General features: G+C 68.1%; 57 protein-coding genes, 1 tRNA gene and 1 pseudogene (1 of these 59 only partly in view). 25 read left to right on the top strand and 34 right to left on the bottom strand.

Annotated elements, in window-relative coordinates; genetic code table 11:
* The 4 genes from infB to J4H92_RS10070 all read right to left on the bottom strand — a co-directional run.
* A protein-coding gene (gene infB / locus J4H92_RS10085; RefSeq protein ID WP_208098062.1) for a translation initiation factor IF-2 crosses the window boundary here: on the bottom strand, positions 1 to 94 show its start. Its footprint begins 2630 nt before the window's first position; only the first 94 of its 2724 coding nucleotides appear in the window; its start codon is at positions 92 to 94; the stop codon falls past the left edge of the window.
* A 75-nt stretch (positions 95 to 169) separates the two neighbouring features.
* The gene (locus J4H92_RS10080; protein WP_208098061.1) at positions 170 to 427 is read right to left on the bottom strand and encodes a YlxR family protein; all 258 of its coding nucleotides are present in this window, start codon (positions 425 to 427) and stop codon (positions 170 to 172) included.
* Positions 428 to 593: 166 nt separating this feature from the next.
* Positions 594 to 1589, bottom strand: coding sequence for a transcription termination factor NusA (gene nusA / locus J4H92_RS10075; RefSeq protein ID WP_208098060.1), 996 nt, complete (start codon positions 1587 to 1589; stop codon positions 594 to 596).
* A 111-nt stretch (positions 1590 to 1700) separates the two neighbouring features.
* Positions 1701 to 3479: a proline--tRNA ligase gene (locus tag J4H92_RS10070; RefSeq protein WP_208098059.1), complete on the bottom strand. Its 1779-nt coding sequence runs from the start codon at positions 3477 to 3479 to the stop codon at positions 1701 to 1703.
* A 39-nt stretch (positions 3480 to 3518) separates the two neighbouring features.
* Between J4H92_RS10070 and J4H92_RS10065 the strand changes: the two genes are divergently transcribed.
* A complete protein-coding gene (locus J4H92_RS10065; protein ID WP_341783061.1) occupies positions 3519 to 4994 on the top strand; it encodes a phospholipid carrier-dependent glycosyltransferase in 1476 nt (491 codons plus the stop codon).
* Positions 4995 to 5024: 30 nt separating this feature from the next.
* On the opposite strand, the gene J4H92_RS10060 is transcribed toward J4H92_RS10065, so the two are convergent.
* A complete protein-coding gene (locus tag J4H92_RS10060; RefSeq protein WP_208098058.1) occupies positions 5025 to 5714 on the bottom strand; it encodes a LuxR C-terminal-related transcriptional regulator in 690 nt (229 codons plus the stop codon).
* A gap of 8 nt (positions 5715 to 5722) precedes the next feature.
* Entirely contained in the window at positions 5723 to 7096 is a 1374-nt protein-coding gene (locus J4H92_RS10055; protein ID WP_208098057.1) for an ATP-binding protein, read from the bottom strand.
* Between the two features lie 112 nt (positions 7097 to 7208).
* Here J4H92_RS10055 and J4H92_RS10050 point away from each other — a divergent pair, with 112 nt between their 5' ends.
* Both J4H92_RS10050 and J4H92_RS10045 read left to right on the top strand, forming a co-directional pair.
* Entirely contained in the window at positions 7209 to 8864 is a 1656-nt protein-coding gene (locus J4H92_RS10050) for a PspC domain-containing protein (protein WP_208098056.1), read from the top strand.
* Positions 8861 to 9283, top strand: a complete 423-nt coding sequence (locus J4H92_RS10045; protein ID WP_208098055.1) for a hypothetical protein — start codon at positions 8861 to 8863, stop codon at positions 9281 to 9283. The genes J4H92_RS10050 and J4H92_RS10045 overlap by 4 nt, the downstream gene beginning before the upstream one ends.
* 22 nt (positions 9284 to 9305) lie before the next feature.
* On the opposite strand, the gene J4H92_RS10040 is transcribed toward J4H92_RS10045, so the two are convergent.
* Positions 9306 to 10841, bottom strand: a complete 1536-nt coding sequence (locus tag J4H92_RS10040; protein ID WP_208098054.1) for a histidine kinase N-terminal domain-containing protein — start codon at positions 10839 to 10841, stop codon at positions 9306 to 9308.
* Between the two features lie 263 nt (positions 10842 to 11104).
* Between J4H92_RS10040 and J4H92_RS10035 the strand changes: the two genes are divergently transcribed.
* Positions 11105 to 11569 carry an Rv3235 family protein gene (locus tag J4H92_RS10035; RefSeq protein ID WP_208098053.1) on the top strand — a complete coding sequence of 155 codons (465 nt, stop codon included), beginning with the start codon at positions 11105 to 11107 and terminating at the stop codon, positions 11567 to 11569.
* Positions 11570 to 11598: 29 nt separating this feature from the next.
* On the opposite strand, the gene rlmB is transcribed toward J4H92_RS10035, so the two are convergent.
* The 3 genes from rlmB to phoU are packed head-to-tail and all read right to left on the bottom strand — an operon-like array spanning position 11599 to position 14740.
* Positions 11599 to 12600, bottom strand: coding sequence for a 23S rRNA (guanosine(2251)-2'-O)-methyltransferase RlmB (rlmB, locus tag J4H92_RS10030; protein ID WP_208098052.1), 1002 nt, complete (start codon positions 12598 to 12600; stop codon positions 11599 to 11601).
* Complete coding sequence (gene cysS / locus J4H92_RS10025) at positions 12597 to 14057, bottom strand: cysteine--tRNA ligase (protein ID WP_208098051.1); 1461 nt, start codon at positions 14055 to 14057, stop codon at positions 12597 to 12599. Before cysS ends, rlmB begins: the two co-directional genes overlap by 4 nt.
* Positions 14058 to 14098: 41 nt before the next feature.
* Positions 14099 to 14740, bottom strand: a complete 642-nt coding sequence (gene phoU / locus J4H92_RS10020; RefSeq protein ID WP_208098050.1) for a phosphate signaling complex protein PhoU — start codon at positions 14738 to 14740, stop codon at positions 14099 to 14101.
* Here phoU and J4H92_RS10015 point away from each other — a divergent pair.
* The 3 genes from J4H92_RS10015 (at position 14739) to J4H92_RS10005 (ending at position 16867) form a co-directional block, all read left to right on the top strand.
* A complete protein-coding gene (locus J4H92_RS10015) occupies positions 14739 to 14897 on the top strand; it encodes a hypothetical protein (RefSeq protein ID WP_208098049.1) in 159 nt (52 codons plus the stop codon). The two genes, phoU and J4H92_RS10015, sit on opposite strands and share 2 nt — an antisense overlap.
* Positions 14898 to 14961: 64 nt before the next feature.
* A complete protein-coding gene (locus J4H92_RS10010) occupies positions 14962 to 16152 on the top strand; it encodes a sensor histidine kinase (protein ID WP_208098048.1) in 1191 nt (396 codons plus the stop codon).
* A gap of 19 nt (positions 16153 to 16171) precedes the next feature.
* A complete protein-coding gene (locus J4H92_RS10005; protein WP_208098047.1) occupies positions 16172 to 16867 on the top strand; it encodes a response regulator transcription factor in 696 nt (231 codons plus the stop codon).
* Between the two features lie 131 nt (positions 16868 to 16998).
* Here the strand turns inward: J4H92_RS10005 and J4H92_RS10000 are convergent, their stop codons facing one another.
* A complete protein-coding gene (locus J4H92_RS10000; RefSeq protein WP_208098046.1) occupies positions 16999 to 17559 on the bottom strand; it encodes a DNA modification methylase in 561 nt (186 codons plus the stop codon).
* 162 nt (positions 17560 to 17721) lie between these two features.
* Between J4H92_RS10000 and J4H92_RS09995 the strand changes: the two genes are divergently transcribed.
* The 3 genes from J4H92_RS09995 to ispF are packed head-to-tail and all read left to right on the top strand — an operon-like array spanning position 17722 to position 19503.
* A complete protein-coding gene (locus tag J4H92_RS09995) occupies positions 17722 to 18207 on the top strand; it encodes a CarD family transcriptional regulator (RefSeq protein ID WP_208098045.1) in 486 nt (161 codons plus the stop codon).
* Positions 18208 to 18259: 52 nt separating this feature from the next.
* Positions 18260 to 19030: a 2-C-methyl-D-erythritol 4-phosphate cytidylyltransferase gene (ispD, locus tag J4H92_RS15415; protein WP_243752229.1), complete on the top strand. Its 771-nt coding sequence runs from the start codon at positions 18260 to 18262 to the stop codon at positions 19028 to 19030.
* Entirely contained in the window at positions 19027 to 19503 is a 477-nt protein-coding gene (gene ispF / locus J4H92_RS15410; protein WP_341783060.1) for a 2-C-methyl-D-erythritol 2,4-cyclodiphosphate synthase, read from the top strand. Before ispD ends, ispF begins: the two co-directional genes overlap by 4 nt.
* An 85-nt stretch (positions 19504 to 19588) precedes the next feature.
* On the opposite strand, the gene J4H92_RS09985 is transcribed toward ispF, so the two are convergent.
* The 3 genes from J4H92_RS09985 to J4H92_RS09975 form a co-directional block, all read right to left on the bottom strand.
* The gene (locus J4H92_RS09985) at positions 19589 to 20329 is read right to left on the bottom strand and encodes a phosphoglyceromutase (protein WP_208098044.1); all 741 of its coding nucleotides are present in this window, start codon (positions 20327 to 20329) and stop codon (positions 19589 to 19591) included.
* A 32-nt stretch (positions 20330 to 20361) separates the two neighbouring features.
* Positions 20362 to 21504, bottom strand: a complete 1143-nt coding sequence (ygfZ, locus tag J4H92_RS09980) for a CAF17-like 4Fe-4S cluster assembly/insertion protein YgfZ (protein ID WP_208098043.1) — start codon at positions 21502 to 21504, stop codon at positions 20362 to 20364.
* A 154-nt stretch (positions 21505 to 21658) separates the two neighbouring features.
* The gene (locus tag J4H92_RS09975; protein WP_208098042.1) at positions 21659 to 21952 is read right to left on the bottom strand and encodes a hypothetical protein; all 294 of its coding nucleotides are present in this window, start codon (positions 21950 to 21952) and stop codon (positions 21659 to 21661) included.
* Between the two features lie 99 nt (positions 21953 to 22051).
* Between J4H92_RS09975 and J4H92_RS09970 the strand changes: the two genes are divergently transcribed.
* The 4 genes and pseudogenes from J4H92_RS09970 (at position 22052) to J4H92_RS09960 (ending at position 27083) form a co-directional block, all read left to right on the top strand.
* Positions 22052 to 22738 carry a winged helix-turn-helix domain-containing protein gene (locus J4H92_RS09970; RefSeq protein WP_208098041.1) on the top strand — a complete coding sequence of 229 codons (687 nt, stop codon included), beginning with the start codon at positions 22052 to 22054 and terminating at the stop codon, positions 22736 to 22738.
* 134 nt (positions 22739 to 22872) lie between these two features.
* A pseudogene (mshD, locus tag J4H92_RS15405) lies at positions 22873 to 23814 on the top strand (mycothiol synthase); the annotation flags it as partial.
* A gap of 90 nt (positions 23815 to 23904) precedes the next feature.
* Positions 23905 to 26136, top strand: a complete 2232-nt coding sequence (locus J4H92_RS09965; RefSeq protein WP_424960872.1) for an RNA degradosome polyphosphate kinase — start codon at positions 23905 to 23907, stop codon at positions 26134 to 26136.
* Positions 26133 to 27083, top strand: coding sequence for an NUDIX domain-containing protein (locus tag J4H92_RS09960; protein ID WP_208098039.1), 951 nt, complete (start codon positions 26133 to 26135; stop codon positions 27081 to 27083). The genes J4H92_RS09965 and J4H92_RS09960 overlap by 4 nt, the downstream gene beginning before the upstream one ends.
* Before the next feature lie 264 nt (positions 27084 to 27347).
* Here J4H92_RS09960 and J4H92_RS09955 read toward each other — a convergent pair whose 3' ends face one another.
* The gene (locus tag J4H92_RS09955; protein ID WP_208098038.1) at positions 27348 to 28592 is read right to left on the bottom strand and encodes a CapA family protein; all 1245 of its coding nucleotides are present in this window, start codon (positions 28590 to 28592) and stop codon (positions 27348 to 27350) included.
* Positions 28593 to 28692: 100 nt separating this feature from the next.
* On the opposite strand from J4H92_RS09955, the gene J4H92_RS09950 reads away from it, so the two are divergent.
* The gene (locus tag J4H92_RS09950; RefSeq protein ID WP_208098037.1) at positions 28693 to 28884 is read left to right on the top strand and encodes a hypothetical protein; all 192 of its coding nucleotides are present in this window, start codon (positions 28693 to 28695) and stop codon (positions 28882 to 28884) included.
* Between the two features lie 31 nt (positions 28885 to 28915).
* Here J4H92_RS09950 and J4H92_RS09945 read toward each other — a convergent pair whose 3' ends face one another.
* From J4H92_RS09945 to J4H92_RS09895, 11 genes are all read right to left on the bottom strand, one after another.
* On the bottom strand, positions 28916 to 29095 hold the full coding sequence (locus tag J4H92_RS09945; RefSeq protein ID WP_208098036.1) for a hypothetical protein: 180 nt from the start codon (positions 29093 to 29095) through the stop codon (positions 28916 to 28918).
* 73 nt (positions 29096 to 29168) lie between these two features.
* Positions 29169 to 29372, bottom strand: coding sequence for a hypothetical protein (locus J4H92_RS09940; RefSeq protein WP_208098035.1), 204 nt, complete (start codon positions 29370 to 29372; stop codon positions 29169 to 29171).
* Positions 29373 to 29457: 85 nt separating this feature from the next.
* A tRNA-Pro gene (locus J4H92_RS09935) sits at positions 29458 to 29534 on the bottom strand.
* Between the two features lie 80 nt (positions 29535 to 29614).
* Entirely contained in the window at positions 29615 to 30424 is an 810-nt protein-coding gene (locus tag J4H92_RS09930) for a nitrilase-related carbon-nitrogen hydrolase (RefSeq protein ID WP_208098034.1), read from the bottom strand.
* Positions 30421 to 31143, bottom strand: a complete 723-nt coding sequence (locus J4H92_RS09925) for a GntR family transcriptional regulator (RefSeq protein ID WP_208098033.1) — start codon at positions 31141 to 31143, stop codon at positions 30421 to 30423. The genes J4H92_RS09930 and J4H92_RS09925 overlap by 4 nt, the downstream gene beginning before the upstream one ends.
* Positions 31140 to 31931 (bottom strand): alpha/beta hydrolase, encoded by a 792-nt coding sequence (locus tag J4H92_RS09920; RefSeq protein WP_208098032.1) that lies wholly within the window; start codon positions 31929 to 31931, stop codon positions 31140 to 31142. Before J4H92_RS09920 ends, J4H92_RS09925 begins: the two co-directional genes overlap by 4 nt.
* A 76-nt stretch (positions 31932 to 32007) precedes the next feature.
* A complete protein-coding gene (pstB, locus tag J4H92_RS09915; RefSeq protein ID WP_208098031.1) occupies positions 32008 to 32787 on the bottom strand; it encodes a phosphate ABC transporter ATP-binding protein PstB in 780 nt (259 codons plus the stop codon).
* A gap of 77 nt (positions 32788 to 32864) precedes the next feature.
* Complete coding sequence (gene pstA, locus J4H92_RS09910; protein ID WP_208098030.1) at positions 32865 to 33956, bottom strand: phosphate ABC transporter permease PstA; 1092 nt, start codon at positions 33954 to 33956, stop codon at positions 32865 to 32867.
* Positions 33956 to 34912, bottom strand: coding sequence for a phosphate ABC transporter permease subunit PstC (pstC, locus tag J4H92_RS09905; RefSeq protein WP_208098029.1), 957 nt, complete (start codon positions 34910 to 34912; stop codon positions 33956 to 33958). Before pstC ends, pstA begins: the two co-directional genes overlap by 1 nt.
* Positions 34913 to 35021: 109 nt before the next feature.
* Positions 35022 to 36134 carry an extracellular solute-binding protein gene (locus J4H92_RS09900; RefSeq protein ID WP_208098028.1) on the bottom strand — a complete coding sequence of 371 codons (1113 nt, stop codon included), beginning with the start codon at positions 36132 to 36134 and terminating at the stop codon, positions 35022 to 35024.
* A gap of 347 nt (positions 36135 to 36481) precedes the next feature.
* A complete protein-coding gene (locus J4H92_RS09895) occupies positions 36482 to 40282 on the bottom strand; it encodes a choice-of-anchor I family protein (protein WP_208098027.1) in 3801 nt (1266 codons plus the stop codon).
* A 227-nt stretch (positions 40283 to 40509) separates the two neighbouring features.
* Here J4H92_RS09895 and J4H92_RS09890 point away from each other — a divergent pair, with 227 nt between their 5' ends.
* Positions 40510 to 41274: an HAD-IIB family hydrolase gene (locus J4H92_RS09890; protein ID WP_208098026.1), complete on the top strand. Its 765-nt coding sequence runs from the start codon at positions 40510 to 40512 to the stop codon at positions 41272 to 41274.
* 50 nt (positions 41275 to 41324) lie between these two features.
* On the opposite strand, the gene J4H92_RS09885 is transcribed toward J4H92_RS09890, so the two are convergent.
* Together J4H92_RS09885 and radA are read right to left on the bottom strand one after the other, a co-directional pair.
* Positions 41325 to 42818: a malate:quinone oxidoreductase gene (locus J4H92_RS09885; RefSeq protein ID WP_208098025.1), complete on the bottom strand. Its 1494-nt coding sequence runs from the start codon at positions 42816 to 42818 to the stop codon at positions 41325 to 41327.
* A 46-nt stretch (positions 42819 to 42864) separates the two neighbouring features.
* Positions 42865 to 44229, bottom strand: coding sequence for a DNA repair protein RadA (radA, locus tag J4H92_RS09880; RefSeq protein ID WP_208098024.1), 1365 nt, complete (start codon positions 44227 to 44229; stop codon positions 42865 to 42867).
* 213 nt (positions 44230 to 44442) lie between these two features.
* On the opposite strand from radA, the gene J4H92_RS09875 reads away from it, so the two are divergent.
* Entirely contained in the window at positions 44443 to 45444 is a 1002-nt protein-coding gene (locus J4H92_RS09875; protein WP_208098023.1) for a DUF808 domain-containing protein, read from the top strand.
* Positions 45445 to 45522: 78 nt separating this feature from the next.
* Complete coding sequence (locus J4H92_RS09870; RefSeq protein WP_208098022.1) at positions 45523 to 45810, top strand: hypothetical protein; 288 nt, start codon at positions 45523 to 45525, stop codon at positions 45808 to 45810.
* 439 nt (positions 45811 to 46249) lie between these two features.
* Here J4H92_RS09870 and J4H92_RS09865 read toward each other — a convergent pair whose 3' ends face one another.
* Both J4H92_RS09865 and J4H92_RS09860 read right to left on the bottom strand, forming a co-directional pair.
* Positions 46250 to 46816, bottom strand: a complete 567-nt coding sequence (locus tag J4H92_RS09865) for a DUF1643 domain-containing protein (RefSeq protein ID WP_208098021.1) — start codon at positions 46814 to 46816, stop codon at positions 46250 to 46252.
* 2 nt (positions 46817 to 46818) lie between these two features.
* Entirely contained in the window at positions 46819 to 47259 is a 441-nt protein-coding gene (locus J4H92_RS09860; protein ID WP_208098020.1) for an Lsr2 dimerization domain-containing protein, read from the bottom strand.
* Positions 47260 to 47739: 480 nt separating this feature from the next.
* Between J4H92_RS09860 and J4H92_RS09855 the strand changes: the two genes are divergently transcribed.
* The 3 genes from J4H92_RS09855 to J4H92_RS09845 all read left to right on the top strand — a co-directional run bounded on the left by J4H92_RS09855 (position 47740) and on the right by J4H92_RS09845 (position 48721).
* Positions 47740 to 48123, top strand: coding sequence for a hypothetical protein (locus J4H92_RS09855; RefSeq protein ID WP_208098019.1), 384 nt, complete (start codon positions 47740 to 47742; stop codon positions 48121 to 48123).
* 68 nt (positions 48124 to 48191) lie between these two features.
* Positions 48192 to 48548, top strand: a complete 357-nt coding sequence (locus J4H92_RS09850) for a hypothetical protein (RefSeq protein ID WP_208098018.1) — start codon at positions 48192 to 48194, stop codon at positions 48546 to 48548.
* Positions 48548 to 48721, top strand: a complete 174-nt coding sequence (locus tag J4H92_RS09845; protein ID WP_208098017.1) for a hypothetical protein — start codon at positions 48548 to 48550, stop codon at positions 48719 to 48721. Before J4H92_RS09850 ends, J4H92_RS09845 begins: the two co-directional genes overlap by 1 nt.
* A 53-nt stretch (positions 48722 to 48774) precedes the next feature.
* Here J4H92_RS09845 and J4H92_RS09840 read toward each other — a convergent pair whose 3' ends face one another.
* Together J4H92_RS09840 and J4H92_RS09835 are read right to left on the bottom strand one after the other, a co-directional pair.
* Positions 48775 to 49014: a hypothetical protein gene (locus J4H92_RS09840; RefSeq protein WP_208098016.1), complete on the bottom strand. Its 240-nt coding sequence runs from the start codon at positions 49012 to 49014 to the stop codon at positions 48775 to 48777.
* A 903-nt stretch (positions 49015 to 49917) separates the two neighbouring features.
* Positions 49918 to 50778: an AbiJ-NTD4 domain-containing protein gene (locus J4H92_RS09835; RefSeq protein WP_208098015.1), complete on the bottom strand. Its 861-nt coding sequence runs from the start codon at positions 50776 to 50778 to the stop codon at positions 49918 to 49920.
* Between the two features lie 164 nt (positions 50779 to 50942).
* On the opposite strand from J4H92_RS09835, the gene J4H92_RS09830 reads away from it, so the two are divergent.
* Entirely contained in the window at positions 50943 to 51887 is a 945-nt protein-coding gene (locus tag J4H92_RS09830) for a DNA-methyltransferase (protein ID WP_208098014.1), read from the top strand.
* Here J4H92_RS09830 and J4H92_RS09825 read toward each other — a convergent pair whose 3' ends face one another.
* Positions 51888 to 52469: a ScaI family restriction endonuclease gene (locus tag J4H92_RS09825; RefSeq protein ID WP_243752241.1), complete on the bottom strand. Its 582-nt coding sequence runs from the start codon at positions 52467 to 52469 to the stop codon at positions 51888 to 51890.
* Positions 52470 to 53231: 762 nt separating this feature from the next.
* On the opposite strand from J4H92_RS09825, the gene J4H92_RS09820 reads away from it, so the two are divergent.
* The 3 genes from J4H92_RS09820 to J4H92_RS09810 all read left to right on the top strand — a co-directional run bounded on the left by J4H92_RS09820 (position 53232) and on the right by J4H92_RS09810 (position 55260).
* The gene (locus tag J4H92_RS09820) at positions 53232 to 53696 is read left to right on the top strand and encodes a hypothetical protein (RefSeq protein WP_208098012.1); all 465 of its coding nucleotides are present in this window, start codon (positions 53232 to 53234) and stop codon (positions 53694 to 53696) included.
* 497 nt (positions 53697 to 54193) lie between these two features.
* Positions 54194 to 54928, top strand: a complete 735-nt coding sequence (locus J4H92_RS09815) for a recombinase family protein (protein ID WP_208098011.1) — start codon at positions 54194 to 54196, stop codon at positions 54926 to 54928.
* Positions 54925 to 55260, top strand: coding sequence for a hypothetical protein (locus tag J4H92_RS09810; protein ID WP_208098010.1), 336 nt, complete (start codon positions 54925 to 54927; stop codon positions 55258 to 55260). Before J4H92_RS09815 ends, J4H92_RS09810 begins: the two co-directional genes overlap by 4 nt.
* Here the strand turns inward: J4H92_RS09810 and J4H92_RS09805 are convergent.
* On the bottom strand, positions 55222 to 55353 hold a 132-nt coding region (locus tag J4H92_RS09805; protein ID WP_208098214.1), incomplete at its 5' end, for an integrase core domain-containing protein. The genes J4H92_RS09810 and J4H92_RS09805 overlap by 39 nt on opposite strands.

Below are 55353 nucleotides of genomic sequence, written 5' to 3'. Positions count from 1 at the left end.
TGACGAACTCGCCCATCTCCTTCAGCTTGGCCAGGACGACCTTGCTGTCCACACCGAGCTCTGAAGCGATCTCGTGTACGCGTGGGTTTGCCACTTTTCTCCTGTCTGGGTTCACGCCAGACAGGCGAGAACCTTGGGTTATCGGACGGGTCTCATTTCGAGCCGTTCATCAGTTGTCCATGAGCGTTTCTAGCCTGTTCTCTAAAGGGCCTGCGTCGAGTCGACCCGACGCTCGCAGTGCACGCGCGAAAACTCCACGCGAAACCGCCTGTTTCAGACATTTCGGCGTGGGATGGACCCAGGCGCCGCGCCCGGGAAGCGCAGCCCGGTCATCAGGAATCAGCCGATGACCGCTCAACACCACCCGGAGCAGTTCGTCGCGTGCCGCACGTCGGCGGCACGCCACGCATGTCCGAAGCGAATCCATCCTACCAGGATCTCACACCCCGCACGCACGTACGGACCGGAGACGCCCCGAGCGACACGCGCGTCGGGCTGAGATTGCGCGTCGGGCTGAGGTTTTCGCCCCCGAAGGTCCTCCCGAACTGTGCTCTCCGACGAAAGCGCGGGAGGCGCGAAGACCGACATCCGACTCAATCACTCATGATCGAGTCCGGCTGGATGTCGATCTTCGCGCCCGTCAGCTTGGCGGCGAGACGGGCGTTCTGCCCCTCCTTGCCGATCGCGAGGGAGAGCTGGAAGTCCGGCACCAGCGCGCGCACCTGCTTGAGCTGCTCGTTGAGCATGAACACGTCCGAGACCTTCGCGGGGGACAGCGCATTCGCGACGAACTTCGGCAGCTCGGGCGAGTAGTCGACGATGTCGATCTTCTCCTCGCCCAACTCGCTCATGACCGCGCGGACGCGCCGCCCCATCTCCCCGATGCAGGTCCCCTTGGCGTTGATGCCCGGTTGCGTGGCCCGCACGGCGACCTTGGTGCGGTGCCCCGCCTCGCGCGCGAGGGAGACGATCTCGACCGCTCCAGCCGACAGCTCGGGCACCTCCAGCTCGAAGAGACGCCGGACGAGCCCGGGATGCGTGCGGGAGACCACGATCTGGGGGCCCTTGAGTCCCTTGGAGACGCTCGTGATGTACACGCGGAGCCGTGCGCCGTGCGGGTACTCCTCGCCGGGCGCCTGCTCTTCCGGGGGGAGGATCGCCTCGAGCTCGCCCAGGTCGATGTGCACGATGCGGGGATTGGGTCCCTGCTGCACGATGCCGGAGACGATGTGCCCCTCCTTGTCCTTGAACTGGCCGAGCACCGCGTCGTCGCTGAGGTCTCGCAGCCGCTGGTTGATCACCTGCTTCGCGGCGGAGGCGCCGATGCGGCCGAACTCGGCGGTGTCCGCGTGAGCCTCTCCGATCACCTCGCCCGCGTCGTTGCGCTCCGGCACGAGGACGCTGATCTCGCCGGATTTCCGATCGAGAAGGACGCGGACCTCGTCCTCGGCGGGCTCCTGATTCCCGATGTTGACCTCGTGCTTGAGATACGCCGAGTGGATGGCCTGCTCGATGATGGCTGCCAGCTCCTCGAAGGGGATGTCCTTCTCACGCTCCAGTCCGCGCAGCATGGCGAGATCGATCTTCACGATGGGCCTCCTTTATTCAGATGTCACCGCACGGCGGATCAGCTACTCAGGATACCCCACCCGACCGATAGCGGCCATGCGATGCGCGCGAGCGCGAGACGGGCGCGACTCTCAGCCCCGGACCTCGCCGAGCACCGCGTCGAGCGCCACCTTCTCCTTGGTCCCCGCGGCGCGATCCCACACCTCGGCGAAACCGTCCGCAGCATCGCGCCCGACCACGACCACGCGGGGGACGCCGAGCAGCTCGGCGTCACCGAACTTCACCCCCGGCGACACTTTCGGCCGGTCGTCGAAGAGCACCTCGAGTCCCGCAGCGTCGAGCTCGGCGACGAGCGCCTCCGCGGTCTCGTGGATCGACGGGTCCTTGCCGGTGGCCACGACGTGCACGTCGAAGGGCGCGATCGACCGGGGCCACACGAGCCCGCGGTCGTCGTGGTGCAGCTCGGCCAGAACGGCCAGGATCCTGGTGACTCCGATGCCGTACGATCCCATCGTCACGGTCACGAGCTTGCCCTGCTCGTCGAGGACTCTGAGTCCCAGCGCCTCCGCGTACTTGCGGCCGAGCTGGAACACGTGGCCGATCTCCATGCCGCGCTCGATCGTGACCGGACCCGAGCCGTCCGGCGCGGGGTCGCCGTCCCGCACCGTGGCGATGTCCGCGACACCATCGGCGACGAAGTCCCGCCCCGCGACCAGATGGGCGACGTGCTTCTCGTGCTCGTTGGCCCCGGTCACCCAGGAGGTGCCGGGCACCACTCGGGGATCGAGGAGGAAGGGGATCCCCGTGGAACTCTCCGCGCCGAGCACCGGAGCGTCCGAGGTGCCGGGGCCGATGTAGCCCTTCGTCAGACCGGGGTGCTTCGCGAAATCCTCGGGCGTGGCCGGTTCGACCTCGGCGCCGGCGAAGGCGACCTCCGCCCGCTTGAGATCGGCATCGCGATCACCGGGGATCCCGACGACCACGAGGGAGCGCTGCCCGGCCTGCTCCCCGGCGATCGGGGTGATCGCCAGGACGACGTTCTTGAGCGTGTCGGCGGCGGCCCACGCACGCCCGTCCGTCCTCGGCAGGACCGCGTTCGTGTGCGCCACGAGCGTCTCGATGGTCGGCGTCCCGGGAGAGTCGAAGACGAGCGCCGCGGGGAGCCCCTCGAGCGGCAGCGCCTCGGGAGCGGGCGTCGTGTAGGCCTCGACGTTCGCGGAGTAGCCGCCGGCCGACCGCACGAAGGTGTCCTCGCCGATCGGCGTGGGCAGGAGGAACTCCTCGCTCTTGGAGCCCCCCATCGCGCCGGCGTCGGCCGAGACGATCTCGTAGTCGAGTCCCAGCCGGCCGAAGATGCGCTCGTACGCGTCCCGCTGCGCCTGATAGCTGGCCTCGAGCCCCTCGTCCGAGACGTCGAAGGAGTAGGCGTCCTTCATCGTGAACTCGCGGCCGCGCAGCAGACCGGCGCGGGGGCGGGCCTCGTCGCGGTACTTGTCCTGGATCTGATAGATCGTGAGCGGCAGATCCTTGTAGGAGCTCACGATGTCCTTCACCATCAGGGTGAAGACTTCCTCGTGCGTGGGCGCGAGCAGGTAGTCGGCCCCGTGCCGATCCTGCAGCCGGAAGAGCGCCTCGCCGTACTCCTCCCAGCGCCCCGAGGCCTCGTAGGGCTCGCGCGGGAGCAGCGCGGGGAAGTGGACCTCGTGAGCCCCGGCCGCCGTCATCTCGTCGCGGATGATCTGCTCGAGCCTCGCCTTCACCCGGAGCCCGAGCGGCAACCAGGAGAACACCCCCGGGGCCTGGCGCCGGATGTATCCGGCGCGGACGAGAAGCTTGTGGCTCGCGACCTCCGCATCGGCGGGGTCTTCGCGCAGCGTCTTCAGGAAGTAGTTCGAGAGGCGAGTAGGCACCCCTCCATCGTAGTGCTCGCGGGCCAATAGGCTAGTGCCGTGGCGACTCGGGCGACAGCGGTGACGGCGGCGGTGCTCGGCCTGGCCGCGCTGCTGCGCCTGTGGGATCTCGCCCGGCCGGGCGAGCTCGTCTTCGACGAGCTCTACTACGTGCGCGACGCGATCAGCCAGCTCGCCCACGGGGTGCCGACCGTCTGGCCCGACGACGATCCGGCGTTCGGCGATCCCGGCGCCTTCGGAGACGCACCGAGCACGATCGCCCACCCGCCGCTCGGCAAATGGCTGATCGGCCTCGGCATCCTGCTGCTCGGACCGGATGGCGGGTGGGGCTGGCGGATCGCGGCGGCGCTCGCCGGCGTCGCGACGGTCGCGGTGACGATGCGGCTGGGCTGGCTGATGACGCGCAGCCTGTGGGTCTCCGCCGTCGCCGGACTGGTGCTCGCGGTCGACGGCGTGCACGTCGCGCTCAGCAGAGTCGGGCTGCTCGACGGGTTCCTGACGCTGTTCGTCGCGCTCGGCGCGCTGCTCCTCTGGCGGGGCGCGCTCGGCGGCGTGCCGGGGACGGCCCGGCGCGCACCGCACCGCTGGCCCTGGCTGCTGGCGGCCGGGCTCGCTTTCGGGGCGGCGACGGCGATCAAATGGTCCGGACTCTACCCGTTCGCGGCGTTCCTCACGCTCCTCGCGGCGCGCGACCTCCTGCTGAGCCTGCGCGGCTCGCGGTCGTGGCGCTCGCTCCTGGGCGCGCTGCGCAGAGCGCTCGGCCTGGCCGCGATCACGCTGCCGACCGCGATGATCGCCTACCTCGCGAGCTGGTGGGGCTGGATCGCGACCCGGCAGGAGGGGGACTCGCCCTGGTGGACCGGGCTCTGGGAGTGGCACGTCCGCACGCTGCAGTGGCACAGTACGCTCACGGCCGAGCACCCCTATCAGGCCCACCCCCTCACCTGGCCCCTCGGGCTCAGGCCGACCGGGATGCACTTCGAACGCCTCGACTCGGGCGCCGTCTCCTCCATCGCCTCGCTGCCGAACCCGGTCGTCACCTGGGGCGGGGTGCTGGCGCTCGGCATCCTGCTCTGGATCGCGGTGCGAGCGCTCTGGCGCGCGGTGCGCGGCGGAGCGCTCGCACCGCTGCTCCACCCGACGGTCTGGGTCTCGGCCTTCGTGCTGACCGGGTATCTGTCGGGCTGGGTGCCGTGGCTGCTCTCGTTCGGACGTTCGGCCGTCTTCCAGTTCTACGCCGTAGCGCTCACCCCGTTCGCCGCGCTCGCGTTCGCGCTCGTGCTGACGAGCCTCGCGGCGCTGCCCGCGCCCGGTCTCGGACCCTCGGGGCTGCTGGCCGGCACGGGCATGGGGCTGGATCCCTCGCCGGCGTCGGTCCGGGGGCGTCGGATCTCGGCGGCGATGATCCTCTCCGCGGCTCTGGCCATGGGCCTGCTCTTCTTCCCCTTCTGGTCGGGCGCGCCGGTGCCGGAGTGGTTCTGGCGGGCGCACTTCTGGCTGCCGGGCTGGCGGTAGCACCGATCCCGCCCCTGCGCCGGGAGGGTCTCAGAGCAGGCGCCGGCTGAGCGCCCACGCCGTGAGCTCGTGGCGGTTCGAGAGCTGCAGCTTGCGCAGCACGTTCGACACGTGCGTCTCGACCGTTTTCACCGAGAGGAAGAGCTCGGCGGCGACCTCCTTGTAGGCGTAGCCCCGGGCGATCATGCGCATCACCTCCTGCTCCCGCGCGGAGAGCCGGTCGAGTTCGTCGTCCGCGGCGGCGATCTCCCCCGCGCCGGCGCCGAAGGAGTCGAGGACGAATCCGGCGAGGCGCGGGGAGAACACCGCGTCGCCGTCGTGCACGCGCACGATCGCGGTGCTCACCTCGGCGCCCGAGGCGGTCTTGGTCAGGTATCCGCGGGCACCCGCGCGGATCACGCGGACGACATCGTCCGCGGCGTCCGACACGCTGAGCGCGAGGAACCTGGTCTCGGCCGCCCGCTGCACGCCGGCGAGCCGCTGCAGGACCTCGGCGCCGCCGCCGCCCGAGCCGCCTGGCAGGTGAACGTCGAGCAGCACCACTTCGGGCCGGCTCCTCACTATCTCGCCGATCGCCTCGTCGACGGTCGCCGCCTCTCCGACGACCTCGATCTCCGGTCCGAGCGCGGCGCGCAGCCCCGTGCGGAAGATCTGATGGTCGTCGACGATCACCACCCGTACGACGCCATCCACGGCGTCTCCCTCCTCGACCCCGCTCATGCGCTCCCTCACCGCTCCGCCCCCTCGCCGTCGGCCACCGGTCTCCGCGGCACCGACAGGCGCACGGAGGTGCCGGCGCCCCCCGGTCCGGGTACGAACCGGGCCGAGCCGCCGGCGCGTTCCATCCGCCCGAGAATCGACTCGCGCACCCCCATCCGACCGTCCGGTATCGCGTCGATCCTGATGCCCGGCCCGCGATCGGTGACATCGACCGACACGGCGTCGGTGGCGGACTCGATGTAGACGGTGACGTCGCCGCCGGCGTGCCGGGCCGCGTTCAGCATCGCCTCCCTGGCCGCCCCGAGGAGGGCTTCGGCGGGAATGCCGATCGGGGCTCCGGCCGGGGCGGGCCCGGGGTCCCCTCCGACCGCGACGATCTCGAAGCGCACCGGATGCTCCGCTTCGAGCGCCGCGGCGTGGCTCTTGAGCGCGGCCTCGAAGCCCTCCCGGGGGGCCGGGACGGCGCCGTCGGCCGCGCGGAAGAGCCACTCGCGGAGCTCCCGCTCCTGCCCGCGGGCGAGCCGCGCCACGTCGCTGCCGGGCTCCGAGCGCTGCTGGATCGCCGCGAGGGTCTGCAGCACCGAGTCGTGCAGGTGCGCGGCGATCTCGGCGCGCTCCGCCTCCCTGGCGCGACCCGCCCGCTCCGCGATGAGCTCGCGATTCAGACGGAGCAGCCAGGGGGCGAGCGACAGCGCGACGCCGGCGAGCACTGCGACGGCGGCGGCGATGACCGTCAGGGCGCTCGGCTGCCTCGCTGTGACGAAGAACATGAGGATGCCGACGGCGACCAGGGCCAGCGCGCCGAGCACGCGCGGCAGCTGGTGCCGCTCGGGGCGGTCGCGGTCGGCGATCTGCCACCAGGCGAGCCCCACGCCGACCAGCACGACCAGGCCGGGCATGAGGACGCCGAGGTCGAGTCGCACCCCGAGCTGCGCGAGGAGGAGCCCCGCGCCGGCGACGAGCAGCGCCCCGCCCAGGAGCAGCTCGGCGACCGGCCAGCGCGCACGACCGGGCGCCGCCTCCCCGCGCGGCCGAGCGGGGCCGGGCGCGAGGTCGGCCGCCGGGGTTCCGCCCCGGCGGCCCGTCGCCTCCGCGGGCGCGGCCGGTTTGGTGAGGGCGCGACGCAGCGGCACCGTCTCGACGTCGCGCGGGAGCCCCTCGGAATCCAGGGGCGCCGTGATCCACAACCAGAGGTAGAACAGGGTTCCGGCGCCGCCGAAGAACGTCAGTGCGAGCATCCCCGCTCGCAGCCAGAGGACCGGCAGACCGAGGTGCGCGGCGAGCCCCGCGCACACTCCGGCGAGCATCCGGTCGTCGCGGCTGCGGGTCAGGGCCGTGCGGAAGCGAACGGCCTCGGACTCTCGCTGCGGTGGGGCGGTCATACCCCCATCCAAGCACCCGTCACCGGCATTCCGCACGGTCGGGGTGAGGATCAGGGTTCGTTCAGGGGGAACCCCGATGGCCTCCCGGCGGTGGACGGGTCAGACTCGAAGCATGAACGAAACGACTCCCCCGGACGACTCCTCGCAGGGCTCGGATGCGGGCGCGGGGACCCCTCCCGGCCCCGCGCCCGGCCCGCCCCCGATCCTCGACCGCTTCTTCGCCTGGCTGCGCGGCCTGGGCATCGTGCGCGGCGAGGACCGCTGGTTCACGGGCGTCGCGGGCGGGATCGCGGCGAAGGCCGGCATAGACCCGCTCATCGTGCGCGGCGTCTTCGTCGTGCTGGCGCTCGTCACGGGTGTGGGCGTGCTGCTCTATCTCGCCGGCTGGGTGCTGCTGCCCGATCGGAGCGGTCGCATCCACGCGGAGGAGCTGTTCCGGGGGCGAGGCTCCACCGGGATGACCATCACGGTGATCGTCATCGCGGCGATCCTGGTCATCCCGGTGATCGTCAATCTGCTCGCCGCGACCCTCGGCGGACCGTGGAACTGGGGTCTCTGGGACGGCTGGGGGGCCGGAGGCGTCGGTCTGCCCGGCTGGATCGGCGTCGTCCTGACGGTGCTCTGGTGGGTGACGATCTCGGGCCTCATCATCTGGTTCATCGTCTGGGTGGTGAGCCGCGGCGGGGCGACCCGCTCCTCCGCAGCCGATCGGGCGGCGGCTTCCCCCGACGGGGCGCACGGCTCGGCGGCGCGCCCGAACGGCTACGGGGCTCCGCCTGCCGGCGCCGGAGAGTCGGCCTGGGCGGCACCGGCAGGACGCGGGGCCGAGGAATGGGGCGCAGATGCCGGGATGCGCACCGGCGAGCAGGGCACGGCTGAATGGGGCCGCCAGTGGGAGGAGCGGGCCGAGGAATGGGGGCAGCAGGCCGAGGAGTGGGGGCAGCGGGCCGAAGAGCACCACGAGCGCACCGCGCTCGGCTCCGCGCACCTGGTCATCACGCTCGCGCTCGCGCTGCTCGCCGCGGGGAGCGCCGCGCTCTGGGCGTTCTCGCTGCCGACCGACGGCGGCACGGTGATGACCGCCGGCCTGCTGGCCGCCGTAGCGGTGCTCGCGGTCTCGCTGATCGTCGCGGGCGTTCGCGGACGCCGGACCGGCTGGCTGGGCTTCCTCTCCTTCGCCGGGGTGATCGCTCTGATCTTCGCGCCGTTCACCGTCTTCCTGCCCGAGGACACGCGGTTCGTACCGTTCGGCAATATCTCCATCCCCGCCTCCGCGGACGGATCGGACAGCGCCACGGCGTTGATCGCGGGCAACGCGACCGTCGACCTCGCCGATCTCGACGGCACGGCCGAGGCGCGCGAGGTCGACGTCTGGGTGCTCGCCGGCAACGTCACGGTGAGACTGCCCGCCTCCCATCCGGTGCGCGTGCAGGTGAACCTGCTCGCCGGCAACATCACCGATCGGCGGGACGATCCGGAGGAGCCGAGGCAGCGCGGCATCTTCCTGTCGAACAGCTTCGCCTCCGGCGCGGAGAACCCGGAGAACGCGGAGGTCACGCAGGTGCGCATCCGTCTGCTGGGCGGCAACGTCCGTCTGGACGGCGGCGGCGGCTCGGACGTCGAGAGCGAGCGCAGCGCCGAGATCGAGCGGATGCGCCAGGAACTCGAGGAGGAGCGCACCGTCGAACAGGAAGATCGCGAGGAGCGGATCCGTGAGTACGAGGAGCGCCTCGACGAGTTGGAGCAAGAGCTGGAGAGACTGCAATGAGCAACGAAGAACGTCCGAGCACCGACGACCGTACAGATCCGGATACCGTTCCGACCGCTGAGGCGGAGGAACTCGCGCAGGCCCCGGAGACCACCCCGCTCGGGGCATCCGCCGCGCCGGGACCGGATGCCGCGACACTGCCCGAGCCCCCCGAGCCGCCCGCTCCCCCGGCCGCGGAGCCGAACGGCGCACCCTCGCGCCGGGAGGCCGCGGAGGTCGCCCCTCACGAGGGTCGCCGTACCAGAACCGGGCCCATCGTCTGGGGAGCCATCATCCTGGCGTTCTGCGCCTATGTCGCCGCGCAGACGCTCGCGCCCGGCAGCGTCGACCCGGTCGCGTTCGTCATCGCGTGCGCGCTCGGGCTCGGCGCCCTGCTGCTGCTCGTCGGCATCGCGGTGCTCGTGCGCAACCGCCGCTGAGGCGCCGCGGCGCCGCGGACGCTCACTCCGAGACGAGGATCCATCGCAGCGGCACGTTGATCGCCACTCTCGTGCCGCCGCGCGCGTCGGGGCCCCAGGTGATCGAGCCGCCGAGCTCGCCCTCGACGAGGGTGCGCACGATCTGCGTGCCGAGACCGTCGCCCACCGTGCCGCCGGGGAGACCCGTTCCGGTGTCGATGACCTCGACGGCCAGGCGCTCCTCGCTGCGATCTGCGGTGATGAACACCTCTCCCTCGCGACCGGCCAGGCCGTGCTCCACCGCGTTCGTCACGATCTCGGTGAGCGCGAGCGCGAGCGGCGTCGCGTACTCGCTCGGCAGCTCTCCGAAGCGCCCCTCCCTGCGGGGGTGCACCGTCGTGCCGTGCAGGCTGGCGACCTCGGCTGCGAGACCCAGAACCCGGTCGAACACCAGATCGAAGTCGACGATCTGCGACAGCCCGGTCGAGAGCGTGTCGTGCACCACCGCGATGGCCGCGACGCGGCGCATGGCCTGACCGAGCACCTGCTTGGCCTCTTCGCTGCGCGCCCGACGGGCCTGCACGCGCAGGAGCGAGGCCACCGTCTGCAGGTTGTTCTTCACGCGGTGGTGGATCTCGCGGATCGTCGCGTCCTTGGTGATGAGCTCCTGCGCCTGCTGTCGCAGCTCGGTGACATCGCGGGTGAGCACGATCCCGCCGATCCTGAGCCCCTCCCGGATGACCGGGATGGAGCGCAGTGCGACGGTCCGCCGGTTCACCTCGATGTCGGCTCGCCGCGCGACCTTGCCCTGCGCGATGAGCGGCAGGGACTCGTTGGTGTCGAACTGCCCCTTCACGAGCTCGCCGACCACATCGGGAAAGCTGTCGCCCTCGAGCTCGTCCCGGTAGCCCAGCATCGTGAACGTCGTCTGGGTGTTCGGGCTGGCGAAGGTGGCGATGCCCTCGGGGTCGACCCGGACGAGCCCGTCCGCCGCGCGCGGCGCGCCGCGTTCGCGCCCGCGCATGCTGCCGGGCGAGGGGAACTGGCCCTCCTTGATCATGCCGAAGAGGTCCGCCGCGACCTCCCGGAAGGCCGCGCCCATCCGCGAGGCTCCCTGCGTGTCTGCGGCGCTGGTGTGCACGGTCAGCACCGCGAAGGGCGCCGTCTGCTTGCCGCCGAAGATCACCCCGGTATCGGTGTTCCTCGAGGTGTCCCCTCCTCCGCCGTCCTCGCGTCGGCTCACCGCGAACGCGGTGAGCCGCATCGCGGCCTCCTCGTACCAGGCCGGGGCCTTCGAATCGACCGGGCCTCCCGTCAGCATCGCCTCGTCGACCACGTCGCGCCAGTCCGGGCGCAGGAAGTCGCCGATCACGTCGCGGTAGAACAGGGTCACGGCGCCGGCCGGACGGCTGTGGGCGACGGCGATGTAGGTGCCGTCGGTGGTCGGCGCCCAGAGGACCACGTCGCCGAGCGCGAGATCGGCGAGCAGGGGCCAGTCGAGTGTGAGCAACTCGAGCCAGCTCAACTCGTCCTCGCTCAGCTTGGAGTACCGGGTCGCGAGATTGCGCAAAGTAGACACCGCTTCAGCCTAGTGCTCCTGAACGCCCGCTCCGGGTGCGTTCGATGCTCCGCCCGGTATCGCGCACGGTGCCCCGCACAAGGGGTTCCGGGCCCGCGCGTTCTCGCACAGGGTGCGCAAGGTTCTTGACAGCCATCAATCGCGCCCGCCTATCGTGAGAATCCACACACAACGGTCGAGCATCAACGGTGATGTCGTATGGGGGAAAGCTGAACAGGGGTACAGCTCGCCGCGACGCTCGGAATCACCGAGAGGAGTTCGATATGTCCATCGCAGCGGCCAGACAGCCCGCGGGGCTCAGCCCCCGTGACACCGGTCGGGATGCGCGAACGCCCACGCTGATAGCGGTTCCCCCGCTGCCGGCGCCGAGCGACTGCAACGACGGCAGCATCCCCGACCCCAGCCCGGGCTTCATCCGGGCTCTCGCCGTGCACGCGTTCGAAGTGCTGGAGGGCAGCCGCACCATCGCTCAGCTCGGCTCGCTCATCTCGGTCGGGCTGGCCCGCGAGCTGACCCGCCTGCGCGCGGTGCGGCTCGAGCGGCAGCGCGTCTATCGGGACGAACGCCGCGAGGTGCCCCGCGCCTCGAGCGTGCGATGCGACCGCCCGCGGGAGGAGGTCGTGGAGGCCGCGGTCGTGCTGCGCACGGGGAAGCGGGCCCACGCCGTGGCGCTGCGGCTCGAGTGGGTGCACCGGCACTGGCGCGCGAGCGACATCACGGTGCTCTGAGGCGGGGAGGCGTCCGAGTCGCCGGCCCGTCAGCGCTCCGCACGACGGCGCGCCACCTCGTACAGCGCGATCCCGCCCGCGATGCCGGCGTTCAACGACTCGGCGGCCGAGGATATCGGGATCGAGGCGATCGCATCGCAGGTCTCGGAGACCAGGCGCGACAGCCCCTTTCCCTCACTGCCGACGACGAGGACGAGCGGACGGTCCGCCAGATCCAGGCCGGGCAGCGAGACCTCTCCGTCGCCGTCGAGTCCGACGACGAAGAGTCCTCGCTCCTTCAGCGCCTTGATCGTCTGGGTCAGGTTCGAGGCCATGGCGACCGGGGTGCGGGCCGCCGCCCCGGCGGACGTCTTCCAGGCCGCCGAGTTGACGCCGACGGAACGGCGCTGGGGGACGATCACCCCGTGCCCGCCGAAGGCGGCCGTCGAGCGGATGATCGCCCCGAGATTCCGCGGATCGGTCACACCGTCGAGTGCGATGAACAGCGGGGTGCCGCCCCGCCGCTCGACCTCGTCGAGCAGTTCGATCGGGTGGGCGTACTCGTAGGGCGGGACCTTGAGCAGCACACCCTGATGAACCGTGTCGCGCGCCGTCATGCGGTCGAGCTCCGGACGCATCACCTCGAGCACGGGAACCCCCCGCCCGGTGGCGATCCCGAGGATCTCGCGCATCCGGTCGTCGATCTCGATCTTGGCGGCGATGTAGAGCGCGGTCGCGGGGATGCGCGTGCGCAGCGCCTCGAGCACGGCGTTCCTGCCGGTGACGAACTCGGCGTCATCGCTCTTCTTGCGGGCCCCCCGCCCGCCGGCGCCTCCGCCCCGGGCGGGTTCGGTGCGCCCGTGCCGACTGCGCGCCGCCTCGAGCCGCTCCCGCGCCGCCTTCGCCTTGCCCGCGGGGTGGTAGGGGCGGTCCTCGGCCTTCGGCGTCGGACCGCGCCCTTCAAGGGCCTGGCGCCCCTGCCCTCCCGAACCGACGGCTTTTCCGCGGCTCTTCTTGCGCACCGCGCCGGGGCGGGGCTTCTTGCTGCTCATGCGATACTCCATCGGGTCTCGTCCGGGCCGTCCTCGATGAGGACGCCGGAGGCCTGCAAACGGTTGCGGATCGCGTCGCCCGTCGCGAAGTCCCTGGCTGCACGGGCCTCGCGCCGCTCCCGGAGGAGACCGGTCACCAGCGCATCGAGCGCCGCGGCCTCCGCCCCGGATTCGGCGCCGCGCCCCCAGGCGGGGTCGCGCGGGTCGAGTCCGAGGACGCGCAGCATCTGGACCACCTGGCTCAGGAGATCCGCCAGCCGCCCGGGATCCCCGCCCTCCGCATCCGCGAGCGCGGAGTTGCCCTCGCGGACGGTGGTATGCAGGACGGCGAGCGCCTGGGGGACCGCGAAGTCGTCGAGCATGGCCTCGACGAACGCCTCCGGGAGATCCTCGAGCCGCGCGGGCGCGGCGTCCTCGTCGGAGGAAGCGCCGATCATCTCGCTCGCGCGCGCGACGAACCCCTCGATCCGCGCGAACGCCGTCTCGGCCTCGGCGAGCGAGTCGGGGCTGAACTCGAGCACGGAGCGATAGTGCGCGGAGCCGAGGAAGTAGCGCAGGACGATCGGCCTGGCCTCGGCGAGCAGATCGGCCGCGAACAGCGAGTTGCCGAGCGACTTCGACATCTTCTGACCGCCGGTGTTCACCAGTCCGTTATGGATCCAGAGCCGCGCGAAGGGCTGCCCGGCCGCGCTCGACTGCGCGAGCTCGTTCTCGTGATGGGGGAAGCGGAGGTCGATGCCCCCGCCGTGGATGTCGAACTCCTCGCCCAGGTAGCGGGTCGCCATCGCCGAGCACTCGATGTGCCAGCCCGGCCGGCCTCTCCCCCACGGGGCGTCCCAGGACGCGCTATCGGGCTCCTGCGCGCGATGCGCCTTCCAGAGCGCGAAATCGCGAGGATCCCGTTTGCCGGCTCCGGTCGCCGGGTCGGAGTCGGCCGCGGCCTCCATCTGCTCCCGGCGCTGCCGGGTGAGCGCGCCGTACGCCGGCCAGCTCGCGGTGTCGAAGTAGACGCTCGCGGATCCGTCCGCGGCCAGGTAGGCGTGCCCGCGCTCGATCAGCCGCTCGATCAACGAGATCATGCCGTCGATGTTGGCCGTCGCCCGGGGCTCATAGCTCGGCGGGAGGACCCCGATCGCCTCGTACGCGGCCGTGAAGTCCCGCTCGACGCGATAGGCGAGCGCCCACCATTCCTCGTCGCCGCCGGCCTCCTGGGCGATCCGCGCGTTGTCGAGGATCTTGTCGTCGATATCCGTGACGTTGCGGATCAACGTCACGCGGTGCCCGGTGACGGTCAGCCAGCGTCGGATCTGGTCGTACACCAGCGCGCTGCGCAGGTGTCCGATATGGGGCGCGGACTGGACGGTCGGACCGCAGACGTACATGCCGACCTCGCCGGACCGCCTGGGCTCGAACACGACCGCCTCCTGGCGTCGCGAGTCGTAGATCCGTTGCTTCACGCGGCCAAGCCTACCGGCCCCGACGGCGCCCTCCCCGCAGGCTACTGGACGTCGCCGCTGAGCAGGTAGTTGATCTGCTTGGTGATGTGCACCGCGTGATCGCCGAACCGCTCGTGATAGCGGCTCGCCAGCGTCGCGTCGACCACACCGGTGGTGTCGGCGTTGATCTTCTCGCTCAGCACCTTCTCGAAGACCTTGACGTGCAGCTCGTCGAGCGCGTCGTCGAGATCGCGGATCTCCTCGATCAGCTGAGGATCCTGCTCGCGCAGCAGCGCCACCAGCTTCGACGCCATCTTGATGTCGATATCGCCCATCTTGGAGAAGGTCTTGCGGAGGCCCTGCGGGATCGCGCTCTCGGGGTAGCGGTAGCGGGCGAGCTGGGCGATGTGCTCGGCCAGATCCGACATCCGCTCGAGCGAGGAGCTGATGCGCAGCGCGCTGACGGTCAGGCGCAGATCGCTGGCCACCGGCTGCTGCCGGGCCAGAATATCGATCGTGAGCTCATCAAGTCCGCTGGCGAGCTCGTCCACCTCAGCCGAACCGTCGATCACCTGCTCGGCGAGCGCGACGTCGCTGGAACCGAATGCCGTCACGGCCTTCTGAATCGTGGACTCTACGCGTTCGGCGATCTGAACCAACCGATCCTGGACCTCGCGCAGCTCCTGCTGAAACACTTCGCGCATGAAGGAGAACTCCAATTTTCTTCTGGTTATCGGATGTGCAGATCAGGGCGTCGGAGAACTCGACCGCCGTGGCGCTCGCGGTGCGAGCAGCACGACAGGCAACGGTCGCATTTTCCGCAGCCTCTCCAGTGTCGCCCAGATCCGTAAACGATACTAGGCGCAAAGGTGAACAGCAGTTGAACTCTGAGTGCGCGCTGACCGGCCACCCTACGATAGAGATCATGACCCAGACCGCACTCGTTCTCAGCTCCGTGGGCCTGGGAGTCATCGCCGGCGTTCTCGGCGCTTGGGCGGTCTTCGCCGCCCGGGCCGCCGGCAGGAGGAGGACCGAGGCGCTGCACCCGGAACTCCCCGAGGTCGCCGTCGAGCTGATGAACGAGCTCGACGGCTTCGCGGTGATCCTGGACGCCGCGCTCACACCGGTCTACGCGAATCCGGCCGCCCGGGAGAACCCTCGCATCTCGGGCGAGGAACTGCGCGACGAAGAGTTCCTCACCCGCGCCAGACGCGTGCTCTCCACCGGCTTCCCGGACACCCGCATGCCCGACCCGGAGACCCCCGAGCGGACCGTCCGGGTGCGGATCGTCCGCCTCCAGAAGAAGTTCCTCGCGGTCTTCGCCGACGACCTCGGAGAAGAACAACGGGTGAACGCTATGCGACGGGATTTCATCGCGAACGTCAGCCATGAGCTGAAGACCCCGATCGCCGCCATCGGCCTGCTCAGCGAAGCCGTGCTCGAGGCCGCGGGCGAACCGGAGATCGTCAGCGGCTTCGCGAAGAAGCTGAAGAAGGAGTCCCGGCGGCTGGGCGAACTGTCCCGGGACATCATCCAGCTGTCCGAGGCGCAATCCACGCTGCAGCCGGAGAGCCGCGAGCCCATCCACCTGCGAGCCGTGCTGCGCACCGAGGTCGAGGCCCACCGGGACTTCGCCTCCCAGAACGGCGTCGAGCTCGTCCTCACCGAGTCCAGGGACGAGGACGATGCCAAGGCGATGACGCTGGGACGCCCCGCGCTCATCGGAACGGTCATCGCCAACCTGCTGAGCAACGCGATCCGGCACTCCTCGGAGGGGGGCCGCGTCGGCATCGGCATCGAGGTGGCCCAGCGCAACTGCATGATCACCGTCTCGGACCAGGGAGAGGGCATCGCACCGGAGCATCTGCCCCGCATCTTCGAGCGGTTCTACCGGGTCGACCCCTCGCGCAGCCGCGACATCGGCGGCACGGGGCTCGGTCTCTCGATCGCGCGGCACACGATGTGGGCGCACGGCGGCGACATCGACGTATGGTCCCAGCCGGGGGTAGGATCCACCTTCACACTCACGTTCCCCCTCTACGAGGAGCGGAGCGGCGTCAAAGACGCCAAACCGAAGAAGCGCTTGAAGAAGCGCAGCAGCGCACCAACCAGATGAAAGCCGGTGAAAGCACACGATGAGTCAAAGCATCCTGCTGGTCGAGGATGAGGCGTCGATCTCCGAGCCCCTCGCGTTCCTGCTCGAACGAGAGGGATACCGGGTGACCGTCGTCGCCGACGGTCACGAAGCGGTCCGCGCGTTCCCGGAATCGCGCGCCGACCTGGTGCTGCTCGACCTCATGCTTCCCAGCCTGCCCGGCACCGAGGTGTGCCGGACCATCCGCGCGCAGTCCCAGGTGCCGATCATCATGCTCACCGCGAAGGACAGCGAGATCGACATCGTGGTCGGACTCGAACTGGGCGCGGACGACTACGTGACCAAGCCCTACTCGACGCGGGAGCTGCTCGCCCGCGTGCGCGCCGCGCTCCGCCGCGGCGAGTCGCAGAACGAGCACGACGACGAATGGGAGGACGACGGCGTCCTCGAGAACAAGGGCGTCGTCCTCGACACCGAGCGCCACACGCTGACGGTGCGCGGGAAGAGCGTGACCATTCCGCTGCGCGAGTTCGAGCTCCTCGAATACCTCATGCGCCACTCCGGACGCGTGCTCACCCGCGGGCAGCTGATCGACCGCGTCTGGGGCAGCGACTACTTCGGAGACACCAAGACCCTCGACGTGCACATCAAGCGGATCCGCACGCGCATCGAGGAGGACACCAAGAAGCCCAAGCTGGTGACGACGGTGCGAGGCGTCGGCTATCGCTTCGGGTAGCGCAGGGACGACCGCAACCGCGAACCGCCAGGACCTCGCCCGAGACGGACGAGGCGCGACCTGAGAACGCCTCCGGCGTTCTCTTCACGGCCGCGGGCGTCGGCTATCGCTTCGGGTAGCGCAGGGACGGGCTACTCGGCCGGGGTCTCCTCGGCGGGCTCCTCGTCGGCGTCGTCGACGACGACCTCCGGCTCCTCCGGGGCGTCCGGCAGCACGTAGGGCTGGTACTCGGCGAGCGTGCCGTCGAGAACCGGGACCTGGAGCTCCACGTCGGGGGTCCCGGCGATCTGCAGGTAGGCGGTCACGGTGTCGCCCGCGGAGATGCCGGGTATGGCGACGAGCGACGTCAGGAGGGCGTCGCCCTCGGGATCTCCGAACCGAACCGTGCCGGGGTCCACCGGGAAGTCCGCCGACGCCTCGACCGCGGCCTCGTCGGCCCCGACGAAGCTGATGCGCAACTGCACCGGCGCCGACGTCGCGTTCACCGCGGTGAAGACCACGTTGAAGCTCTCGCCGCTCTCGCTCGCCACGAGCAGCAGGTTGCGGACGGCGATATCGCCGACATTCGCCTCGACCCCGTCGCTCGGCGCGTAGCTGTAGGTCGTCGCCTGCGGCGCGATCAGGCCGCAACCGGTCGCGCCGAACGCGATACCCGCAGCGAGAGCGATTGACGAGGCGATCCGAGTCTTCAAGGCAGTGTCCTCCGGGCGATCACGGGCACAGCGAAGAGCGCTGTTCTGGACCATACTATGCGGAGCGGCGCCGTCGGTGCAGCTAAGGCTGCCCTTACCGCGCAGGAACAGGTGTGGTATTCTAGTACGTGGTCTGGAAAAAGCAACACAAGGAGCCACTCGATGCAGTTTGAGGTCGGAGAGACCGTCGTCTACCCCCACCACGGTGCGGCCAAGATCGTCGAGGTGAAGAAGCGCAAGCTCGGTGGCGAGGAGAAGCTCTTCCTGAAGCTCCAAGTGAACCAGGGCGACCTCATGATCGAGGTGCCGGCCGAGAACTGCGACCTCGTCGGCGTGCGCGACGTGATCGACCAGGAGGGCCTCGAGCGCGTCTTCGAGGTGCTGCGGGCGCCGTTCACCGAAGAGCCGACCAACTGGTCCCGCCGCTACAAGGCCAACCTCGAGAAGCTCGCCTCGGGCGACGTCATCAAGGTGAGCGAGGTGGTGCGCGACCTGTGGCGTCGCGATCAGGAGGTCCGCTCCCTCTCCGCGGGCGAGAAGCGCATGCTGGCGAAGGCCAGGCAGATCCTCGTCTCGGAGCTCGCGCTCGCGGAGAAGACGGACGAGGACAAGGCCTCCGAGATCCTCGACGAGGTGCTCGCCTCCTAGGGCGCGGCTCGCCGGCCTCAGCGATGCGCCGCCCCGGCGGTACGCTGGGGTCATGAGCGTCGACTCCACTCCTCACCATGTCGCCGAGCTGGGCGTGATCATCGTGGCGGCCGGCCGCGGAGAGCGACTCGGCGCCGGACGCCCGAAGGCCTTCGTCGAACTGGGCGAACGCACGCTGCTCGAGTACGGCATCCGCACGGTCACGGGCCTGCCGGGTCCCGGACAGCTGGTGCTGGTGGTGCCGGACGGGTGCGCTGCGGAGACCCTCGAGATCGTCGAAACGGTGGTCCCGGGCGGGTCGTCCTGGCAGGTGGCGGTGGCTCCGGGCGGGCGGGAGCGTCACGAGTCCGTGCGCAGCGGGCTCGACGCGCTGCACGACTCGATCCGAACGGTGCTGGTGCACGACGCCGCCAGGCCGCTCACCCCGTCGGCGGTGTTCGAGCGCGTGATCGCCGAGGTTCGGCGCACCGGAGACGGCGTCGTCCCGGCGATGCCCGTCGCCGACACGCTGAAGCGGATCGACGGGACGGGTCTGGTCCGGGCCACCGAGGACCGCTCGGCGCTCGCCGCGGTGCAGACGCCCCAGGGCTTCCTCCGCGAGCGCCTGGCCGCGGCGCACGCCACCGCGCAGGCCCGCGCTGCGGCGGATCCGGCGGCGCAGAGCGCCCCCACCGACGACGCCGAGGTGGTGCAGCGCTTCGGTGGCGTCGTGCGCACGGTCGCCGGCGACCCGCGGGCGCACAAGGTGACCGGCCCGGTCGATCTGCTGCTGCTCGGCGGACTGCTCGGCGAATCGTCCCACGACGAGAGGATCGCGCGGTGAGCACCGGCCTGCGCGTCGGCACCGGCGTCGACGCGCACCCCTACGATGCGGAACGGACGCTCGTGCTGGCCGGGATCGACTGGCCGGGCGAGCCGGGCCTCTCCGGGCACAGCGACGGCGACATCGTCTGCCACGCCGTCGTCGATGCCCTGCTCTCCGCCGCGGGGCTGGGCAGCATCGGCGAGCTGGTCGGGGTGGACCTGCCGGAGACCGCGGACGCGCCCAGCACGGGGTTCGTGACCGCGGCGCTCGCGGCGCTCTCCTCCCGCGGTTGGCGCCCGGTGAACGTCTCGGTCCAGGTGGTGGGCGAGCGCCCCCGCCTGGCGCCGCGCCGCGCCGCGGCCGAAGCGCGGATGAGCGAGCTGCTCGGCGCACCGGTGAGCATCGGCGCGACGACGAGCGATGGTCTCGGCTTCACCGGCCGCGGCGAGGGGATCGCCGCGATCGCGACGGCGCTGATCGAGCAGCGCTGAGCCCCCCGGTCATCCCCGCCTTCCCGCCCCTCGAGAACGGGACGGCGCGACGCACGGCAGGCCCCCGGGGCGCTCGGAGGGCGGCTCAGCGACCCTGCGCGGCGACGGCGGCGGCTCCGGCGGCCGCCGCCTCGGGATCGAGATAGCGGCCGGGTCCGCTCGGCGCGCCGCGATCGTCGATCTCGTAGACCAGCGGCATGCCGGTGGGGATGTTCAGCGCCGCGATCTCGGCGTCTCCGATGCCGTCGAGATGCTTCACGAGCGCGCGCAGCGAGTTGCCGTGCGCCGTGACCAGCACCGTCTTCCCCTCGCTCAGATCGGGGAGGATCGCCCCCTCCCAGTAGGGAAGCAGCCGAGCGATCACGTCCTTCAAGCACTCGGTGCGGGGCTGCTCGCCGTCGATCCCCGCATACCGGGGGTCGTTCGCCTGCGACCACTCGCTCGCGTCGTCGAGCACGGGCGGCGGCGTGTCGAACGACCGCCGCCATTCCATGAACTGCTGCTCGCCGTACTGCTGCAGCGTCTCGGCCTTGTCGAGCCCCTGCAGTGCGCCGTAGTGGCGCTCGTTCAGCCGCCAGCTGCGGCGCACCGGGATCCACAGCCGATCCGCGCTGTCGAGCGCGAGGTTCGCGGTCTGGATCGCCCGGCTCAGGACGGAGGTGTGCAGCACGTCCGGCAGCACTCCGGCCTCCCGCAGCAGGCGCCCGGCCCGCTCCGCCTCGCCGCGGCCCCGCTCCGTGAGCCGCACGTCGACCCAGCCGGTGAACAGGTTCTTCTCGTTCCACTCGCTCTGCCCGTGGCGGAGGAGGATCAGCGTGCTCGTCATGCCCCCAGTCTATTGCGGAACCCCGCGCGCCATCACTCGCGATCCGGCGCAGCGCCCGACCGGAACGCCATGACCCGTCCGCGATGCGCCGCTCCCGCGTCGCCCGCCACGATGGGCTCCTGAGCGGCCGCGACGAAGTCGCCGGTCCGAGCGTCTCCGGCGCGCACGGCGAGGTCCGCGTCCTCGGGCACCGATCGCTTCAGCAGCGCCAGCGCGATCCCGCCCCACTCGTGATGCAGCGCCGACCGGGTGATGCGGCCCACCGGCCGCGAGGAACCCGGATCCTCCCCCGCGAGATGGACCAGGGCGCCGGGCTCGGGGAGCTCGCCCCCCGAACCGTCGAGGTGGAGCAGCGCGAGACGCCGCGGCGGATGCCCGAGGTTGTGCACCTTGGCCACCGTCTCCTGCCCCCGATAGCAGCCCTTGTCGAGATGGACCGCGGTGCGCAGCCAGTCGAACTCGTGCGGGATCGCCCGATCATCCACCTCGCCGTGCCGCGTCGGGCGGCCGGCCCGCACCTCGAGCGCGTCGAGCGCGGAGAGTCCCGCCGCGCGGATGCGCCCCGAGCGCACGAGGCCGGCGGCGGCGGCCAGATCCTCTCGCCGGAGCACGACGTGAACCGCCGACCATCCGGCGCCCGGGTGCGTGCCGCGAGCGTACTGCGTGCCGCCGCGGACGACCTCCGCCCAGGGGTCCCGCCACTCGACGCCCCCGCCCGCGAGCTCTCTCAGCGCGGCCTCCGCGGTTCCGCCGGAGAACACGAGCGCCGTCGTCCAGGCGTCGCCCGCGTCGGCGACCTCCACGCGCAGCATGAAGCGCATCCGCTGCAGGAACTCCACGAGCGACGCCGCCGAACCCTCGTCGACGAGCAGCCAGGAGACCTCACCGTCGTCGACCACGCGCACGACCTGCTCGATGCGCCCGTTCGGATCGAGCAGCAGCGCTTCGGCGGATTCCCCCGGCGCGAGCCGCGCGAGATCCTGGCTCAGCATGGAGTCGAGCCAACTCAGCCGATCCGGGCCCGAGACGGTGACGATCCCGCGGTGGGACAGACTGACCACGGCATCGCCGGAGTCGAGGCTCCTCTGCTCGATCAGCGGCGCGCCGAAGTGCTGCGGAACGCCGAGACCCGGCGCCTCGACCGCGCCGGGAAGCGCCAGGAACGGGTCCGTCACATCGTCCTGCTCACCGAGACTCGGCTCGGGACGGCTACCGCTGACCCTTGAAGAGCTTGTAGACGACGGTGCCCGACACCCAGGCGATCGCCAGGGAGGCGAGCCCGAGCAGGCCCAGGAAGAAGATTTCGAGTGCGAGGAGCATGAGTCGATTCTACCCGATGAGCAGGCCGATGACATCGATGATCGCGATGATGACGACCGATCCGGCCACGCTGAAGGACGTGCGCGTGATGAAGCCGACCCGTTGGGCGGTGCCGAGCTGCAAGGCGAAGGTGACGAGGGTGCTGACGCCGATCGCGAGCGCCAGCCACTGGAACCGCGCTTCGCCGCTCACGAGAACGGTGACGAGCGCGCCGAACACGGCGGCGACGGCCCAGGCGCAGATCAGACGACCGACATGCCAGGGATGCCTGTCGGGGATCCCGGCGGCGCTGGAGTCGGTCATTCTCCCATCCTCGCACACCGGTGCGCACGGAGGCGGGCTCCGTTGCCAGTAGACTGTTCAGCGGCCGCATGGCGACGCGGCGGAGGGGAGCACGAGCATATGCGTCTGCTCTGTCTCACGGACAGCGATCCCGGTGAGGCGCTTCCGGGACTCGAGCTTCTCCCGCACGGCGTGCACACCTCGCCGCTCGGCGTGCGCGTGCCGAGCAGCGCCGCGGCTCGTTTCGACCTCCTGCTGGTCGACGGCGTCCGGGACGCCAGGCGCGCCCGCGGCGCCTGCCTCGATCTCAAGCGGGACTGCCCGACCCCGCGTCTCCTGCTCATCTCCGAGGCCGCGCTCCCGGCGGTCACCCCCGAGTGGGGCATCTCCGACGTCCTGCTGCCGACCGCGAGCCCGTCGGAGATCGACCTCCGCCTGCGCCTCGCGCGAGGGGATCAGCGCACCGAGCCCGCGGGTTCGGACAGCGCCGCCCCCTCTGCGATCAGCTCCGCCGGAGTCGTCATCGACGAGGGCAACTTCACGGCGCGGGTGCACGACCGCACCCTCGATCTCACCTACAAGGAGTTCGAGCTCCTCCACTTCCTCGTGGGTCATCCGGGCCGGGTCTTCACCCGGGAGCAGCTGCTGAGCGAGGTCTGGGGGACCGACTACTTCGGCGGGACCCGCACCGTGGACGTGCACGTGCGGCGGCTGCGCGCCAAGCTGAACGAGCACGAGACGCTCATCAGCACCGTCCGAGGCGTCGGCTACGGCTTCGCGAGAGCCAGAGAGCAGGACGACGAATGACCCCCACCCGCAGCCCTCATCATCGCCACCGAGTCCGAGACGGACTCGGCACGCACGCGACGGTCCCGACGCCCGAATACCCGGCATTCCCGTCCCGGCCTCCGGGGTCGGACTGAGATAAGGGGGCCGCACGGATGCTGATGGAGCGGATACCGGTCGCGGACTCGACGGTGCTCGCGCAGGTGCGCGCGGTCCTGGCCGAGGCCGAACAAGCCGACGGCGCCCCGCCGATCTCCGATCAGGCGGTGCTCGCGGTGGATCAGGGCCGGCGCTCGCTCTTCCTCTCCGCAGACGAGTCGGGAGCGCCGCGAGCGGTCGCGATCCTCGGAGAGGGCGAACTCGATCTCGTGGTCAGGCCCTCCGAGCGCGGCAAGGGCCTCGGAGGATCCGCGCTTCGCGAGCTTCTCCGCCTCGCAGACCGCGACCGGACGGATGCGGGGAGCATCGGGAACGCGGAGCGCTCGGCACAGCTCCGCGCCTGGTCGCACGGCGAGAACCCCGCGGCCGAAACGCTCCTGCGCGCGAACGGTTTCGTCCCGATCCGCACGCTCTACCGCCTGGCCCTCGACCCCGCCGCACTCGCGGAAGCGATCTCGAACGCCAGAGAGATCCCGGAGGGCTTCACGGCTGTGCCGTTCGATCCCGACGAGCCCGAGCACGCGAGCGCTTGGGTGCGGGCGAACGCCGCCGCCTTCGCCGACCATCCGGAGCAGGGAGCGGTCACGCTCGCCGACTTCGCAGCGCTCACCGGAGAGCCGTGGTTCGACCCGGCCGATCTGATCCTCGCCTTCGACGCCTCGGCAGGTCCGCGCGGGGGGACGCTCGCCGGTTACACCTGGATCAAGACCGTGCGCGAGCAGCCGGAGAAGGGCACGGAAGCGGGCACCGAGACCGAGCTCTACGTGATCGGCGTCGACCCGGCCTACGCCGGAAACGGGCTGGGCTCCGCGCTGCTCGGCGAGACGCTGCGACGCATGCGGCAGCACCGCCCCGAGCGCATCACGCTCTACGTGGACGAGGACAACACCGCGGCCCGTCGCCTCTACGAACGGACAGGTTTCACGGTCGATCAGCGCAGCACGCAATGGCTCCGCGAGAGCGAACACTCGGTGAACGATGGGCACGGGACCGACGAAGCGGCGCACGCCGAGCCCGCTGCTGCCACAATGGAGGGCATGAGCGAGTTCACCGGCGCGGCCACTGATCACAGCGAGACGAATCAGCCGCAGCGCGAGGATGCGGGTCCGGCGGAGAACGCGCTCGCGGAGCCCCTCGCGGACGCCCCGGCGCCCGGCGCGGAGGAGCTGCCCGCGGACCGCTACATCGACCGCGAGCTCAGCTGGCTCGCATTCAATCAGCGCGTCCTCGAACTCGCCGAGGATCCGGAGGTGCCGCTGCTCGAACGCACCAACTTCCTGGCCATCTTCGCGTCGAATCTCGATGAGTTCTTCATGGTGCGGGTCGCCGGGCTCAAGCGCCGCATCGTCACCGGGCTGGCCGTGCCGACCAACGTCGGGCGCGCCCCGACCGACGTGCTGGCCGAGATCACCCGCACCGCCTACGAACTGCAGCAGCGGCACGCCCGCTGCTGGCGCGAGCAGGTGCAGCCGGAGCTGGCCGAGGCCGGTGTGCGCATCGTCGCCTGGAACACCCTCGACGAGGCCGATCGGGCCTACCTCACCGCTTACTACGAGCAGCGCATCTACCCGGTGCTCATGCCCCTCGCGGTGGATCCGGCGCATCCCTTCCCCTACATCTCGGGCCGGGCGCTGAATCTCTCGATCCGCGTGCGGAACCCCCGCTCGGACAAGGTCGAGTTCGCCCGCCTCAAGGTGCCGCAGATGATCCCGCGGTACGTCCGGGTGGACGGACGCGAAGAGGCCGACAACGTCCGGTTCATCGCGCTCGAGGAGCTCATCGCCAACCAGCTCGACGGACTGTTCCCGGGCATGGAGGTCATCGATCACCACGTCTTCCGGGTGACCCGGAACGAGGACGTCGAGATCGAGGAGGACGAGACCGAGAGCCTCATCCAGGCGCTCGAGAAGGAACTGCTCCGGCGCCGCTTCGGACCGCCGATCCGACTCGAGATCTCGGACGACATGGACGACGCCACCCTCGAGCTCCTCGTCAGCGAGTTCGGCATCGACCGGCAGCAGGTGTTCACCCTGCAGGGTCCGCTCGATCTCAGCGGCCTCTTCGCGCTGTCCAAGCTGAACCGGCAGGATCTGAAGTTCAGGCCGCACATCCCGGTGACGAACCGCCAGTTCCGCGCGTCCTCCCCGAGCGAGACCCCTGACATGTTCGGCGCCATCGCCCGCCGGGAGGTGCTCGTCCACCACCCCTACGAGTCGTTCTCGACGAGCGTGCAGGCGTTCGTCGAGCAGGCCGCCACGGATCCGGACGTGCTCGCGATCAAGCAGACGCTCTATCGCACCTCGGGGGACAGTCCCATCGTCGCCTCGCTGATCAAGGCGGCCGAGGCCGGCAAGCAGGTGCTCGCGCTCGTGGAGATCAAGGCCCGCTTCGACGAGGAGGCCAACATCACCTGGGCGCGGAAGCTCGAGCAGGCCGGCGTCCACGTCGTCTACGGTCTCGTCGGCCTGAAGACCCACTGCAAGCTGGTCCACGTGATCCGCGAGGAGCACGGGCACCTCGCCCACTACTGCCACATCGGCACCGGCAACTACAATCCCAAGACCAGCCGCATCTACGAGGACTTCGGGCTGTTCACCGCCTCGCCCGAGGTGGGCCGAGACGTGACGAAGCTCTTCAACGTCCTCTCCGGATACGCCATCGAGACCAACTACGATCGCCTCCTCGTGGCCCCCGAAGGCCTGCGCCGCGGTCTGCTCGAGCGCATCGAGCGGGAGGCCGAGCACGCGCGGGCCGGCCGGCCCAGCAGGATCCGCCTCAAGGCCAACAGCATGGTCGACGAGCAGATCATCGACGCGCTCTACCGCGCCAGCCAGGCCGGCGTTCCCATCGACGTCTGGATCCGCGGCATCTGCTCCATCCGCGCCGGGGTCCCCGGCCTCTCCGAGACGATCCGGGTGCGCTCGGTGCTCGGCCGGTATCTCGAGCACTCGCGCATCTACGCCTTCGAGAACGAGGGGGATCCCGAGGTCTTCATCGGCAGCGCCGACCTGATGCACCGGAACCTCGACCGGCGGATCGAGGTGCTCGCGAAGATCGTCGACCGCGAGCACCTGGCGCGCATCGACCGCTTCTTCGAGTTCGGCTTCAGCGACGAGGTGAGTTCCTGGCACCTGCAGGCCGACGGCACCTGGCAGCGCCGCGCGGTGAACGACGAGGGCGACCGGCTGCCGGATCTGCAGGATCTGGTGATGCGGGATCGCACGGAGGCCCGCTCGCGCGACGGCCGGAGCACTCGGTGAGCTCACCCGTCCTGGCCGCGGGCACCGTGTGCTGGCGGCGGGTCGACGACCAGCTGATGGTGCTGCTCGTGCATCGGACGAAGCAGAAGGACGTCTCGTTCCCGAAGGGCAAGCTGGATCCCGGCGAGAGCATGCCCCAGGCCGCCGCTCGGGAGACCCTCGAGGAGACCGGCATCGCGGTCTCGCTCGGGGTGAACCTCGGCACCATCACCTACCGTCTGCCGGACGGCGGGGAGCGGAAGACCGTGCAGTACTGGGCCGCGGAGATCACCGACGAGGCGGCCCGGGCGTCCACCTTCCGCCCGAACCGGGAGATCGCGGCGCTGGAGTGGGTGCCCGCCCGCGAGGTCCCCGAGCGGCTCAGCTACCGGGCGGATCGCGACCTCTTCGACGTCTTCGTGAAGCTCGAGAAACGCGACGCCATCGACACGTTCTCGGTGATCCTCCTCAGGCACGCGAAGGCCGAGTCTCGCAGCTCGCTGTACCCCGAGGACCGCCTGCGCCCGCTCTCGGACACCGGCGAGGACCAGGCCGAGACCCTCGTGGCCACGCTCCAGGCGTTCGGCCCGTCGCGGCTGCACTCCTCCAGCGCCGAACGGTGCATGCGCACGATCGCGCCGCTCTCCCACCGGCTCCGCAAGACCGTCCGGGTGAACGAGGGGCTCAGCCAGGACGCCTGGGATGCGGGAGAGACCGAGGATCTGCGGCGGACGATCGGCAAGCTCGTGCGCAAGGGCAAGAACTCCGTGGTCTGCACCCACCGCCCGGTGCTGCCCGACGCCGCGCGGGAGATCGCGCTCGCCACCGGCAGCCTTCCCGGCGACTATCTGCGCGAGGCCGCCGCCCTGCCCCCCGCGGGCTTCTCGGTGTTCCACCTCTCCAAGCAGCGCCCGGGCAGCGGGATCATCTCCGTCGAGACCTACCCGCTGAAGGAGCTGCGCGGGTAGATTCGCGGCGGGCGGGGATCCTCCCCCACGAGCGGGACCCCGTTTGGCGAGCGGGACGGAGATCCACGGTGCAGGCCCGTCCCGTTCGTGAAACGGAGTCCCGTTCGCGCGACGGATTCGGCGATTCGGCGACCGGGGTGACGTCACTCCTCGGTGACGAGCCACTCCCGGGCACCGTCCCTCATCCAGTCAACGCGGCCCGAGACGGGCCGCGGAGCGGACGCGAAAAGGCCAGAAATGGCCTTTTCGGCGACCGGGGTGACGTCACTCCTCGGTGACGAGCCACTCCCGGGCACCGTCCCCGTCCGCTCCATTCGCGTTGACGGTGGCGCGGGTGCGCTCGCGGACGTCCGCATCGAACCCCTCGCTCTGGCAGACGCCCTGGGGCGTGTCGGAGGCGACGGAGCACCAGCGGTAGACGCCGTCCTTCATGTTGGTGGCCGCCGCCCAGGAGACGTCCGCGGTCTCCCAGCTGCCGTCCTCCTGCTTCGCGAACTGCACCCGCACCGTCAGGAACTCGTTGTTGACCCGGTACTCGGGCGGCGCCGACTCGCTGATGGTGTTGCCCAGTCCGTAGGCGATCCAGACATCGTTGTAGAGTTCCAGGGGCTGGACGGAGTGCGTGTGGTGATTCGCGATGAAGTCGAACTCGCCGCTATCGACCAGGGCCTCCGCATTGGAGATCTGCTGGATGTCCGGGCTCGTCGCGTATTCGGTGCCGGCGTGCTGCACGCCGATCACGAGTTCGGCCCCGGCCTCCCTCGCCGCCTCGGCCTTCGCAATGGCACGCTCGGGATCGAGCCCGAGCTCCGGGCCGCTGTAGTCGACCTGCCATTCGTGCTCCGCGGCCAGACCGTTGAGCGAGAACGTCGAGGTGATGATCCCGATCTTCACACCGTTGGCCTCGACGATCAGCGGCTCGTCGCGCTCGCCCTCCTCGCGGTACGACCCCGTGTGCTCGATCCCGACCGCGTCGAGCTCGTCGAGCGTGCGCAGCAGCCCCTCGGTCCCCTGGTCCACCGTGTGATTGGATGCCGTCGTGCAGACGTCGTATCCGGTCTCCTTCACCGCGGCGGCGAGCTCGGGCGGAGTGCTGAAGGCGGGATATCCGGCGTAGGGCCCTCCCGAGGGCGCGAGCGGGGTCTCCATCTGGCAGATCGCGAGATCGGCGCGTTTCAGGTACTTGCGCTGCCCGCTCAGCAGCGGGACGAAGTCGAAATTGCGGCCCTGCTCGTCGGTCTCGATGGCGTACGGCGTCCACAGCCCCTCGTGGAAGAGCAGATCGCCGGTCATGACGACGGAGACGCAATGATCGGTCGGGCACTCCGGCCCGGCGCCGGGCTGCGGCTCCGGCTCCGGAGGAGCCTCCGAGGTCGGCTGGGACTCGGTCGGCGGCACCGGTTCGGATTCGGCCCCCGGCTCGGGCGCGCACGCCGCAAGGGCCGCGATCAGCGCGATGCCCGCGATCCCGAGCGTCAGTCTTCTGTGCGGAGCTGAGGAGGATCCCATGCGATCATCCTACGCGGCGGCGGCCTCCCCCGCGGCTCCTCCTCCGGGCTCCCCCTCCAGGGGGAGGAAAGCGGGGGCCGGAGGGCCTACGATCGGAGACATGAGCAAGAAGCAGCAGCACCCCCTCCTGAGGGCCTCGATGACCTGGACGGTGGCCGGCATTCTCGTGGGCGCCGGCCTGGGCGGCTGGCTCGGCTCTCTCGCGGGCACGGTCGGCACGGGAATCGGCGTCGGGCTCGCGGTCGGCGCCACCCTCGGATTCATCATCGGCGTTCCGCGAGGCGAAGACTAGACGCGCCCGGCCGCGAGCCTCGGACGGGGTTCTACGGCTGCTGGAAGCGCTTCACGCCGGCTGCCGTGTAGTAGCGGATCGCACCGTTCACATCCACGACGCCGTAGGACGCCTCCCCGTTCGACATCTCGTTGACATCGACGATCGTTCCGCGGGCGCCGGCGACCGCGACGACGTCGTCGCCGACGTTGAGTTCCGTGTTCTCGTCCATGCCGACAGCCTAGCCGCCGGAGCGCCGAGGGCGCACCGGCCTCAGCAGCGCCCGGCGCTCGGCGCGAGCGGGGCTATCGCTCTCCCCTGACCAGACGGGTGATGCTCTGCACCGTGATCACGACGCCGACGATGCCCAGGAGTCCCGCGAGCGCGCCGGTCACGAGGTGCAGCTCGAGGAGCGCGAAGGCCAGCACGGCGCCGACGATCAGCACGATGCCGAGCGGCAGGAGGATCTTCGGGGACGGGAGCTGCGGTGACGGCTGAGAATCGGTCATGCAGCCAGGATATCGGCGATCGGACGACGATCCGCTTCCGCTCGAACCCAGTGAGACCCGCCACGAGGGCGGGTCTCACTGCGTGTGGTCGGGATGACAGGATTTGAACCTGCGACCCCGTCGTCCCGAACGACGTGCGCTACCAAGCTGCGCCACATCCCGATCGTGCCGAAGCACGTCTGCCAGTCTAACCCGTCAGGGGGTCGCCGCCAAAACGCCCCGGTCGGCGATCGCGTCGGCGCTCACCGGAGCTCGGCGTAGCCGCCCGACGGGAGCCGGTCCCGGAGCACCGGGAACTCGCTCCGGACCTCGGCGACCAGCGAGGGGTCGACGTCCACCACCGCGATCTCCTCGACGTCCGGGGAGCATTCCGCGATCACGCGGCCCCAGGGATCCACCACCCGACTGCACCCGGCGAGCTCGACCCCCGCTTGGACGCCGCACGCGTTCACCGCGATGATCCACAACTGGTGCTCGACGGCTCTCGCCTCGGTGAACAGGGTGAAATGCTCCCGCCTGGCGGCCGGCCAGGCGGCGGGAACGATCGCCGTCTCGGCCCCGCGCGCGCCGATCTCCGACCAGAGACCGGGGAAGCGCAGGTCGTAGCAGGTGGTCGACGCCAGCCTCCCCAGCGGCGTGTCGACGACGCTCAACGAGTCTCCCGGCGTCAGCAGCTCGGCCTCGCGGGAGCGATAGCCGAACACGTGGATCTTGCGATAGACCTGGGCGATCCGGCCCAGCGGGTCCACCAGGACCGTCGTGTTGTGGAGCCGCCCGTCCTCGCCCCGTTCGACGAAGCTCCCGGCGTGCACCCAGACGCCCAGGTCGCGCGCGACGCGGATGCACATGGACACCGTCGGGCCGTCGCCCGGCTCGGCCAGCTCGTCGTAGCGGTCGAAGGCGAGGTAGCCCGCGCTCCAGAGCTCGGGGAGCACGAAGAGCTCGATCCCCTCGCCGTCCCGAGCGCGCAGCAGGGTCTCCACCCGGCCGATGCGTTCGTCCCTGGACTCCTCATCGGGGCTGGCGATCTGCACGAGAGCGACGCGGGTCATGCCGGCCCCGCGGCTCTCGGCGCGTCCGCGGAGCCGCCTCCGCGCGCTTCCGCGGCGCTGCGCCTGAGCCCCTCGCTGTCGGCGGCGATGGTCCCCTCCCGGTGCGCGCGCATCAGCGCCTCCACCTCGTCCGAGCCGGCACCGGCGGCGATCCGGTCGAGCATGTGCTCGTGCTCGTCGCTGAGCCGCTGCGCCACCGTGCCGCGGTACCCCACGACCGATGCCCGCACCGCGGCGATCCGCGACTGGCCGCGGTCGAGGATGTCGCGCAGGTGCCGGTTCGGGCACGGCGCGCGGAGGATGCCGTGGAACTCGAGGCTGCCCTCGTTGTAGGCGTGGAAGTCCCCGGAGTCGTGCGCCTCGTTCATGCGCGCGTTCACCTCGCGGGCGCGGGAGAGCTCGCCGTCGGTGAGGAGCGGGACCGACAGCCCGACGGCCAGGCCCTCGAGCACGGCCTGCGTCTGCATGATCTCCCGGTACTCCTCGATCGTCAGCTCGGCGACCCTGACCCCGCGGTGGAACAGGAACTCGACCAGCCCCTCGCTCTCGAGTCGTCGCAGCGCCTCGCGCGTGGGGATCAGGCTCACGCCGGTCTTCTCGGCGAGCAGGCCGATGTTCAGGAACTCTCCGGTGCCGAAGGTGCCGTCGACGATGCGCTCCATCACGAAGTCGTACACCAGCTGGGTCTTGTTCCCGGTCTTGCCGGGCGGTGCGGTCATGCCGCCGGCCTCTGCACGGCACCGTCCGGGACGTGACGGTGGAGGAACGCGGCGATGTGATCGAGCTCGTCGGCGCCGATGCTGTGGGCGATACCGGGATACAGGCGCGCCTCGAGCTCGGTATGCCTCGGCGACCACTCCGCGGTCGACTCGATCCGCTCCCTGTCGATGATCGGATCGGCCTCGTCGCGGCCCCAGAAGAGCGGAGGGCGGATCCTCGCGAGTTCGGCGTCGCCGTCGAACCGGCCGGGAGCGACGAAGCCCGAGCAGTTGACGCCGCAGGCGAAACGGTCGGGCCGCAGCCGGAGCAGCGAGGTAACCTGGCAGCCTCCCTGGGAGAACCCGAGCAGCGCGACCGCACCGATCCCTCCGGCGCCGGTCCCATCGGAGCCGAGATCATCCGCACCGTGATCGAGGATCCTCTCGTCCAGTCCGTCGAGCCAGTCGAGCACGGCGAGTGCGGCCGTGTGCGGCCCGCTTCCGACGAACTCTGCGGGCTCGGGCTGCGGCAGCGGCAGACCGTCCGCACCGAGCGGAAGCGGCCACCAGGAGTATCCGTCGACGATCGGCGGCGGTGCGACGAGCGGCGCTCGCGGCGACGCGCAGACGAAGCCGAGCGGCAGGCGGGGCGCCAGTCCGATCAGATCCCCCTCGAAGGATCCGAAGCCGTGCATCAGGAGCAGGAGCGGTCGACCCTCGGCGAGCGCACGCGCAGCGGCGTCGGCGGACGCCTCCCGCCCGGCGACCGCCCAGCGCACCGCATCAGCGTCGATTCGCACCGCACTCATGGGTGTAAGCATAGCCGAGCCGTATATTCTCCGGACGATGCGCGGCGCGGCGCGCGCACCGGCCCCCGCGAGCGGATCAGCCGAAGCGGCCGCTGACGTAGTCCTCGGTCGACTTCTCCGTCGGGGTCGAGAAGATCGTGGAGGTGTCGTCGTACTCGATCAGCTTGCCCGGCTTGCCCGTGCCCGCGATGTTGAAGAAGGCGGTGCGATCCGACACGCGCGAGGCCTGCTGCATGTTGTGCGTCACGATCACGATCGTGTACTCGGTCTTCAGCTCGTCGATCAGGTCCTCGATCGCGAGCGTCGAGATGGGGTCGAGCGCCGAGCAGGGCTCGTCCATCAGGAGCACCTCGGGCTGAACGGCGATGGCGCGGGCGATGCAGAGCCGCTGCTGCTGGCCGCCGGAGAGCCCCGATCCCGGCTTGTCGAGACGGTCCTTGACCTCCTCCCAGAGGTTGGAGCCCTTGAGCGAGCGCTCGACCAGATCGTCGGCGTCGCTCTTCGAGAGCCGACGATTGTTGAGGCTGACGCCGGCGAGCACGTTCTCGCGGATCGACATGGTGGGGAAGGGGTTCGGCCGCTGGAACACCATGCCGACCTGCCGCCGCACCAGCACGGGATCGACTCCCGGGCCGTACAGGTTGTCGCCGTCGAGCAGCACCTCTCCCGTCACGTACGCCTTCGGGATCACCTCATGCATCCGGTTGAGCGTGCGCAGGAATGTGGACTTGCCGCAACCGGACGGGCCGATGAACGCGGTGACGCTCCGCGGCTCGATGTTCATGGACACGCCCTCGACCGCGAGGAAGTCCCCGTAGTAGACGTTGAGGTCGTTGACTTCGATTCGCTTCGACATGTTGTGGTGCTTCCTTCAGCTATGCGGGTCGATGACGTGTGTGGTGGCGCCCGTGGGCTCGGTCGAGGGCCGTCCGCTCATCGGCCCGTCTTCGGTGAGAAGTACTTCGCGATGAGGCGCGCGACGATGTTGAGCGCCAGCACGATGAGGATCAGGGTGAGCGCACCGGCCCACGCGCGGCCGAGCGCCGCGTCGATGTTGGTCCCCGGGTTCTGGAACTGGCTGTAGACGAACACCGGAAGGGTCATCATGGGCTGGTCGAACAGGTTCGTGTTCAGCGACGTCGTGAAGCCGGCGGTGAGCAGCAGCGGAGCGGTCTCGCCGATGACTCGCGAGATCGAGAGCATCACGCCGGTCATGATGCCCGCGATCGCCGTGGGCAGCACCACCTTGGCGATCGTCAGCCACTTCGGCACGCCCAGCGCGTACGAGGCCTCGCGCAGCTCGTTGGGGACCAGCCGCAGCATCTCCTCGCTCGAGCGCACGACCACGGGCACCATCAGCACGCAGAGCGCGAGCGTGCCCATGAAGCCCATGTACTTGCCGGAGCCGATGAGCATGGTGAACAGCGCGACGATGAAGAGGCCGGCGACGATCGAGGGGATGCCGGTCATCACGTCGACGAAGAAGGTGATCGCGCGCGCGAGCCGCCCGCGCCCGTACTCGACCAGGTAGATCGAGGTGAACAGACCGATCGGCACCGAGATGATCGCCGCGGCCAGCGTGATCAGCAGCGTTCCCCAGATGGCGTGGACGGCGCCGCCGCCGTCCCCCACGACGCTGCGCATCGAACTCGAGAAGAACTCGGCGTCGAAGCGTTGCAGGCCGTTGACCGTCACCGTGTAGAGCAGCGAGACGAGCGGCAGCAGCGCGATCGCGAAGGCCAGCGAGACGAGCGCCGTCGCGAAGCGGTTCGTGGCGTGACGGCTGCTCTCGACGATCCGCGAGATGACCACCAGCGCGATGGCGAACACGACGAACCCGAAGAAGACGGCGCCAGCGATGTTGAAGTCGGCGATCTCACCGCCCATGTTGAGCAGCGCGAAGACGGCGAAGGACAGCGCCAGCGACACCGCGAGGATCGTCCAGGGCGCCCAGCGGGGCAGACGGCCCGAACTGAGCGAGTTGATCGCGTTCGCGGCGCTCGGCGTGACTACGGAGGCGGTCATCAGTTGGCTCCAGAGAATTCGGCTCGGCGGTTGACGATCCAGCGGGCGACCGCGTTCACGACGAAGGTGACGATGAAGAGCACGAGACCGGTCGCGATGAGTGCGTTGGTGCCGGTGCCGTGCGCCTCACCGAAGTTGAGGGCGATGTTCGCCGGGATGGTCGAGGGGTTCGTGGACGTGAGCACCTGGAAGGTGACCACGCCGGTGGCGGAGAGGACCATGGTCACGGCCATGGTCTCTCCGAGTGCGCGTCCGAGCGCCAGCATGGCTGCCGAGACGATGCCGCCGCGGGAGAAGGGGAACACCGACATGCGGATCATCTCCCAGCGCGTCGCGCCGAGGGCGAGCGCCGCTTCCTCGTGCAGCTTCGGCGTCTGCAGGAAGACCTCGCGGCAGATCGCCGTCATGATCGGGAGGATCATGACCATGAGCACCAGCGACGCGGTCAGGATAGTGCGCCCCGTGGCGGACACCTGTCCGGAGAAGAGCGGGATCCAGCCGAGGTTGGCGTTGAGCCAGACGTAGAAGGGCTGGAGGAAGCCGCTGAGGACGATCGCTCCCCAGAGCCCGTAGACCACGGAGGGAACGGCCGCCAGGAGATCGATGATCGTGCCGAGCAGCGTGGCGAGGCGTCTCGGCGCATAGTGCGAGATGAAGAGCGCGATGCCGATGCTCAGCGGGGCGGCGAGCGCCAGCGCGATGAGCGACGACCAGATCGTGCCGAACACGAGGGGCCCGACGTAGGAGAGGAAGCTCGCGCCGCCCAGGATCGGGTTGGTTTCCGGATCCTCGGTCAGCGCGGGGATGCTCTGGGCGATGAGGAAGAAGGTCACCGCCGCGAGGACGAGCAGGATGATGATGCCGGAGCCGAGCGCGGTGCCGGAGAAGATGACGTCTCCGAGCCTCCGTTTCGCTGCAGGGGCTCCGGCCTGCGGAGATGTGGTCGCGGTACTCATGCTCTCCTCGTCGCGCAACGGTGGTTCTTCATATTAGACAGGGGACCCGCCCCGCGCGATGCCCCGGCCGATCGTTCTCGGCCGGGGCATCGCGCGGAGCGAGGTTCGACTACTCGGCTGCGCCGCTGCCGATCAGCTCGATCGCACCGTTGATCTGCGTGCGGAGCGTCTCGGAGAGCGGGGCGGAACCGGCGGCCCCGGCGGAGACCTCCTGGCCCTCGGCGCTCGCGACGAAGGTGAAGTACTCCTTGACGAGCTCCGCGATGTTCGCGTCCTCGTACTGCTCGCAGGCGATGAGGTAGCTCACCAGGGCGATCGGGTAGGAGCCGGCGGGGGCGGCGGCGGGATCGACCTCGAAGACGAGATCGCCGGCGCCACGGCCCTCGGCGAGCGGCGAGGCCTCGACCAGCTGCGCGGCGGCCTCGGCCGAGTAGGAGACGAATTCCTCGCCGACCTGCACCGCGACGGTGCCCAGGGTGCCGGCCTGCGACGCGTCGGCGTAGCCGATGGTGCCGTTGCCGTTGGTGACCGTCTGGACGACGCCCGAGGTGCCCTGGGCCGACTCGCCCTCGGCGACCGGCCAGGTGTCGGAGGGCTCGTGCGGCCACTCGTCGGGAGCCACCGCGTTCAGGTAGGTGCCGAAGACCTCGCTGGTGCCGGAGGTGTCGCTGCGGTGCACGGGCGAGATGTCCAGGTCGGGCAGCTCGACGCCGTCGTTGTCCTCGGCGATGGCCGCATCGTTCCACTTGGTGATCTCGCCGTTGAAGATGTCGGCGACGACCGACGGCTTCAGGTTGAGCGACTCGACGCCCTCGATGTTGAAGATGATGGCGACGGGCGAGATGTAGACCGGGATCTCGACGATGTCGTCGGTCACGCACGAACCGAAACCGCCCGCGGCGATCTCCTCGTCGTCGAAGGCGCGGTCGGAGCCGATGTAGGCCTGTCCGCCGCCCTGGAAGTTGTCGCGGCCCACACCGGAGCCGGTGGCCTGGTAGTTGATGGTGACGCCACTGTGGGTGTCCTGGAACGAAGCGATCCAGGCCTGCTGCGCGGCGTCCTGCGAGGAAGCACCGGTGGCGTTCAGCGTGCCCGTGAGCGACGAGCCGTTTTCCCCGTTCTCGCCGCTGCCGCTTCCACCTTCATTGGAAGCGCAGGAGGTGAGCGCGAGCAGGGCGATGCCACCGATAGCGGCGGCCTTCATCGAAGCTGAGATCTTCACTGCGGGTCGTATCCGTTTCTTCGTTGGGTACATGTGTGAGTGAGCAAGCGCCCACAGCATCACAGGATAAGAGCGTCACGTGACCGAAACTCTTCTTGAAAATGAACGGAAGGTTAACGGAGGTGAACGAGAGGTTGCCGTTTATGACCGCAATCCGAGCGTTCGATGTCGCGTATCCGGCATCCTCATGCGGTCGGCGAGGGAGAAGTCGGACCCCTGCACCCGTCCTCGCTATCGGCGGTTTCGCGGAGAAGTCGCAGCCGTTCCCCAGGGAGATCTGCATCAACCGTGGACGCGAGCCGAGCGGGGCGGGCTCTCCAGCCGCGCCCCGCTCGGTCGGGCGTCGCTCAGCGCACCCGGAGGGTGAGCTGCTTCGACTGGGCCGTGAGCTGCGTCGAGGTCGCGGGGAGCTGCACGCGCAGCTTGTGCGAACCCTTCTTGAGCTTGGGCAGCGTGACGGTCACCTTGCCCTTCCGAGACGCCGCCAGCGACACGGTCTTGACCGTCTTCTTGCCCGACAGCACGCGCACCTTGCCGCTCGCGTAGACGCCGGAGGCGCCCGGCAGCTTCACCGTCACCCGGATCTTCGCCTTCTGGGACCGCTTCACCGACTTCTTGGCGAGCGAAGCCGACACGGTCGGCTTCGCCTTCGCGATCCGGACCGTGGTCGAGGCCTCGCCTGCCGAGACGCCCTCCGAGCCCAGGTACTTCGCCGTGAGCCTCTGCGAGCCGGGCCTGGTCGTCTTCGGCAGGGCGATCGTGGCCTTCCCGTTCGACAGCTCGAGCGTCTTCACGCTCTTGCCCGCGAACAGCACCTGCACCTTGCCGGTCGCGGGGCGTCCGTCCGCGGTGACCGTGGCCGTCGCGGAGTTCGCCTGACCGTACTTGAGCGACGAGCTCTTCGCCTTCACGCTCACCGCGGGCTCCACGACGCCCGGCTCGAGATCGCCCACGACCGCACGGCCCAGCGGAGCCGGGTCCACGGTGTCGTGGGACTTGAAGTACTCGACGGTTGCCGCGAGATCGATCTGGCCGGTGTCGGTGCGCTCCGTGCCCTCGGCGAGGGTGACGAAGTTGTCGCCGCCGGCCGCGAGGAACGAGTTCGTGACGACGGTGAAGGTGTCGGCATCCTGCACATCCTCGCCCTCGAAGCGGATCGTCTGCACCCGTTCGCCTCGGGGAGCCTCGGGATCGTAGCCGTAGCTGAGCCCGTCGGAGATCCCGAGGTGCAGCTTGGGCCGGGACGATCCCTCGGGCTGCCACTGCTCTTCGAGAACCTGGCGCAGCTGGGCGCCGGTGAGCTCGAGCGTGACGAGGGTGTTGGCGAACGGCTGCACATTGGCCGCCGCGCGGTAGCTGACGGTGCCGTCGGCGCCGTACGCGAGATCGGCCCGGAGACCGCCGGGGTTCATCAGCCCGATCTGCGCCTTCGTCCCGGCGTACGCGTCGTTCGACGTCGCCCACAGGTAGACGTCCGCGACCAGGTTGCCGAGGGTGGACTCGATACCGCGATCCTCGGATCCCTCGCTCGTCTTGCCGCGCAGGATGTCGCCCGAGATCTCGCCGACCTGGACCTTGCCCGCCTCAGCGGCCTCCTCGACCGCCGAGTCGACGATGGCCTTGATGCGCTCGTCCGAGGGGAAGACCGGGACGTTGTTGGTCCCATCCTTCCGGGTCAGCGACACCGTCTCGCCCTCGGCCGAGACGAGCTTGTCCGCGGCCCGGTCGTAGACCAGGTCGAGCTTGCCGAGCGTCGTGCCGTACTGGTGCGCCTGGATCACCGGACGCTCCGCTCCGCTGGGACCCGCGATCTCGCAGGCGTAGCGCTGATGGGTGTGCGCCGAGACGATCGCGTCGATGTACGTCGATGCCTCTCGGACGAGCTTGCCGTACTGGCTGCGCTCGCCGGCGATCGCCGAGCAGTCGGAGACCGCCGAGCCCTCGTGGGTCAGCAGCACGATCGCGTCGGCCAGGTCGTCCCGGACGATCTTGCCCGCCACGCGGTTCGCCGCGGCGAGCTGATCGCCGAACTCGATGCCCGCGATTCCCGTCGGGCTGACCATCGCGGCGGTCTGCTCGGTCACCGTGCCGATGAACGCCACGCGCACGCCGTCGACGGTCTTGACCTCGAACTCCTTCAGCGCGGGCGTCTGGGTGCCCTTCAGATACACGTTGGCGCCCAGGCCGAACTCGTCTCCGCCGAAGCGGGGCAGCACGCGATCGGTCAGATCGGCGAAGCCCTGGTCGAACTCGTGGTTGCCGACTGCACTCAGATCGAGCCCGGCCTCGCGGAGCACGTCGATGCTCGGGTTGTCCTGCGCGATGAAGGACGGGAAGGTCGAGGCGCCGATGTTGTCGCCGGCCGACACGAACAGGGTGTTGACGTTCTGCTCGCGGTGCGCGTTCACCGCGCCGGCGACGCCCGCCGCGCCGACCTCGCCGTTGCTGAGACCGGCCTCGAGCCGGCCGTGGAAGTCGTTGATCGTGAGGATCTGCAGCTCGGGGAACAGGTCGGTGATCTCGAACAGCGTGGTCGTGCCCGACACCTCGTTGCCGACGGCGAGCAGCGGCGTGCCCGTCGCGGAATCGGCCGCGGGAATGAAGGCGAGACCCTCCGCCCCGAGATCCCCGGCCGCCGCGCTGTTGGCGGCCTTCGTGAAGTCGCGGTTGTTCACGTAGGTGACGAACTTCGACTCCGCGGGATCGGTGATGTCGTAGACCACGACGCCGCCGACGCGCTCCAGGCCGACGAAGGCGTAGGTGCCTGCGCCGATCTGGCCGATGGCGAGGTTCTCGGGCTCGGGGCCCTTGTCGTCGCTGCGGTTCTTGCGGTTCGCGGCCGTGTGGTTCGAGTTGAAGTAGTCCGGGTTGGCGGCGAGCGTGATGCGCTCGAGCTGGTCGCCCGAGTCGAACACCTGGGTGCCGTCCGCGCCCCAGATCGAGAAGGAGCGCGCACCGAAGGCGTGCAGCTCCTCGTAGCAGGTGCCGGCCGCGTTCAGGCCCTCCTCCTTCGACACGTTGAGACGGCCGAGATCGGTGTTGCCGAGCTTGCCGACGAGCGGGCTGTCCGCGCAGAGCGTGAGGGATCCGGCTCGCGCGCCCTCGACGTAGCTGCCCCATTCCCGAGCGTCGCCCTCGTTCGCGGTGACCAGGTAGGTCTCGCCGCCCGCCTGGTAGGAGGCGATGCCGTCCGGCATGTAGATGCCCTTGAGCCCCTCGAACGTGCGGATGTCGACGGTGGTTCCCTGATCGCTCGGGTCGATGCCGTTGCCCGCCGCGCCGTGATCCTTGCGCCCGAGATCGAGGACCTCGGTGATCTCCGCCTGCGCGATGTCGACCTTGGCGATGGCGTTCGCCTCCTGGAGGGCGACGTAGGCGGTGTCGCCGTCGACGGTGATGTACTCGGGCTCGAGGTTGCGGCTGACCGGCTTGTCGGCGCCGTGCGGAGTCGGGCCGAACACGCGCACCCCGGCCGGGAGGGTCTTGCTGCCGCCGGCTTCGAAGTCGTTGAAGTCCGCGGTGCGGACATCGCTCTGCGCGGGTGCCGCCAGCTCGCCGGGAAGGCCGATGACGCTGACCGAGCCCTCGGGGTCGGAGGAGAAGTCATCCGCCGGCTCGCCCTCGTTCGCGGTCAGCGCGAACGCGCCGTCCTCGGAGAAGACGACGTTGTCGGGCAGCGCCCCGACCGTGACGGTTCCCAGGGGGGTCGCGGTGCCGGCGGTCGCATCGAAGAACAGCACGTGACCGGCGGCGGTCTTCGTGTCGGCCTGGAAGGCGATCGCGCCGAGTCCGTCCTCGCGGATGGCGACCGAGTTCGCCACGCCGGTCGAGGTGATCGTGTAGAGCTTCACGATCTGCGACGGGTCGCTGTAGTCGAGCACGTCCACCGCGCCGGCCTGGGCGTTCACGACGAACAGCCGGTCGCCGTGGGCCTGCACGATCTCGGCGGCGGATGCGTCGAACACCCCGGTCTCGAACGTACCGATGGCCTCGAGCGAGAGCTTGGCGTCGTCCGCCGAATGGACGATCGGCGCCGGGACGACGGCCGCGAGAGCGGCGTGCGCCGGCACGACCGCGGCGCCCAGCGCCAGAGTCAGTGCGACAGCGGAGGCGGACGCCCGCCGCGTCTGCTTCGTGAGCATGGACATGTAGGGTGGCTCCTTACGAAATGTGGAGAGCGGAAGAGCCCGGGGCTGCGATCGCGCAGAACTCCCAGGGCGTACTCAGTTTGAAGATCACAGGTGACCGAGAAGTGAACGGCGCTCGAACGGCGGATGACCGAAACTTCACCCGTTCGTAACCCTTCCGTGATCCGGCCGCGGCGGCTGCCGTCGCCCACGGGGTCCGCGGGCGGGACACCCCATAGGATCGGATCATGCCGATCCCCACGCTCATCGCCTTCGACCTGGACGACACCCTGGCCCCGTCCAAATCCCCGATCGACGAACGCATGCTGGCCGTGTTCGCGAGGCTGCTCGAGCGCACCTCCGTCGCCGTCATCTCGGGCGGCAACTTCGAGCAGTTCGAGACGCAGCTGCTCTCCCGCCTCGACGGGATCGACGAGACGACGCTCGAGCGGCTGCATCTCCTGCCGACCTGCGGCACCCGGTACGAGCACCGCGCCGACGGCGGCTGGCTCACCGTCTACCAGGAGCACCTCGGCCCCGTCGAACGCGACGCCGCGGTCGCCGCGCTCCGGGAGGAGGCCGAGCGCCTGGGCCTGTGGGAGTCGGAGACCTGGGGCGAGATCATCGAGGATCGGGGATCGCAGGTCACCTTCTCCGCCCTGGGCCAGCGGGCTCCGGTCGCCGCCAAGCAGGCCTGGGACCCCGACGGATCGAAGAAGAACGCGCTGCGGGCCGCGGTCGCGGAGCGCCTGCCCGAACTGGAGGTGCGCAGCGGCGGATCGACCTCGGTCGACATCACCAGGCGCGGCATCGACAAGGCGTACGGCATGCGAAAGCTCGCCGAGCAGACCGGGATCCCCCTCGACGACATGCTCTTCGTCGGAGACCGGCTCGACCCTGAGGGCAACGACTATCCGGTCAAGGCGCTGGGCGTGCGCTGCCGCGCCGTCGCGGACTGGGAGGACACCGCGGAGTTCCTGGAGGGACTGCTGAGCGTGCGCTCCCCGGCGTAGGCGATCGCGGCGGCGTCCGAGCCCGACCGCCCGAGGACTGCCGGGGACGGCTACCGGGCCAACGCCTCCGCGGAGAGCCCGAGCACCTCAGCCGTGCGGGCGAGGGAGGCCGCCGCCGCGGCCGGATCCCCGTTGAGTCCCGTGCCGTAGGCCGGGATGTGCTCCTCCACCCGGGGGCGCCACTCGCCGTCGAAGCGATCGGGGAAGCAGCGCCGCAGCACGTCGAGCATGGCGTGGACCGCGGTCGACGCGCCGGGCGAGGCGCCGAGCAGGCCGGCGATCGAGCCCTCCGCGCCGGTGATGACCTCGGTGCCGAACTGCAGGATCCCCCCGCGCTTCGGATCCTTCTTCATCACCTGCACGCGCTGCCCCGCGGTGATCATCCGCCAGTCCTGCGCCCGGGCCGAGGGAAGGTACTCGCGCAGCGCCGCGAGCTGCTTCTCGCGGCTCGCGAAGACCTCGCCGAGCAGGTACTTCTCGAGCGAGAACTCGGTGAGGCCGACCTTCACCATCGGGCCGAGATTGTGCGGACGGATGGACCCGGGCAGATCCCACCAGGAGCCCTTCTTCAGGAAGTTGGGACTGAACCCGGCATAGGGCCCGAAGAGCAGGCTCGCCTTGCCGTCGACGATCCGGGTGTCGAGGTGCGGCACCGACATGGGCGGCGCTCCGACCGCCGCCTTGCCGTAGACCTTCGCCCAGTGCTCGCGGACGATTTCCGGCCGGTCGCAGCGGAGGAACTTGCCGCTGATCGGGAAGCCGCCGAATCCTCGGATCTCGGGGATGCCGGAGGACTGCAGCAGCGAGAGCGCGCCGCCGCCCGCGCCGACGAAGACGAAGCGGGCGTTGATGATGCTCTCGCCGTACCCGGCGCGGCTGCGCAGGAAGACGTCCCAGGTGCCGTCGGCCCGGCGCCGCAGGCGCTTCGCCTCCTGACCGAAGCGGAGTCGGGCGCCCCCGGAGGTGAGATGACCGATCAGCTGCCGGGTGACCGAGCCGAAGTCGACGTCCGTGCCGCTCGCCGAACGGGTCGCGGCGAAGACCTCGTCCCTCGCGCGCCGCTCGACGAGCAGCGGGGCCCACTCCGCGATCCGCGCGGGATCGCCGCTGAACTCCATGTCCGAGAACAGCGGCTGTTCGCGCAGCACCTCGTGACGACGGCGCAGATAGTCCACGTTCTGCTCGCCGCGCACGAAGGTCATGTGCGGGACCGCGTTGATGAAGCTCGACGGCTCGCCCAGGACGCCCCGCTCCACGAGCGAGGACCACCATTCGCGCGAGAGCTGGAACTGCTCGTTGATCTCGATGGCCTTGCCGGGATCCAGCGTGCCGTCGGCCGCCTCGGGCATGTAGTTGAGTTCGCACAGGGCCGCGTGGCCGGTGCCCGCGTTGTTCCACGCATTGCTCGACTCGGTGGCCACCTCGGCGCGCGACTCGACGATCTCGATGGACCACTCGGGTTCGAGCTGAGAGATCAGGGTCCCGAGTGTCGCGCTCATCACGCCGCCGCCGATGAGTGCTACGTCTACCGTGTTATTACTCACGATGCACCAGTCTACCCCGGCCGGGTCGCGCCCGGCTGCGAGCGATTCAGCGGCTCTCGAGCGCCGCCTCCCGTGCTCGGGCGAGCGTGCCCGCGCCCGCGTCGACGAGCCTCCGGTAGCCGAGGCGCCCGGCCTCGCCGGCGCGCTGGGCGCCACCGACGACGGGGCGGATCTCCCCGGCCAGGCTGAGTTCGCCGATGGCCGCGAGGTCGAGGGGAAGCGGGCGATCGTGGACCGCCGAGAGCACCGCGAGCGCGATCGCGAGGTCTGCGGCCGGCTCGACCAGTCGGACGCCGCCGACGGTGGAGACGTACACGTCCTTGTCGTGGAGGCGGGCGCCCGCGCGTCGTTCGAGCACCGCGAGGATCATCGCCACCCGCGCAGCATCCACCCCGCTCGTGACCCGGCGCGGATTCGGCGCCGCGCTGGCCGAGACCAGCGCCTGCACCTCGACCGGCAGCGCGCGGCGCCCCTCGAGGGCGACCGTGGCGCACGTGCCGCTCACGGGCTCGGCGCTCCGGCTGAGGAACAGGCCCGACGGGTCCGGCACCTCGGAGATGCCGGACCCGGTCATCTCGAAGCATCCGATCTCGTCGGTGGGGCCGAAACGGTTCTTGAGCGTGCGGAGGAACCGCAGTGCCGTCTGCCGATCCCCCTCGAAATGGCAGACGACGTCGACGAGGTGCTCGAGCAGCCGCGGCCCCGCCACCGAACCGTCCTTGGTGACGTGACCGACCAGGATCACCGGGAGATCCCGTTCCTTCGCCACGCGGATCAGCGCGGCCGCGGCTTCGCGCACCTGCGCGGGCCCGCCCGCGCTCCCCTCGACCTCGGAACTCGCGAGCGTCTGCACGGAGTCGACGATCACCAGGTCGGGATCCACCGCCTCGATCTGGCCGAGCACCGCGCCGAGCTCGTTCTCGCTGACGAGGAAGAGTCCGTCGTGCAACGCCCCCGTGCGCTCGGCGCGCATGCGGATCTGGCCCGTCGACTCCTCTCCGCTGGCGTACAGCACACGCCCGCCTCCGCCCGGCCGCGCCCGGCCGGGCGTCGAGGCGCTCGCCGCGAAGCGGTGGGCGACGTCGAGCAGGAGCGTCGACTTGCCCACCCCGGGCTCGCCGGAGAAGAGGATCGCCGCGCCCGGCACCACTCCCCCGCCGAGCACCCGGTCCAGTTCGCCGATGCCGGTCGGACGATGGGTCACCGCGTCGGCGCCGATCTCGGTGATGGGCCGGGCCTCTCGCCCGGCGCTCGGCGCCAGGGCGCGCACCGCGCGCGCGACTGCCGGTCCGGCCGATTCCACGACGGTGCCCCACTGCTGGCACTCGCCGCAGCGCCCCACCCACTTCGCCGCCCGCCAGCCGCATTCGGAGCACGCGTAGCCGCCGGGGGTCTTCGAGCTTCTCGCCATGCTGAGACCCTACCGGCCACGTCCGACATCGCTTCGCACGACAGGGATCGCTTCGCACGTGTCCCCTGAACGCTCGCACTTCGGGCTGGGATTGCGCTTCAGGCTGATCCGAACCGGCAATCCCGCCCTCCCAAGCGCCGATCTCAGCCCGAATGCACGCCTCCCAGAATCGGCGCTGCCTCGAGCGGCAGCGCAGGAGTAAAGTGTGGAGGCATGAGCGCCAGCTTCTTCGCCTTGCTCGACGACATCGCCGTTCTGGCGAAGGCCGCCGCCGCCTCGATCGACGACGTCGTGGCGGGAGCCGCGAAGGCCTCCGCGAAGTCTGCCGGCGTGGTCATCGACGACGCCGCGGTCACGCCGCAGTACGTGCGCGGCATCAGCCCGCAGCGGGAGCTCCCGGTGGTGTGGAAGATCACCAGGGGATCCCTCGCGAACAAGGCGCTCATCATCGCCGCGATCATGCTGCTGAGCGTCTGGGCGCCCTGGGTGTTCCCCTGGCTGCTGCTGATCGGCGGCACCTATCTCGCCTACGAGGGCACGGAGAAGGTGTGGCACTGGATCGGCGCGCGTCGGGGGCACGCCGCCGAGGAGGACCTCGAGCATGCGGTGCAGCAGGTGGTCGAGCGCACGGAGACCGATGAGAAGCAGATCGTGGCGAGCGCCGTGCGAACGGATCTCGTGCTCTCGGTCGAGATCATGCTCATCTCGCTCTCGAACATCGACACGGACTCCTGGATCCTGCGGCTCGCGACGCTGATCGTCGTCGCACTGCTGATGACCCTCGCCGTCTACGGATCGGTCGCGCTGCTCGTGAAGATGGACGACGTGGGCCTGTGGATGCTGCGCCGCCCGGGCGCCCGCCTGCGACGACGTCTCGGCGCCTGGCTCGTCCGGGCGATGCCGTGGGTGTTCCGCGCGCTGAGCGTCATCGGGGTGGTCGCGATGCTGTGGGTCGGCGGGCACATCCTGCTGGCCAACCTCTCCGCGGTCGGAGTGCCCTGGCCCTACGAGCTGGCCCACACCGTCACGCATGCGATCGGGGGTCCGGCCCTCGTCTCCTGGTTGATCGACAGCGCCCTCTCCGCGGTCTTCGGCCTCGCCTGGGGCGCGGTCGTGGTCGCGGTGCTCGGAGCGGTCGCCCGCCTGCGGTTCACGCGCCCCACCGCGCCGGCGGCGGGGGAATCCTCTGCCCGGCCCGGGGAACCGACACGGTGACGGCGGCGCGATGCTCCACCGAAGGGATCCGGCGGGGCGACGCATCCGACCGGCGCGATCCATGATTGGGTTGGATTCATGTCCAGGGCCTTCACCTTCAGCGTCGGCGCTCAGGAGCGGCACGACGTCACCGTGCGCGTGGCCGGGATCCGCAACCGGGTGACGATCCACGTCGATGACGTCCTCGCGGTCGATAGCGGGGGAAATCTCGGCATCGTCATGCCGAACGTGTTCGACCTCGAGGTGGGGGTGCACGAGACGCACATGGTCTCGGTGCGGTTCATCGCCCAGCAGATCATCGACGGCGGCGCGACCTACATCGACGTGTTCGTGGATGGTCGATTCGGCTTCCGCCACGACTGGTGACGCCCGCCGCGCGAAGGATGCGGAGCGCGCCGGCCCCGGCCACGAACCCGAGGACCGGGAAACCCGCGCTCTCACCGATAACCCGGAACCCCCGACTGCCCAGGGTCTTCTCGGCGAGTCGGGGGTTGAGTTCTGGCGGTGACGGTGGGATTTGAATGGACGCTCATTCTGCGTTGATTTTACGCGCTTGCCTCGTGATTTACTCGGCTACATCAACTCACTAGGTCAACTCACACGAACGCGAGTCACCTAACCTACGATCTCAGACGCGACCTAACAGCTATGGCATCGACGTTCGATCTCTTGCTATTGCGCTGCTAGACAGGCTGCTATGGGCTTAGAAGGCATGATGACGGGCAACTCGCACGCAGAGAGGTTTCATCATCGGGAAAGCTGAACCGTCCCGTCGTTAGATGAAGACAGAGTCCAGCGGAAGTGGTCATTGGCCTTGTCTCGACAAGTAGGAGCTAACGTCAAACGGCTGCAAGGGCAAGTCGCCTCGCGCTCGTGACGGGTGACGAGGGTGACCACTGCCCAGGAGCTCGCCGAGCGACATCCAGGTGCGTCCAGCAGCGTCCGTGATCGAAACGATGTCCGCCAGGAGAGTTGGCAGGTAGCCGCGCGACTCAATCAAGCCTCCCCAGGCGGCAAGTACCCCGAGCGGGCGACCAGCGATCAATCTCTCGATGGATTGCTCGTTGGCAGACTTGAGGCTGGGATCGAAAGTGCGATGTATCCCCTTTGGGTCGGTCGCGATCTGAGGGTAGACGTTCAGCATTACCCAGCTGTCGTAGCCGCCTCCGGCAGCAAAGCCCGCCACGCGTCTGACGGTCGGGTCGAGAGCCCCAGGCACCGCAGTGCTTGGATTGATTCCAAAGCACACAAGTGGATTCTCACCCACGGTGCCGAGGACGAAGCGTGCCGAGTTATCGCCATTGTTCTCGTACAACCATGCTTCCTGGGGCACGATCATCTCCGAATCGCTCACAACTTCGTTGGCAACCACAGCTAGCTCGCGTGGGGGGCGGCGTCCTCATAGGGCGGGAGACCGTAGTGGGCTTCGTAGATCCGGCGAAACTCCTTCTTGAGCGGCCCCATCTGGTTGAACTCGATGCCTTGTTCACTCAGCCATGCCCTCGCCGCGATGGTGTCGTAGGGCTTCTTCCCCGCCGCCAGGTTCTCCCGAGCCTCCGCCTGGAGCAGCTTTGCCCGCACGAGATCAGTTTCATCGGTGGCCTGCGGAGTGCGCTCACCGCCACCGGCTACTGCATCCAGTTCCTTGGCCTTCTCGATGTAGCGAGCGAGCAGCGCAGCCAGTTCTTCCTCGTGCTCACTGGTGAGGTCGATCTCGTAGCTCTTCCCGCGGAAGCCGAAGCGCACTGAGCCACCACCGTTGGGTGGGATGGGAGTCCCGTCGAGGTCATCGACTTTCATAATCACGTCAGCCATGACTCGATCATACTCTCACGCCCGAGCATCCGCCACTCACCCCTACTTCCCATCAAAGAACGGCCCCATCAGGGGTGTTTCGGCGCTCATATCCAGCCAAATCCGCCGTGTCTCAGATATTTTTCCGCGGCACATATCCCAGTAATCACAAGGGATCGAAGCCTATCGACACCCGCCAATCGCGAGAATCTTTGACTTTCGGCTTGACGAGTTGCGGAGACTCGCTGTAGAGTCTTGGACATAGCCGCTCCGGGGAGGAAACGAGGAACCGGGGCGAGCGTCTGAACACTGAAAACCGAACAGCGATTTTTTCCGAGACTGGCCTGAAACGGCCGCTCGACTGCGCCATTTCGCGCCTGGTGCGACCCGCACCTCCACAAGCATCGGCGGAGCGACGGCTCTGTCCGACCCAAAGAAAACCGGGCTCAACCGAGCCATCCACACAATCGCCCGTATCCACGGGCAGAAACCGAGATAACCATGAATGCTGAGCTTCAGATCTTTGATGCTCTCCCCGCCCCTGCTCCTCGCAAGATCCGCGAGGGGCGCAAGTACCTGACCGCTGCGGCTGTATCTGCCGCCAAAGAAAATCCTGGCAAGCCAGTGCTCCTCCGAGGAGGCCACCATGTCGACGAAGTCTACGAGCCGATCATCCGGCTCCAGGCACAGAAGCTCGGCGAGGGCTTCAGAACAGATTGGGTCTTCCGAGAAGACAAAGTGAACCCGAACACGAAGTCGGGCACTACGAGCTATGCCCGCATGGGCTGGATCTTCCTCACCTACACGGGCGATTCCTCCGAGGCGAAGCCCGTCACGCCGAAGAAGAAGGCCAAGAAGATGCTCGCTGAGCACTCCGCCGCCTGATCCGACGTACAACCCTGGGGCCGCTGCCTGCTTTGGCAGCGGCCCCAACAATGAATGGGAGTCCCACTATGGACAAAGCAACACACAACCGCGAGAAGAGCAACCAGGCGGCGAAGACACCGATTGATCCGAAGGCTCCGGAACTTCGGGAGCCAGACCATCTCCCGTGGTACATCGCCGAACATCTGAGGCATCCGAAGGGGCCGGTGTCCGCCAGCGATTTGCTCGATGAGACCGTCAGCTTTCTCAAAGGTCAGCGCGAAGAATCCAGGCGCCGGGAAGAGCCAGAGATCTACGCTGAGTTCCACATTCTGACGGGGATCCAATCCGACATGTCGAAGGTCATCCTGATGAACGGATTTGGCGTGATACCTAGCTTCATCATGCTTCAGGCCTTGCGCCTGGTTCCAGCGGATGCCGCATGATGAGCGAACTCACCATAGGACAGCAGATAGCTCGCCACCACGCTGAAGCAGAGCTGGGGTATCCCATCGATCCTGATCGGTGGGATACCCTCGTCCGGCAAATCGAGGCAGAGGGATCGCTGCATGCTGAACTCTCCACAACGATCTTCGACTACCTCCGCTCAGCACTGTGAGCATCGAAAAAGCCCCGGCCACCGGCCGGGGCTTTTTGCGTTCTGGTGACAGATCAGTCTTGCTTCTTGAGGGCATCGATCCGGTCCGCCAGTTCCGAGAGTACCTTCAGCGCAGCGTCGCGCTTGGCTATGGCTTCCTCCTTGGAGCGAGCGTAGAAGGGGCGCAGCCGGTTCGCGTCATCCACGAGGCCGCCGACCTCGTGCTTGAGCCGGGCGAAGGTTCTCGTCAGATCCTTCCGGTCGAAGCTCTCGGCCTTGGCCGCAGGGGTCTCAGTGCTGGTGTTCGCTGCCATGGTGTTTCCTCTTTCCATCAGGATTTCGGGGCGGATGGATCGATTGTGAATGGATCTAGTAGGAAGTCAACTTCTGCGAAATCTGCCGTTGGCATTGCATTCCGTTCGACTCGCACAGCGCCGGACGAGCGATGTAGCACTGCTATGAGAACTGCTAGGTCGACTCCTAGGCAGCGATGTGCGGTCGAAGAATCAGCGCCATCCCGCTCATCGCGCTGAGGATCAGTTTTCAGGCACCAACTCGACCAGCGCGCATCATCGATCGTTAGAACGTAGATCGGCGCTGAGGCAGGCAGCTACAGCACTCCGCTCGGCATCGAAACGAGCGGCAAGAACAGTGTGAAAGCACGAATCTCGAGTTCAGTGACAGTTCCCGTTCCCTTAGAACACGCTCCTGCGAAAAATAGCGCCGCTCCTTGCCACGACATTGGCGGTAGGCGTGACCGAACACCCGCCTGGCGCTCCCGGTAGCCCGCTCTCGCGGTCTGCGGGCTGTCAGCAGCGCTGCCAGCAAGGAGGGGTGCCGGAAGCATTGCCTGCAATCTTCCAACGGCCTTTCGGCAGCAGTGCCTGCCGGCACTGGTGCTGCCAGAGGTGTGCGAACACCTCTGGGGAGTAGCCACCTGCGACACCGCCCAGTTGGAGCTACGGGAGTGTGCGCACACTCCACTGAGCGCTCGACGCATTCCCAACTGTCGAGGTCAGTTCATCTGCCACAGCACGATGAGTGCTGGAAGCTGCCATCAGAGACTGGCACCTTCACGCAGGCAGCCTCACCCAGCAGAATGATCTGCTGGCTCACCACCGATCAGAGGAGTAGGAGCAAGGAGCAGCGGGAGGCGAGGCCCCGCAGTAGATGGCGGAACAGTGCGGGAGTGGTTTTCTTTTTTCGGGAGGCAGGTCTCAGATGAGCTGAGCCTTGCGGCCCTCCTCGATGAGATAAGAAACGAAAGCCGAACAGCTCACCAGCATGTACTTCGCCATCGTCTGATCGACGCTAGCGGCTTCGATGGCTCCGCGCCGAACCCCGCTCTCGTCTGAAGTCCAACCATAGATCTTGAGCCACGCTTCCTTGAGCGCAGGATGAATCAGCAGACGTTTGGCTTCGCGCTTCTTGAGACCAGCTCCGAGCGTTGTTTCACCCGTGATTTTCTTCGTGACAGCTTCCACCGCAGAAATCGACTCTTTGATGGAGTTGGGATAGTCGGGGTTCGTCCGATCGGCGAGGAGTTCGACTGCCCGTTCGAGGCTGTGGCGAGCCCCCGCTATTGCGTCAGCATCTTCGATTGCGGCTGAGACGGATTCAGCCTCGGCATTGGAATCAATAGGAGTAACTTCCTTGCCGATGAAGCGATAGCCAACGAGGTAGTGCTCAAAGCGGTCGTTAAGAGCATCGGCAAACGGTGCGCTGTTGGTTTCTCCGCGCTGTTCATCGGTGCGGCCGAGGGCTTTCACCACCCGCTCGAAAAGATCCAGCACGTCGAACCATTCGCCAGTGAGCACTTCCTCCTTGATCTTGAGCCAGAGCGTGCTCGGGTGAGGTTCGTCATCTCGGGGCTGCTTGAAATGGTTCATCCAAAGCGAAGTCAGCAGGTCCCGGTGGGTCGGCCCGCTGTCGTGGTAGCGGTCAAGCTGCTGTTCGAAAATCTCTCGAAGGATCACTAGAACATTCCAGAGGTCGACACGGGTCTCTTCGTCCAGACTGTTGCTCTGGATGAGTGTGCGCGTCTCTCGGAGTCCCATGCGCTCTGCAAATGAAGCCATGCTTCGAGACTATCGGGAGCCTCTGTCACGCTTGGCGCGCCTTGCTTCCAGCGGCAGCTGGTCGATACGACCGGTTCGACTGCACGTGGTCAACCGAACCACGGACCCTCTCTGAGCCTGTGGATAACTCCGTCGATGTCGGAGGCGCGCGATACGATTGACCTATGCTTCAACGCGCCAGCACCACTCAACTCCTCGGCTCACCCGAGGCTGATGCGGCCACAGAGTCAACTTTGACCGACGCCCACAGAATAACGTCATCGGCGCGCGTGAAGTTGATTCACGCGTCGATCGGCGTTGAGCCGTATTTCAGCGATGAAGATTTTGTGCTGTTCAATATGGATTCACTCGACCTGATGAGCCGACTGCAGTCTTCCCCGTGGGATCTGACAGTCACGTCCCCTCCCTACAACATTGGTAAGGAGTACGAAGCAACAAAGTCGCTCGATGAGTACATTTCCTGGTCAAAGCAGTGGATGTCTCTTGTCTACGACACAACAAACAGCAACGGAACCTTCTGGCTGAATGTCGGTTACACGCCTTTACACGAGGGAGCAAAGGCGCTTCCCCTGGCCTATTTGTTGTGGAACCTGACTGACTTCCAGCTAGTTCAGGAGGTTGTTTGGCATTACGGCGCGGGGGTCGCAGGGCGAAAGTTCTATTCCCCTCGAAACGAGAAGTTCTTGTGGTTCGTACGCAACCTGGAGAACTACACCTTTAATCTAGATGAGGTGCGTGATCCTAACGTCAAGTACCCGAATCAGTTTAAGAACGGTCGACGCAAAGTGAATAGCGCCGGAAAGAATCCCACCGACGTGTGGAGCTTTCCGAAGGTTACGAGCGGTCGCAACCGTAGCTCGGTTGAGCGGACACCCCACCCGGCGCAGTTCCCCGAAGCCGTGATTGAGCGCGTAGTGCTTGCTTCAAGCAATAGAGGCGATCTCGTATTTGATCCGTTCTTAGGCTCCGGAACGACAGCAGTGGTTGCAAGCGGCTTGGGACGAGTAACAGTTGGATCTGAGCTGCGAGAAGATTATTGCGAGTTGGCGGTCAACCGCTACCTTTCGGCGAAAGAGAAGCGCTCCTCTCAGCTTGACCTCCAGGACTAGCTACATCGCGCTGATGAACTTCGTCTGGTAAGTGATTGGTGCAAGGTGCGCAGCTTGTCCAGTGGCCGCAGTCTGCGGAATCCAATCCCTATGAGAGAGCCATCCCAACCTGATCATCGTGATTTTGGGAGTTCTGGTGTGCTTAAACGCTTCAAAGTTGATCGCGAGATAGTAGCCAGACTTGTCCTTAGAACCTGGCGCTGACGGCTGCGCGTAGCTCCGGTTTGCGAAGATCCTATTGGAGGAGGATGTCTTGATCTCGGTATCGAACCGGCTATCCGGGAGATAGATCAAGTCCTTCTCGTCCCGGCTGTCGTCCTTGCGCCACTCTGAGGGATGATTTCGCTCGAGAACGATCGGAATCATATTGTGTAGGAAGTTCCCCATCATCTGAGGAGAGGGCTTGTACTCATCTCCGATCTGAAGCTCGCCACCGATCTTCGTTGTGAGTATGCGACTCCAGGAATCAAGAACGACCTCTCTCAGCGCTGGAAGGGCCAAAGGATACTCATCAACGAGCTGTCGGGTCACTTCGAGCCAGTCGCTCTCATCGACACCGGCGTATGGATCTTCTGGGTACATGATCACAGCCCCAGACTACCAACCCTGCGCTTCTGGTCTCTAACGCAACTTGCGGACGGTTCAGCGTGGTGGCTTCTTGACCGCAGAGGCGGATGTGGTATCCCATGAGCATTTCTATAGAACCGGCTGGACGCCTCTAGAGCGACTGCTAGTCCTTTCGATATAACGGCTTTGCGGTTCTCACAGCGTAGAAGAGGCTCCCGGATTTCCACGTCCGGGAGCCTCTTGCTTTGCGCTGTGATATGAGTCGCTGATCCCATGAGAGGGCGAACGAGGTTAGCCAAATAGCGAAGTACAGAAGGCCGTGAGAAGCCGACGGAACCGCTCACTGGGCTACTGAGCGAAACACCAGCAGGAGCGGCAACGCTCTGAGTAGCGAGGGGTGTTCCCTGCTCAGGCTTCAGAGACGCCTGCGTCGTGAGAACCGTAGGTACAGGTAGACGGCACCGCCCGAGAGGGAATGAACGGGAGCTAAGGAACCGACAGGTTGAGATATTTTCTCCCTGGAGCACCGCAAGGAATGGCAGGCCCAGTGGAATCCGCTGGGGAGTCCGGTAGGCGGAGACCGGCCCGTTCTCATCCCCGCATGAAAGACAGTTCGCAACGATGCGGCTGTCAGGTGGGGTCAAGATACAACTATGCCAACTTGCCAACCTCCTGCGGCCTGATTCTTCTTTTTCTGAAGAGGTGTGCGCGCACCTATGACTCCTTGGATAATGGATGCGAGTGCGGTCGAGCACTACTCGGTGTCAGGAGGACCGCATGGAGCACGAGGTCCCTGTTCCTGACAGTCCCGAGGAAGCCCAGCAGTTGCTGTATCTGCTCCTCGGTCGGGCAATCGCCCGCTGCCAGGTTGCTGAGGCATCAGCCGATACTATCCACCACGTGCTACTGGGGAAACCTGCCCGAGAACGGAGCACACTGGGCGCAAAAGCCAAGGCAGTCGAGCCCGAGCTTCCTGAGCATCTGCAAGCCGAGTATCGCGAGTTGGTTGAGGCGCGGAACTACCTGGTGCATCGGCTACTCTTCGACCACGGTGGCTGGAAGGGTATCCCGGGGTGGGACAGCCCAGCGCTCTACCGCAAGCTCTACGACTCCATCGGTGAGGCGCTGCAAACGATTGAGCGGGTGAGTGATCTGCTGAGTAGGTATCTCGTCGATACGAACCCCGAGGTAGCAATCTTCAGGATCAGCGATGAAGGGGTTCAGGACATCCGCGATCTATAGATTCTGCCCGCCACTCGATCCCGCTTTCTCGTTCCTGAGCGCGCAGGCTCCAGCCCTGTTCTCATCGCTGTTGTAGCGCCCGCCTCGGGCGCTTGCTGCCAACCTTTTCTGGGGAGGCTGCTTCCTGGAACGTGATGCGGGAAGGGCCATATTCGGGAAGAACGTCGTCTTACTGCGAGACGTGTTGCGGATAGGCGAGGATTCGGGCTCTACCTCAGTTGACCGATTCGGCTAGATTTCGGCGCTGTCAGTCGGGCACCGGAATCTCCCCAGAGTGCTCGGCGGCTGCTTTCGCTGCCGAGCCGATCTTCGGCGAGTGAGCCTCGGCTGTCTTCTCTGGTGATAGCGGATTCTGGGGAGTTGACTCCTCCTAGGAGCCACGTATTGTCACCGTATCCGTGGCATGACATCTAACCCACGACTAATGAATGACCTTTGTTGATATTCATCTCCGATGACAACAAACGGCATCATTTCCAAACCCAGGAGAAGGCACCATGAGCAAGAAATACGGCTATGTTCGAGCATCCACTCTGGAACAGCTCAACACCCTCGAGATCCAGCACAGCGAACTGACAGATGAGGGCTGCCACGAGATCTTCGTAGACCGGATCTCCGGCGAAAAGAACATCGACAGCGGAGACATCGATCTCGAACAAGAGTGGAATCGGATGCGTGCCAAGATCGAACCCGGCGATCAGGTTGTGGTGGTTTCGCAGTCCCGGCTCGGCAGGAAGAGCTACGAGGTGCTCTACGCCGTCGGGAAGCTCATCGAGAAGGGCGCAAGCCTCAAGGTTCTTGAGGACGGCCGCATCTACGACGACCTGGACAACTTCGAGCAAAACCTTAACCTCGCCTTCCACTCGGTCGTGGATCACAACGAGCGGGTGGAGATCAAGCGGCGCACGAAGAAGGCACTGAACTACCTTTCCGCCAACGGCATCAAGCTCGGCAGGAAGCCACGCCTCTCCAACGCTCACATCGCCTACATCCATCAGCTCCGCGATCAGGGGCTCGGCTACCAGGCGATCTCCAAAGCGGTGCGCGTCTACAGCGCAAAGCACAGGCGGGAACAGCCCATCAGCCCCACCACCGTCCAGAAGGTGCTGAAGGGAACCTACGGGCCGAGCCTTGAAGAGTGGGAGGCCAACAATGAGAAAGCCCGCACCCAGATGGCGAAGATCGCCGTGGCTGTGAAGCACATCGAGGCAGAGGAGCGTGCGAGAGCATGAACGAAGTGAAGAACACCGGAGGCCTCGACTTCCCTTACGTGCTCGGTGGGTTTGCAGCCTACGACCCACTCACCTACCTACAGCTCAGCATGATCGTCGCGGGGATAGAGATGGCCGGCATCGAACCTGACTGGGATGAGGTGCTTGCCAATAGCGGCATCGGCCCGAAGAAGGATCTGGCGAGAGCACTGGTCGAGGACGGTATCGAAGCCAGCATCACTGACTTCATATCCAAGGATGAAACTCTCCCAGCCTGGATGCGCAACAAGCCAATCCATCTCAAGGGTTCGGCTCTAGGTGTAGTTCCCAGTGAGGTTGTGAACGCGATCTGAGGGTGTCTGCCCACCGATCCCGGTATGGGGTCGGTGATGATTGTAGTGATGGAGCCAGGTGCCATATGTTGCGGCCCTGGCTTCTTCGCTGTC

The sequence above is a fragment of the Leucobacter weissii genome, from assembly GCF_017565745.1.
Lineage (GTDB): Bacteria > Actinomycetota > Actinomycetes > Actinomycetales > Microbacteriaceae > Leucobacter > Leucobacter weissii.
This window is presented reverse-complemented; position numbering and strand designations above follow the sequence as displayed.

Coding starts and splice junctions, on each gene's coding strand:
- J4H92_RS10080 (WP_208098061.1), bottom strand. CDS start 427: ATGGATTCGCTTCGGACATGCGTGGCGTGCCGCCGACGTGCGGCACGC.
- J4H92_RS10060 (WP_208098058.1), bottom strand. CDS start 5,714: ATGAGCGGGGTCGAGGAGGGAGACGCCGTGGATGGCGTCGTACGGGTG.
- J4H92_RS10055 (WP_208098057.1), bottom strand. CDS start 7,096: ATGACCGCCCCACCGCAGCGAGAGTCCGAGGCCGTTCGCTTCCGCACG.
- J4H92_RS10050 (WP_208098056.1), top strand. CDS start 7,209: ATGAACGAAACGACTCCCCCGGACGACTCCTCGCAGGGCTCGGATGCG.
- J4H92_RS10045 (WP_208098055.1), top strand. CDS start 8,861: ATGAGCAACGAAGAACGTCCGAGCACCGACGACCGTACAGATCCGGAT.
- J4H92_RS10035 (WP_208098053.1), top strand. CDS start 11,105: ATGTCCATCGCAGCGGCCAGACAGCCCGCGGGGCTCAGCCCCCGTGAC.
- rlmB (WP_208098052.1), bottom strand. CDS start 12,600: ATGAGCAGCAAGAAGCCCCGCCCCGGCGCGGTGCGCAAGAAGAGCCGC.
- J4H92_RS10015 (WP_208098049.1), top strand. CDS start 14,739: ATGAAGGAGAACTCCAATTTTCTTCTGGTTATCGGATGTGCAGATCAG.
- phoU (WP_208098050.1), bottom strand. CDS start 14,740: ATGCGCGAAGTGTTTCAGCAGGAGCTGCGCGAGGTCCAGGATCGGTTG.
- J4H92_RS10010 (WP_208098048.1), top strand. CDS start 14,962: ATGACCCAGACCGCACTCGTTCTCAGCTCCGTGGGCCTGGGAGTCATC.
- J4H92_RS10005 (WP_208098047.1), top strand. CDS start 16,172: ATGAGTCAAAGCATCCTGCTGGTCGAGGATGAGGCGTCGATCTCCGAG.
- J4H92_RS09995 (WP_208098045.1), top strand. CDS start 17,722: ATGCAGTTTGAGGTCGGAGAGACCGTCGTCTACCCCCACCACGGTGCG.
- ispD (WP_243752229.1), top strand. CDS start 18,260: ATGAGCGTCGACTCCACTCCTCACCATGTCGCCGAGCTGGGCGTGATC.
- J4H92_RS09985 (WP_208098044.1), bottom strand. CDS start 20,329: ATGACGAGCACGCTGATCCTCCTCCGCCACGGGCAGAGCGAGTGGAAC.
- J4H92_RS09975 (WP_208098042.1), bottom strand. CDS start 21,952: ATGACCGACTCCAGCGCCGCCGGGATCCCCGACAGGCATCCCTGGCAT.
- J4H92_RS09970 (WP_208098041.1), top strand. CDS start 22,052: ATGCGTCTGCTCTGTCTCACGGACAGCGATCCCGGTGAGGCGCTTCCG.
- J4H92_RS09965 (WP_424960872.1), top strand. CDS start 23,905: ATGGAGGGCATGAGCGAGTTCACCGGCGCGGCCACTGATCACAGCGAG.
- J4H92_RS09955 (WP_208098038.1), bottom strand. CDS start 28,592: ATGGGATCCTCCTCAGCTCCGCACAGAAGACTGACGCTCGGGATCGCG.
- J4H92_RS09950 (WP_208098037.1), top strand. CDS start 28,693: ATGAGCAAGAAGCAGCAGCACCCCCTCCTGAGGGCCTCGATGACCTGG.
- J4H92_RS09945 (WP_208098036.1), bottom strand. CDS start 29,095: ATGGACGAGAACACGGAACTCAACGTCGGCGACGACGTCGTCGCGGTC.
- J4H92_RS09940 (WP_208098035.1), bottom strand. CDS start 29,372: ATGACCGATTCTCAGCCGTCACCGCAGCTCCCGTCCCCGAAGATCCTC.
- J4H92_RS09930 (WP_208098034.1), bottom strand. CDS start 30,424: ATGACCCGCGTCGCTCTCGTGCAGATCGCCAGCCCCGATGAGGAGTCC.
- J4H92_RS09925 (WP_208098033.1), bottom strand. CDS start 31,143: ATGACCGCACCGCCCGGCAAGACCGGGAACAAGACCCAGCTGGTGTAC.
- J4H92_RS09920 (WP_208098032.1), bottom strand. CDS start 31,931: ATGAGTGCGGTGCGAATCGACGCTGATGCGGTGCGCTGGGCGGTCGCC.
- pstB (WP_208098031.1), bottom strand. CDS start 32,787: ATGTCGAAGCGAATCGAAGTCAACGACCTCAACGTCTACTACGGGGAC.
- pstA (WP_208098030.1), bottom strand. CDS start 33,956: ATGACCGCCTCCGTAGTCACGCCGAGCGCCGCGAACGCGATCAACTCG.
- pstC (WP_208098029.1), bottom strand. CDS start 34,912: ATGAGTACCGCGACCACATCTCCGCAGGCCGGAGCCCCTGCAGCGAAA.
- J4H92_RS09895 (WP_208098027.1), bottom strand. CDS start 40,282: ATGTCCATGCTCACGAAGCAGACGCGGCGGGCGTCCGCCTCCGCTGTC.
- J4H92_RS09890 (WP_208098026.1), top strand. CDS start 40,510: ATGCCGATCCCCACGCTCATCGCCTTCGACCTGGACGACACCCTGGCC.
- radA (WP_208098024.1), bottom strand. CDS start 44,229: ATGGCGAGAAGCTCGAAGACCCCCGGCGGCTACGCGTGCTCCGAATGC.
- J4H92_RS09875 (WP_208098023.1), top strand. CDS start 44,443: ATGAGCGCCAGCTTCTTCGCCTTGCTCGACGACATCGCCGTTCTGGCG.
- J4H92_RS09870 (WP_208098022.1), top strand. CDS start 45,523: ATGTCCAGGGCCTTCACCTTCAGCGTCGGCGCTCAGGAGCGGCACGAC.
- J4H92_RS09860 (WP_208098020.1), bottom strand. CDS start 47,259: ATGGCTGACGTGATTATGAAAGTCGATGACCTCGACGGGACTCCCATC.
- J4H92_RS09855 (WP_208098019.1), top strand. CDS start 47,740: ATGAATGCTGAGCTTCAGATCTTTGATGCTCTCCCCGCCCCTGCTCCT.
- J4H92_RS09850 (WP_208098018.1), top strand. CDS start 48,192: ATGGACAAAGCAACACACAACCGCGAGAAGAGCAACCAGGCGGCGAAG.
- J4H92_RS09845 (WP_208098017.1), top strand. CDS start 48,548: ATGAGCGAACTCACCATAGGACAGCAGATAGCTCGCCACCACGCTGAA.
- J4H92_RS09840 (WP_208098016.1), bottom strand. CDS start 49,014: ATGGCAGCGAACACCAGCACTGAGACCCCTGCGGCCAAGGCCGAGAGC.
- J4H92_RS09835 (WP_208098015.1), bottom strand. CDS start 50,778: ATGGCTTCATTTGCAGAGCGCATGGGACTCCGAGAGACGCGCACACTC.
- J4H92_RS09830 (WP_208098014.1), top strand. CDS start 50,943: ATGCTTCAACGCGCCAGCACCACTCAACTCCTCGGCTCACCCGAGGCT.
- J4H92_RS09825 (WP_243752241.1), bottom strand. CDS start 52,469: ATGTACCCAGAAGATCCATACGCCGGTGTCGATGAGAGCGACTGGCTC.
- J4H92_RS09820 (WP_208098012.1), top strand. CDS start 53,232: ATGGAGCACGAGGTCCCTGTTCCTGACAGTCCCGAGGAAGCCCAGCAG.
- J4H92_RS09815 (WP_208098011.1), top strand. CDS start 54,194: ATGAGCAAGAAATACGGCTATGTTCGAGCATCCACTCTGGAACAGCTC.
- J4H92_RS09810 (WP_208098010.1), top strand. CDS start 54,925: ATGAACGAAGTGAAGAACACCGGAGGCCTCGACTTCCCTTACGTGCTC.